General features: G+C 60.4%; 54 protein-coding genes, 1 tRNA gene and 1 pseudogene (1 of these 56 running past the window's edge). 30 read left to right on the forward strand and 26 right to left on the reverse strand.

Features of this window, described 5'->3' with window-relative positions; genetic code table 11:
* Positions 1–80: 80 nt before the first annotated feature.
* Positions 81–368, reverse strand: a complete 288-nt coding sequence (locus EM6_RS00285) for a DUF3144 domain-containing protein (protein ID WP_126419493.1) — start codon at positions 366–368, stop codon at positions 81–83.
* Between the two features lie 61 nt (positions 369–429).
* Positions 430–900, reverse strand: coding sequence for a low molecular weight protein-tyrosine-phosphatase (locus EM6_RS00290; protein WP_126419494.1), 471 nt, complete (start codon positions 898–900; stop codon positions 430–432).
* Between the two features lie 79 nt (positions 901–979).
* Here EM6_RS00290 and EM6_RS00295 point away from each other — a divergent pair, with 79 nt between their 5' ends.
* Positions 980–1,318 carry a phosphoribosyl-ATP pyrophosphohydrolase gene (locus EM6_RS00295; protein WP_126419495.1) on the forward strand — a complete coding sequence of 113 codons (339 nt, stop codon included), beginning with the start codon at positions 980–982 and terminating at the stop codon, positions 1,316–1,318.
* Positions 1,311–1,949, forward strand: a complete 639-nt coding sequence (gene nth, locus EM6_RS00300; RefSeq protein WP_126419496.1) for an endonuclease III — start codon at positions 1,311–1,313, stop codon at positions 1,947–1,949. The genes EM6_RS00295 and nth overlap by 8 nt, the downstream gene beginning before the upstream one ends.
* On the opposite strand, the gene EM6_RS00305 is transcribed toward nth, so the two are convergent.
* From EM6_RS00305 to EM6_RS00325, 5 genes are all read right to left on the reverse strand, one after another.
* Positions 1,923–2,924, reverse strand: coding sequence for an acyl-CoA desaturase (locus tag EM6_RS00305; RefSeq protein WP_126419497.1), 1,002 nt, complete (start codon positions 2,922–2,924; stop codon positions 1,923–1,925). The two genes, nth and EM6_RS00305, sit on opposite strands and share 27 nt — an antisense overlap.
* Positions 2,890–3,246 carry a metalloregulator ArsR/SmtB family transcription factor gene (locus tag EM6_RS00310; protein WP_126419498.1) on the reverse strand — a complete coding sequence of 119 codons (357 nt, stop codon included), beginning with the start codon at positions 3,244–3,246 and terminating at the stop codon, positions 2,890–2,892. The genes EM6_RS00305 and EM6_RS00310 overlap by 35 nt, the downstream gene beginning before the upstream one ends.
* 83 nt (positions 3,247–3,329) lie before the next feature.
* Positions 3,330–3,650 (reverse strand): type II toxin-antitoxin system PemK/MazF family toxin, encoded by a 321-nt coding sequence (locus tag EM6_RS00315; protein WP_126419499.1) that lies wholly within the window; start codon positions 3,648–3,650, stop codon positions 3,330–3,332.
* Positions 3,644–3,889, reverse strand: coding sequence for an AbrB/MazE/SpoVT family DNA-binding domain-containing protein (locus tag EM6_RS00320; protein WP_126419500.1), 246 nt, complete (start codon positions 3,887–3,889; stop codon positions 3,644–3,646). The genes EM6_RS00315 and EM6_RS00320 overlap by 7 nt, the downstream gene beginning before the upstream one ends.
* Before the next feature lie 49 nt (positions 3,890–3,938).
* Complete coding sequence (locus EM6_RS00325) at positions 3,939–4,808, reverse strand: ATP-grasp domain-containing protein (RefSeq protein ID WP_126419501.1); 870 nt, start codon at positions 4,806–4,808, stop codon at positions 3,939–3,941.
* Between the two features lie 64 nt (positions 4,809–4,872).
* Here EM6_RS00325 and EM6_RS00330 point away from each other — a divergent pair, with 64 nt between their 5' ends.
* Both EM6_RS00330 and EM6_RS00335 read left to right on the forward strand, forming a co-directional pair.
* Positions 4,873–5,892 carry an adenosine kinase gene (locus EM6_RS00330; RefSeq protein ID WP_126419502.1) on the forward strand — a complete coding sequence of 340 codons (1,020 nt, stop codon included), beginning with the start codon at positions 4,873–4,875 and terminating at the stop codon, positions 5,890–5,892.
* Positions 5,893–5,989: 97 nt separating this feature from the next.
* A complete protein-coding gene (locus EM6_RS00335) occupies positions 5,990–6,373 on the forward strand; it encodes a hypothetical protein (RefSeq protein ID WP_126419503.1) in 384 nt (127 codons plus the stop codon).
* A 15-nt stretch (positions 6,374–6,388) separates the two neighbouring features.
* On the opposite strand, the gene EM6_RS00340 is transcribed toward EM6_RS00335, so the two are convergent.
* The 5 genes and pseudogenes from EM6_RS00340 to EM6_RS00355 form a co-directional block, all read right to left on the reverse strand.
* Complete coding sequence (locus EM6_RS00340; protein WP_126419504.1) at positions 6,389–6,994, reverse strand: Smr/MutS family protein; 606 nt, start codon at positions 6,992–6,994, stop codon at positions 6,389–6,391.
* 123 nt (positions 6,995–7,117) lie between these two features.
* Positions 7,118–8,053, reverse strand: coding sequence for a 30S ribosomal protein S6--L-glutamate ligase (rimK, locus tag EM6_RS00345; protein WP_366941762.1), 936 nt, complete (start codon positions 8,051–8,053; stop codon positions 7,118–7,120).
* Between the two features lie 123 nt (positions 8,054–8,176).
* A pseudogene (locus EM6_RS17700) lies at positions 8,177–8,566 on the reverse strand (ATP-dependent zinc protease); the annotation flags it as partial.
* A 40-nt stretch (positions 8,567–8,606) separates the two neighbouring features.
* Positions 8,607–11,258, reverse strand: coding sequence for a PAS domain-containing protein (locus EM6_RS00350; protein WP_232037128.1), 2,652 nt, complete (start codon positions 11,256–11,258; stop codon positions 8,607–8,609).
* Between the two features lie 116 nt (positions 11,259–11,374).
* The gene (locus EM6_RS00355) at positions 11,375–11,563 is read right to left on the reverse strand and encodes a hypothetical protein (RefSeq protein WP_126419507.1); all 189 of its coding nucleotides are present in this window, start codon (positions 11,561–11,563) and stop codon (positions 11,375–11,377) included.
* 362 nt (positions 11,564–11,925) lie between these two features.
* On the opposite strand from EM6_RS00355, the gene EM6_RS00365 reads away from it, so the two are divergent.
* From EM6_RS00365 to EM6_RS00400, 8 genes are all read left to right on the forward strand, one after another.
* Positions 11,926–13,212: a tyrosine-type recombinase/integrase gene (locus EM6_RS00365; RefSeq protein ID WP_126419508.1), complete on the forward strand. Its 1,287-nt coding sequence runs from the start codon at positions 11,926–11,928 to the stop codon at positions 13,210–13,212.
* A gap of 37 nt (positions 13,213–13,249) precedes the next feature.
* Complete coding sequence (locus EM6_RS00370; protein ID WP_126419509.1) at positions 13,250–13,951, forward strand: hypothetical protein; 702 nt, start codon at positions 13,250–13,252, stop codon at positions 13,949–13,951.
* 103 nt (positions 13,952–14,054) lie between these two features.
* Positions 14,055–14,291, forward strand: coding sequence for a hypothetical protein (locus EM6_RS00375; protein ID WP_126419510.1), 237 nt, complete (start codon positions 14,055–14,057; stop codon positions 14,289–14,291).
* Between the two features lie 4 nt (positions 14,292–14,295).
* Entirely contained in the window at positions 14,296–14,499 is a 204-nt protein-coding gene (locus tag EM6_RS00380; protein WP_126419511.1) for a hypothetical protein, read from the forward strand.
* A complete protein-coding gene (locus EM6_RS17455) occupies positions 14,486–14,836 on the forward strand; it encodes a hypothetical protein (RefSeq protein WP_197723578.1) in 351 nt (116 codons plus the stop codon). The genes EM6_RS00380 and EM6_RS17455 overlap by 14 nt, the downstream gene beginning before the upstream one ends.
* A 129-nt stretch (positions 14,837–14,965) precedes the next feature.
* The gene (locus EM6_RS00390) at positions 14,966–15,223 is read left to right on the forward strand and encodes a transcriptional coactivator p15/PC4 family protein (protein ID WP_126419512.1); all 258 of its coding nucleotides are present in this window, start codon (positions 14,966–14,968) and stop codon (positions 15,221–15,223) included.
* 3 nt (positions 15,224–15,226) lie between these two features.
* Entirely contained in the window at positions 15,227–15,658 is a 432-nt protein-coding gene (locus tag EM6_RS00395; RefSeq protein WP_126419513.1) for a helix-turn-helix domain-containing protein, read from the forward strand.
* Between the two features lie 41 nt (positions 15,659–15,699).
* Positions 15,700–16,134, forward strand: a complete 435-nt coding sequence (locus EM6_RS00400; RefSeq protein WP_126419514.1) for a hypothetical protein — start codon at positions 15,700–15,702, stop codon at positions 16,132–16,134.
* Between the two features lie 1,028 nt (positions 16,135–17,162).
* Here EM6_RS00400 and EM6_RS00405 read toward each other — a convergent pair.
* From EM6_RS00405 to EM6_RS00415, 3 genes are all read right to left on the reverse strand, one after another.
* A complete protein-coding gene (locus EM6_RS00405) occupies positions 17,163–17,498 on the reverse strand; it encodes a hypothetical protein (RefSeq protein ID WP_126419515.1) in 336 nt (111 codons plus the stop codon).
* 362 nt (positions 17,499–17,860) lie between these two features.
* A tRNA-Gly gene (locus tag EM6_RS00410) sits at positions 17,861–17,935 on the reverse strand.
* Positions 17,936–18,208: 273 nt separating this feature from the next.
* Positions 18,209–19,192, reverse strand: a complete 984-nt coding sequence (locus EM6_RS00415; protein WP_126419516.1) for a 2-hydroxyacid dehydrogenase — start codon at positions 19,190–19,192, stop codon at positions 18,209–18,211.
* Between the two features lie 240 nt (positions 19,193–19,432).
* Between EM6_RS00415 and EM6_RS00420 the strand changes: the two genes are divergently transcribed.
* The 6 genes from EM6_RS00420 (at position 19,433) to EM6_RS00440 (ending at position 23,691) form a co-directional block, all read left to right on the forward strand.
* Entirely contained in the window at positions 19,433–19,981 is a 549-nt protein-coding gene (locus EM6_RS00420) for an SH3 domain-containing protein (protein WP_232037060.1), read from the forward strand.
* Between the two features lie 144 nt (positions 19,982–20,125).
* A complete protein-coding gene (gene fabA / locus EM6_RS00425) occupies positions 20,126–20,644 on the forward strand; it encodes a 3-hydroxyacyl-[acyl-carrier-protein] dehydratase FabA (protein ID WP_126419517.1) in 519 nt (172 codons plus the stop codon).
* 35 nt (positions 20,645–20,679) lie between these two features.
* Positions 20,680–21,903, forward strand: a complete 1,224-nt coding sequence (gene fabB / locus EM6_RS00430; RefSeq protein WP_126419518.1) for a beta-ketoacyl-ACP synthase I — start codon at positions 20,680–20,682, stop codon at positions 21,901–21,903.
* Between the two features lie 51 nt (positions 21,904–21,954).
* Positions 21,955–22,773: an enoyl-ACP reductase FabI gene (locus EM6_RS00435; protein ID WP_013478302.1), complete on the forward strand. Its 819-nt coding sequence runs from the start codon at positions 21,955–21,957 to the stop codon at positions 22,771–22,773.
* A gap of 322 nt (positions 22,774–23,095) precedes the next feature.
* Positions 23,096–23,272 carry a hypothetical protein gene (locus EM6_RS17255; protein ID WP_172961094.1) on the forward strand — a complete coding sequence of 59 codons (177 nt, stop codon included), beginning with the start codon at positions 23,096–23,098 and terminating at the stop codon, positions 23,270–23,272.
* Positions 23,269–23,691, forward strand: coding sequence for a metallopeptidase family protein (locus EM6_RS00440; protein WP_126419519.1), 423 nt, complete (start codon positions 23,269–23,271; stop codon positions 23,689–23,691). Before EM6_RS17255 ends, EM6_RS00440 begins: the two co-directional genes overlap by 4 nt.
* 356 nt (positions 23,692–24,047) lie before the next feature.
* Here the strand turns inward: EM6_RS00440 and EM6_RS00445 are convergent, their stop codons facing one another.
* The 3 genes from EM6_RS00445 to EM6_RS00455 form a co-directional block, all read right to left on the reverse strand.
* Complete coding sequence (locus tag EM6_RS00445) at positions 24,048–24,734, reverse strand: glutathione S-transferase family protein (RefSeq protein ID WP_126419520.1); 687 nt, start codon at positions 24,732–24,734, stop codon at positions 24,048–24,050.
* A 90-nt stretch (positions 24,735–24,824) separates the two neighbouring features.
* A complete protein-coding gene (locus EM6_RS00450) occupies positions 24,825–25,649 on the reverse strand; it encodes a DODA-type extradiol aromatic ring-opening family dioxygenase (protein WP_126419521.1) in 825 nt (274 codons plus the stop codon).
* Between the two features lie 71 nt (positions 25,650–25,720).
* A complete protein-coding gene (locus tag EM6_RS00455; protein ID WP_126419522.1) occupies positions 25,721–26,302 on the reverse strand; it encodes a YceI family protein in 582 nt (193 codons plus the stop codon).
* 275 nt (positions 26,303–26,577) lie between these two features.
* Here EM6_RS00455 and EM6_RS00460 point away from each other — a divergent pair, with 275 nt between their 5' ends.
* Both EM6_RS00460 and cdd read left to right on the forward strand, forming a co-directional pair.
* On the forward strand, positions 26,578–29,100 hold the full coding sequence (locus tag EM6_RS00460) for a TonB-dependent receptor (protein WP_126419523.1): 2,523 nt from the start codon (positions 26,578–26,580) through the stop codon (positions 29,098–29,100).
* A gap of 115 nt (positions 29,101–29,215) precedes the next feature.
* On the forward strand, positions 29,216–29,605 hold the full coding sequence (gene cdd, locus EM6_RS00465) for a cytidine deaminase (protein WP_126419524.1): 390 nt from the start codon (positions 29,216–29,218) through the stop codon (positions 29,603–29,605).
* Positions 29,606–29,612: 7 nt separating this feature from the next.
* Here the strand turns inward: cdd and EM6_RS00470 are convergent, their stop codons facing one another.
* Together EM6_RS00470 and pyk are read right to left on the reverse strand one after the other, a co-directional pair.
* A complete protein-coding gene (locus EM6_RS00470; RefSeq protein WP_126419525.1) occupies positions 29,613–30,005 on the reverse strand; it encodes a hypothetical protein in 393 nt (130 codons plus the stop codon).
* Between the two features lie 40 nt (positions 30,006–30,045).
* Positions 30,046–31,494, reverse strand: coding sequence for a pyruvate kinase (gene pyk, locus EM6_RS00475; RefSeq protein WP_232037129.1), 1,449 nt, complete (start codon positions 31,492–31,494; stop codon positions 30,046–30,048).
* 992 nt (positions 31,495–32,486) lie between these two features.
* Here pyk and EM6_RS00480 point away from each other — a divergent pair.
* The 6 genes from EM6_RS00480 to EM6_RS00505 all read left to right on the forward strand — a co-directional run bounded on the left by EM6_RS00480 (position 32,487) and on the right by EM6_RS00505 (position 41,815).
* Positions 32,487–35,438, forward strand: coding sequence for a TonB-dependent receptor (locus EM6_RS00480; protein WP_126419527.1), 2,952 nt, complete (start codon positions 32,487–32,489; stop codon positions 35,436–35,438).
* Between the two features lie 88 nt (positions 35,439–35,526).
* Complete coding sequence (locus EM6_RS00485) at positions 35,527–37,050, forward strand: tryptophan halogenase family protein (RefSeq protein ID WP_126419528.1); 1,524 nt, start codon at positions 35,527–35,529, stop codon at positions 37,048–37,050.
* Positions 37,051–37,330: 280 nt separating this feature from the next.
* Positions 37,331–38,680, forward strand: a complete 1,350-nt coding sequence (locus tag EM6_RS00490) for a sugar MFS transporter (RefSeq protein ID WP_126419529.1) — start codon at positions 37,331–37,333, stop codon at positions 38,678–38,680.
* A gap of 91 nt (positions 38,681–38,771) precedes the next feature.
* Positions 38,772–39,695, forward strand: a complete 924-nt coding sequence (locus tag EM6_RS00495) for an ROK family protein (RefSeq protein WP_126419530.1) — start codon at positions 38,772–38,774, stop codon at positions 39,693–39,695.
* 15 nt (positions 39,696–39,710) lie between these two features.
* Positions 39,711–41,177, forward strand: coding sequence for a carboxylesterase/lipase family protein (locus EM6_RS00500; RefSeq protein WP_126419531.1), 1,467 nt, complete (start codon positions 39,711–39,713; stop codon positions 41,175–41,177).
* Positions 41,178–41,305: 128 nt separating this feature from the next.
* Positions 41,306–41,815: a hypothetical protein gene (locus tag EM6_RS00505; RefSeq protein ID WP_126419532.1), complete on the forward strand. Its 510-nt coding sequence runs from the start codon at positions 41,306–41,308 to the stop codon at positions 41,813–41,815.
* Positions 41,816–41,849: 34 nt separating this feature from the next.
* On the opposite strand, the gene EM6_RS00510 is transcribed toward EM6_RS00505, so the two are convergent.
* The 6 genes from EM6_RS00510 to EM6_RS00535 form a co-directional block, all read right to left on the reverse strand.
* Positions 41,850–43,082, reverse strand: coding sequence for an ROK family transcriptional regulator (locus tag EM6_RS00510; RefSeq protein WP_126419533.1), 1,233 nt, complete (start codon positions 43,080–43,082; stop codon positions 41,850–41,852).
* Positions 43,083–43,356: 274 nt separating this feature from the next.
* The gene (locus EM6_RS00515) at positions 43,357–44,334 is read right to left on the reverse strand and encodes a hypothetical protein (protein WP_126419534.1); all 978 of its coding nucleotides are present in this window, start codon (positions 44,332–44,334) and stop codon (positions 43,357–43,359) included.
* 83 nt (positions 44,335–44,417) lie between these two features.
* A complete protein-coding gene (locus EM6_RS00520) occupies positions 44,418–45,464 on the reverse strand; it encodes a hypothetical protein (protein WP_126419535.1) in 1,047 nt (348 codons plus the stop codon).
* 78 nt (positions 45,465–45,542) lie between these two features.
* Complete coding sequence (locus tag EM6_RS00525) at positions 45,543–46,478, reverse strand: alpha-E domain-containing protein (protein ID WP_126419536.1); 936 nt, start codon at positions 46,476–46,478, stop codon at positions 45,543–45,545.
* Between the two features lie 46 nt (positions 46,479–46,524).
* Entirely contained in the window at positions 46,525–47,982 is a 1,458-nt protein-coding gene (locus EM6_RS00530; RefSeq protein ID WP_126419537.1) for a circularly permuted type 2 ATP-grasp protein, read from the reverse strand.
* Between the two features lie 283 nt (positions 47,983–48,265).
* Entirely contained in the window at positions 48,266–50,191 is a 1,926-nt protein-coding gene (locus EM6_RS00535; protein ID WP_126419538.1) for a class II glutamine amidotransferase, read from the reverse strand.
* A gap of 445 nt (positions 50,192–50,636) precedes the next feature.
* On the opposite strand from EM6_RS00535, the gene EM6_RS00540 reads away from it, so the two are divergent.
* The 4 genes in view from EM6_RS00540 to EM6_RS00555 are tightly spaced (at most 60 nt apart) and all read left to right on the forward strand, a layout consistent with a single transcriptional unit that may run on beyond the window.
* Entirely contained in the window at positions 50,637–53,936 is a 3,300-nt protein-coding gene (locus EM6_RS00540) for a DUF2126 domain-containing protein (RefSeq protein WP_126419539.1), read from the forward strand.
* Between the two features lie 60 nt (positions 53,937–53,996).
* Positions 53,997–54,887, forward strand: a complete 891-nt coding sequence (locus tag EM6_RS00545) for a tetratricopeptide repeat protein (protein ID WP_126419540.1) — start codon at positions 53,997–53,999, stop codon at positions 54,885–54,887.
* A gap of 56 nt (positions 54,888–54,943) precedes the next feature.
* Positions 54,944–55,831, forward strand: coding sequence for an SIMPL domain-containing protein (locus tag EM6_RS00550; RefSeq protein WP_126419541.1), 888 nt, complete (start codon positions 54,944–54,946; stop codon positions 55,829–55,831).
* Positions 55,831–56,479: the 5' portion of an SIMPL domain-containing protein gene (locus EM6_RS00555; protein WP_126419542.1), read on the forward strand. The gene runs 203 nt beyond the window's last position; only the first 649 of its 852 coding nucleotides appear in the window; it begins with the start codon at positions 55,831–55,833; its stop codon lies beyond the right edge, outside the window. Before EM6_RS00550 ends, EM6_RS00555 begins: the two co-directional genes overlap by 1 nt.

Consider the following 56,479-nt stretch of genomic DNA (forward strand, 5'->3'; position numbering starts at 1 on the left):
AGAAACTTAGAGCGGGATAGTGCGTCCATCTAAAATCATCCCGCTCTAAGCCAAAGCCCCGGATCGCTCCGGGGCTTTTGTTATTTCAGGTAGGTTTCGTAATTGTCACCGAAGTCATCATAATGGCTGAGCAGCAGTTCGCGGAACTGTGCCGTCAACTGATCGACATTCAGTTTGCGCGCAGCGAGGAACTGCGTCTTGTCCATGCTTTGCGCGGCACAGGTGAAGGCTGAATATCGTGTAGCGGCCTGAAGCAGAGCGCCGCCGGCATCGCCAATGAAGCTTTGTTCCGCGTGACGGTTGGCCAGGTCGATATGATCGCCCGCCATCTGACGGAAGACCTCATTGGAAACGGGGGTAGTGGTCATAGGTAGCCTCAGCCTTTCTGTGCCGGACGGGTGTTGGTGTCGTAGTTGGCCGTATGTGGCTTTAGCCGGGACGCTTTGTCAACGTGCGCAGCAGCGCCGCCGAAGCCTCATCGCACAGGCGATAGACGGTCTCGAAATCGCGGGTGTCGCCGTAATAGGGGTCGGGCACATCCTTCATCAACCCCAGCGCTTGCTCCAGATAAAGACCGATGGTCGCGGTGGTATCATCCGGGGCGATTTTGCGAATATTGCGCACATTATCGCGGTCGAGGCCAAGGATCAGGTCGAAGCGATAGAAGTCATCGCGGTGAAGCTGGCGGGCGCACTGGCTGGAAATATCGACCCCATAGCGTGCCGCCACGGCGATGGAACGCCGGTCGGGCCCTTCGCCCGCGTGCCAGCCCCCGGTACCAGCGGAGTCGATGACAAAGCGGTCGCTTAGACCCGCTTGCTCGACGTGATGACGCAACAGGCCCTCGGCCAGCGGCGAACGGCAGATATTACCCAGACAGACAAACAGAACGGAGGTCATGGAAATTGCTTAGCCCGCCGGATGCTTCCGTCGCAAGGCGTGTCTTGCGGGGGCGCTGAAATCATTTCACAATGGCGCCATGACCGCGCCCCTTCCCGAACTTGAGCCCTTTATCGACCGCCTTCAGGCCATTTCCGACCGCTATGAGCGCGTCTATGGCATCGATCGGGGCGGCGACTGGCACCTGCTGAAAATGCAGGAGGAGATGGGCGAACTCACCCAGGCCTATCTGGCCATGACCGGGCGTTCGCGGCGCGACGCCACAGCGGCCAGGCACGAGGTGGCGATGGAGATGGCCGATCTGATCTGCATGACGCTGCTGATGGCGCGCGCCGAAGGTATCGACCTCAATGCCGCCATCACTGAGAAATGGCTGAAATGGGAGGATGTGATGGCGGCGGAAGCCACACATGCGTAGTGCGGCCGCCGTCAAAAAGCTGTTCGAGCGTTTTGAAGCCGATAAGCCGGAACCTAAGACCGAACTGAACTTCTCCAATCCGTTCACGCTGGTGGTGGCCGTCGCCCTTTCGGCCCAGACGACGGATGTGGCGGTCAACAAGGCGACCGGACCGCTGTTTGCTCTGGCCGACACGCCGCAGGCCATGCTCGATCTGGGCGAAGAGCGGCTGATGCAGATGATCTCCTCCATCGGGCTTTATCGCAACAAGGCGAAGAATGTGATGGAGATGTGCCGTATCCTGATCAACCGTTTCGACGGTCAGGTGCCGCTCAATCGCACAGACCTGCTCAGCTTGCCGGGGGTGGGCAACAAGACGGCGTCGGTGGTGCTCAATGAACTGGATATCGAGCCGGCCATTGCGGTCGATACGCACGTCTTTCGCGTCTCGCACCGGCTGGGGCTGGTCGATGGCAGCGCCACCACACCGGACAAGGTCGAGGCGCAACTGATGGCCTCGATCCCGCGCAAATGGCTGACGCGGGCGCACCACTGGCTGATCCTGCACGGGCGCTATACCTGCACGGCGCGCAGCCCCAAGTGCATGGCCTGTCTGGTCGAAGACCTATGCCCCAAGCGAGGGGTGGGTTAGGTGAAGCGCCCGGCTTATCCGCGTCAGAACCCAGCACGGGCGTCGGTCCGGTTTGAGTTCTGGCGTGTGATGACCTACCCAATGCAGTTGGGGTCTGTGGGGTAGGTCTTGCGGCAGGCGGATGTTCCACACAAGCCCAAGCGCCTCCAGAGCTTTCAAAAGCCAGTATCCCGGATCACTTTGTCCTTTATAAATACCGATACGGGCGGAACCGGGGTAGGCATGGTGGTTGTTATGCCAGCCTTCGCCCATCGTGATCAGACCGGTGAAACTGACGTTGCGGCCCTGTACACCGGCGCCATCAACATGCCAGTCATGGGCGTCTCCCGTGTGGGCCAGATAGCCAATCAGCCAGTGTCCGGTGACGGTTACCGCGATCTGAGCGCAGACGCCCCAGATGACCCACGCCCATCCACCGATTAGATAGAAGCCTATCGCCCACGGCACATGCGCCATAATCCAGTGGCGGTCGATAAAGCGATAAAAACGGTCTTCGGCCACTTCCGGTTCAATCGTCAATGCGGGTGGCTGATGCAGGCGAATATCACAATGCATCTGCCACAAGGCATCGGTCAGCGGCGGTTGGCGATGCGCAAAGTAGTCATGACATTTCGGTTGCCTCTGTGCCCAATCACGGTAATCGTGCGTCCTGATCATGGCAAATGGGCCACCCAATCCGACCAGCGTGCCCATATAGACCAACGTGCGTTCAAGCCATAAAGGGCAATCAAAACTCTTGTGAATCAGTCGCCGGTGCATCCCGACCGAGTGCCCAAGCAGAAGCACCACCACAGTCTTGGCGGTAAACAGCGCGAGGGTATCAAGCCGGAAGTAATGGACGGCTCCATAGACCGTGGCTGCATACATGCTCAGTAGAAAGAGGGACTTGACGGGCGACCATGCGACACGACCTTTAACCGGGTCGGCAGGGAGGCTTTCGTCAATCCGTTTTATGTTCTCGAACGGAGCGGTCATGTTCAGCCTCCTGAGCGCCCCCCTTCGCCCGGAGTGCGGCGCTTTCTTGTTTGTAGGTTTGACTTACAGGGCAGAAATCATTAAGAAAATCGTATAGATTGGTGACCAGATTGTCGCGCAGCAGACTGTAGTAAACGAATTGCCCGACCTTTTCGGATTGGATGAGACCAGCGTTTTCCAGAACGTCGAGATGCTTGGAAATGGACGGTTTGGACATATCGAAGCGTTCAGCGATTTCACCGGCGTTCAACCGGGCGCTCGACAGGTAAGCGAGTATTTTGCGCCGTGTCGTTGACGACAGCGCGTTGAAAATCTTGTCCATGATTGCGCAGTTAATTAGCTAATTCGCTAAATATCTATACATCTAAATACAAATGTCAAGCCAGATACGAAACGCGGGGTGGGTTAGACCGCGAAAATCTCCTGAAGCGTGGACAGGGTCGCCATCAGTGTTGGATTGTCCACGGCCCCCAGCCGTTTGATCAGCCGCGTCTTGTCCAGCGTGCGAATTTGATCCAGCAGGATCAGGCCGCTCTTACCCTGAAATGTCAAAGGGATGCGAAACGGCGCATTGCGGCTGCCCGTGGTCATCGGGGCGACCATGACGGTGCGCAGGTGATCGTGCATTTCCGGCGGAGAGATGATCACGCAGGGCCGCGTTTTCTGAATCTCGCTGCCCACCGTCGGGTCAAGCGCCGCCAGCCACACCTCGCCGCGCGTCACCATGTCAGGTCGGCATCATCGGCATTGGCCACGTCCGGCCAGACCAGCCCGTCGTCTGCGGCTTCGGCCAGGGCCCGGCTGGCCTCGCCCCAGCCCGCGCGGGCGGTCTTGGGCTTTTCAAGGATGATGGCCGTGTCGGTGACGGTCATTTCCACGCTGTCCGACAACTCCAGTTGCGCAATCACCGCCTTGGGAATGATTACGCCCTGCGAATTGCCCATCTTGCGCAAACTGGCTTTCATGTGGCGCCTCCGTTAGCACAAAGTTAGCACGAGGGCTGTCTCAACGCAATCAGTGCTGATGCCCGCATAGCCCCAGTGCGTGCTCGACCGCGTGGCTGAGGCGGGCCGGGGCGGCGTCTTCGTATTTGAGATAGAGGTCGGGCTCGATCAGCTCCAGCTCCATCAGACAGAAGTCACCGGCGGCGTTGCGCACCATATCGACGCGCGCATAGAGCAGGGTCTGACCCACATATTCCAGCACCTGATAGGCCAGCTCCACGGCGGCGACCGGCGGGGTCTGTACCCGCAGATGGGCGTCATAGTCGGGCTGTGAACGGAAATCGCCCGGCTTGGGCGTCTTGAGCACCGCGTGGCTGAAATCGCCACCGAAGAAGATCAGCGACCATTCGCCTTCCGACTGAATAGCACTTAAAAAGGGCTGAAGCATCGCCTCAGCCTCCGGCGCCCCTTCGGGCACGTCGGCCCCTGCCCAGACGAGGGTTTTCTTCGCCCCGGCGGAGATGCGCGGTTTCAGCACCAGCGTGTCCTGTCCGAAATCGGCACGCGCACGGCTGAGGGTTTCCGGCGTCAGGCTGTCGGCAAACAGGGTCGGCACGATGCGGATGCCACCTTCGGCCAGATCGCGCAGATAGGCCTTATCGACGTTCCAGCTTACGATTTCGGCAGGGTTGTGCATCCGGTAGCCCTTGGCCTTGATGTGGGCCAGAGCGCGGCGGAAGTCATCAGGCGCATTGTGATAGCCCCAGGCGACCAGCGGCAGCACCAGATCATAGGGCCGTGTCAGGGGCTCTGACCACGGCTGCGCCTCGACCTCAAACGCCGCAAAGGCGGCGCGATAGGCCTCCAGCACGGCGGGCCAGCGGCCATGATGCGAGGGGTGCGCTGGGTTCGGTGTCAGGATGAGAAGTGACTTTTTCATTTTCGCTTGCTCCGCGCGTGGTTTTTGAGCAAAGACACCCAAAATAGCAACCGGATTATCGCGCATGTCTTCTGAGTACGACGTCACCGCCGTTGGCAATGCCATTGTGGACGTGCTGGCCCCGGCCAGCGAAGCGTTTATCGTTTCGGAAGGCCTGCCCAAGGGCGGCATGACGCTGATTGATCAGCACCGGGCGCTGAACCTCTATGGCAAGATGGTGGCCCGCTCGGAAGCCAATACCGAAGACCTGACGCAGGAATCCGGCGGCTCGGCGGGCAATACCATTGCCGGCGTTGCCTCGTTCGGCGGCAAGGCGGCCTATATCGGCAAGGTGGCGCACGACGAACTGGGCGAAGTGTTCAGCCGCGATCTGAAAAAGAGCGGCGTGCATTTCGATGTGCCCTTCCTGCACGACGACCCGACACATACGGGGCGTTGCCTGATCAATGTCACCGAAGACGGTCAGCGCACCATGGCGACGTTTCTGGGTGCCGCGGCTCTGGTGCAGCCCGAAGACGTTGATCCGCAACTGATCAGGGCGTCGCAGATCACCTACCTCGAAGGCTATCTGTTCGATACACCGTCGGGTCGCGCCGCCTTTGCCAAGGCCTGTGAAATCGCGCAGTCGGCGGGCCGCAAGACGGCCATGACCCTGTCGGACAGCTTCGTGGTCGATCGCTGGCGCACCGACCTGCTGGCCTTTATCGACCAGCATATCGACCTTGTCTTCGCTAATGAATCCGAGCTTCTGTCGCTGTTCCAGACCGAGGATTTCGACAAGGCGGCCCGCTATCTGAAGTCCAAGGCCGATCTGGCCTTCGTCACCCGTTCTGAGCGCGGCTCGGTGGCGCTTAAGGCCGATCTGTCGCACGACATCCCTGTCTATCCGGTGGCCGAGGTCGTCGATACCACCGGGGCCGGTGATCAGTACGCGGCGGGGGTGATGTATGGCCTCACGCAGGGCCTGCATCTGGAAACCTGCGGCCGTCTGGGGGCGCTCGCCGCCGCCGAGGTGATCAGCCACTACGGCCCGCGCCCCCAGGTCTCTTACGCCCAACTGGCGAAGCAGAACGGGCTGATCTGACGGTATTTGTTTTACTTCCCAAGGCTGTGAATCGGTGTTACGCTATTTTTAATAGGGTAAGGCTCGGTTCTGAACCGGGTTAAAAAGGGAGGTAAAAATGCGCATAAAGACAGCGATTGCTATTTGTATAATGGTCGCATCGGCAACCGGGGCGCAGGCCCAATGGGTGAGCTCCTATCAAGATCGCGAAGATTTTCCGGCCCCACATCGTCCTGTTGATCTGAATGAAAGGCGCTTGTCCGCCTATGCTGACGAACCTGCGCGCGAGACAATGCTCGTCGTCCGCGCAAGGCGGTTTGCCAACGAGGGGCGATATGCACAGGCGTGCACGACCATACGTGAAGCTATCCGCCAAAGAAGAGAAAAAATATACAGAGGTTTTGAGCGCTACAGCCGGTCCTCAGTACCCAATGATTATAATGATCGCGTGATCGAGAAACTGGGCAAGGATGAAGCTAGCTATTGCGCTGCCGCCGGTTAACGCTTGTCTCCAGTTTCATCCCTGACGGCGTTTCAGCGCAACATAAAGCGCACCGGAGCCGCCGTGGCGGGCGTGGGCCTGTGAAATCCCCGCCACTATGTGCGCCAGCGCCGGATCGGACAGCCATTCCGGTGCGTTGCGTTTCAATATGCCGTTTTCGGCCATACCCTTGCCCGTAATGACCAGTACGGCGCGGTAATCATTGGCCCAGGCCTGCTGCACAAAGGCCTTGAGGCGTTGTTCGGCCTGAATCTGGTTGAGCCCGTGCAGGTCGAGGCGCGCTTCAATGGGGTCGCGTTCGCGGCTGATGCGGCGTTTACGCTTGGGCTCGATGGGGTCAGGGGAGAAAGAGGTCGCCTCGCTCAGGCGAAAGCCGCTCTGCGGGCGCACGGCCTCACCGATTTTGAACGGTACCAGCGGCAGGGGGCGCTCGATACGCGGGGCGGAGAGGGTGTTCTGACCTTCGGGCAGGCCCTTGATGGTGACGGTCTCGATCTCCGGCTGGGCGAAGGGCGGTTTGGCCGGTGCGGGTTTCTTTTTGCTGAGCGCGTGCGGACGCACCGTGGCCGTCACCAGATGCCACAGTTTCAGATCCTCGTCCTTCAGGCCAAAGCGCTTCATTAGGCTTAAATGGCATGGAGCGGGGCAGGGGGAAAGAGGGTTTCCACCCCACCCCCGCTCGTTTCACTCATGGTTCCCCTCCCCGCCAGCGGGGAGGTGTAAGTCTGAACATGCCCGCGTGTATCAGTCCCGGCGTTTGGCGCGCGGGTTCTGCTTCGGCAGGTGCTGCACCGGGCGCAGCTTGCTCTCGACATGGCGGATGATCAGGTCGGCCACATCGACGCCGGAGGCCTTTTCGATCCCCTGAAGACCGGGCGAGGAATTGACCTCCAGCACCTTCGGCCCCGAATGCGAACGCAGAATATCGACGCCCGCCACCTGAAGGCCCAAAGCGCGGGCGGCCTTCACCGCGATGTCGGCCTCTTCCGGCGTGATTTCGACCGACAGGGCCTTGCCGCCCTGATGCAGGTTGGCGCGAAAATCGCCGATCTTGGCCTTGCGCTTCATGGCCGCCACGACCTTTGAACCGATGACGAGGCAGCGCAGGTCTTCGCCGTCGGCCTCGCGGATAAATTCCTGCGTCAGCAGTTCGGCATCGAGGTCGCGGAAGGCCGAAATGACCGAGGCGGCGGCCAGATGCGTGTCGGCCAGCACCACGCCGCGCCCCTGCGCCCCCTTGGTCAGCTTGATGACCAGCGGCGCGCCGCCGACCAGTTGCACCACAAAGTCGGTGTCCTTGGGCGATTTGGCAAAGGCTGTCACCGGCATGGGGATGCCCTTGCGCGCCAGTACCTGAAGCGCGTGCAGCTTGTCGCGCGAAGCGGAGATGGCCGAAGACCGGTTGAGGCAATAGGCGCCGGTCGTCTCAAACTGCCGCACGACGGCCAGGCCATAGCTGGTCATCGGCACGCCGATGCGCGGGATGATGGCGTCGAACTGCGGCAGCGGCTTGCCGTCATAATGCACTTCGGGGCGCGTCACATTGATATTCATATAGCAGCGCGAGGTTTCGATGGCCTCGATGACGTGATCGCGGTTCTGCGCCGCCCTGATCAGGGCGCGGATCGAATAGTTGCCGGCATCCTGCGTCAGCACGGCCAGACGTAAGGGGCGTTTCACGGCCTTGGGCGCATCGGCGCGGTTATAGACGTCGTAGGACAGGACCGGCAGGCGCTGCCCCGCCGTCGGATCGACCAGCGCGCCGAGGCTTTCCAGCGCTTGCCGCCCGATCAGCATACGATAGGCCATATTGGCGCGGTTGGTCAGCGACACCTCAATCGGGTGGTTGACGCCGTCGATCGAAATGTGGGTTTCGATGACGTAGCGCCACTCCGTCTCGCCATTGGAGGAGGTGATTTCGCGCTGATCCTTGAGGTCGGCGGAACAGGCCACCTCGATATCGTAACGGCCCGGCACCGGATTGACCACGAAGCGCACGCGCGGGCGTTCCGGCGTGCCGAACACCTCGATATCCACCGCGTGCAGGGCCGAGGTGCGCGCCCCGGTATCGACCTTGGCCTTGATGGCCGGCAGGGCCAGATCGGGCAGGCCAACCCATTCTTCCCAGCCAAAGGTAAGCGGTGCGCTGTCGGTCATGAACGATCCTGCGTAAAGGTTGAGACCTCCGCCCATAGGCCGTTTTTGCGACGGTTTTATAGCAGCCCGCGCTGGCTTACGCCTTCTCTTTGGCCTCGGTGGTAAAGGCCAGCAATTGCCGCGTCAGGCGTTCACCGCGCTTGCCGGCCGCCAGAGCGGCTTCGGACAGGCGGCGCAGGTCCGGGCTGTCGGCCTGACGCCCGATCATGTCGAGCGCGGCGTTCATGACGTTTAGCATCTGCGAGAAGTCGGCCGCGACATCTCCGGCCAGACGCCCGACCGTCTCGTAGCGTTGCGACAGGGCCAAGGCCGTATCCAGACGCTCGGCCTGACGCTCCAGCTCCAGCTTGGCGAGCTGTAGCTGCGCGATCTCAAGCTCAAGCTGCCCGGTGCGGGCCTTCATCGTAAGGAATTCCAGACGGTCCGGACCGGCCTCGACGACAGGCGGTGGCGGCGGGGGCAGGTGCGCCGACAGGTCAAACGCCACCCCCAGAAGCCCCTCGAACTGTCCGTCCGTCACCACCGGGCTCAGGCGCTCCAGCAGCGGTGCAAAGCCGTCGGGCGTCTTGACGCGATAGGACAGCTCGCCCGCCGTCTTTTGCGCCAGATGCACGGCCAGTTCGGCGTGGATGCGGTCCTGATCGTCCGGGTGCAGGCTGTCGAGCCAGCCTTCGCCAAAGAATTCCGGCGCGCCGCAACCGGTCAGGGCCTGCCAGCCGGTCGAAAGGCGCGTCAGCGTGCCGTCGCTTTTCCACTGACGGTGTAGCGGGCTGAGGTCCCCGGCGATGTCGCTCAGATGACGCTCCGGCTTGGCTTCCGGCACAGGCGCGGCCTGAAGCGCGGCAAATTCGGCCTCCAGTTCGGCCTTTTCGTCCTTCAGCGCGCTCAGTTCGCTTTCCAGCGCCTTAAGGCCCTGCAATTCGGCGATCTCGGCCTTCAGCGCCTCTATTTCAGCGTCGCGCGTGTCGGGCTGCGCTTCGGCGGCGGCGGTTTGCGCCAGAGTCGCATAGTCCTGACGCAGGGTTTCCAGCTCGCTTTCCAGCGCCGTCAACTCAGCGGCGCGCGCCTTGAGCGTTTCGATTTCGGCCAGAGAGGCTTCGAGCGCCACGCTCAGCGGGCTCTCTTCCGGTTCCGATTTGGGTTCGGCTTTCAGCGCTTCCAGCTCGGTGCGCAGGGCCTCCAGCTCCGGGTTTTCGCCGGGTTCCGCGGTTTCAGACCTGGAAGCCGCGTCTTTCAGGGCCTCCAGTTCGGCGCGCAGGGCGTCGCGTTCAGCCTCGGCCTCGCTGCGGGCCGTGCCGAGCGCCGCCAGATCGGCCTCCAGCGCCTCGATCTTCGCCGTGTCTTCGATAACCACAGGCTCAGGGACGGGCAGGGGCGCAGGGGCTGCGGCCGCCTTGGCATGCGTCACATCAATGGCCACGCCGAACAGCTCGCGGCGGCCATCGACCCTCTGCGCCTGTCCTTTCAATGAGACGTAACGCAGTGTGCCATCCGGCTGTGGAATGGTCAGGTCGAGATCGAGCGTATCGCTTTGCCCCGACATCAGGTCGCCGAACACCTCGTTGGCGCGCAACTGGTCTTCGGCGGTGATGCGCGTCGGGCCGCCGTCAAATTCGCGCCCGATCAGGCGACGCATCCCTTCGTCTTCGACAATCGAGTCCGACACCGGGTCGTAGGACCACACGCCGACCCCCAGAGCGGCGCGCGCCAGCTCGGCCTTTTGCAGGTCTTCCAGCGCCTGCTGCGCCTCGTCGGACAGGGCCGGGGCCACGGGTGCGGCCAAGGCCGGGGTCTCGCTCACCGTCAGGGTCTGGGTGGTGGGGATGGCGGCCACGGTAATGCCCTGCGCTTCGCCGTCCTGCGTATGCACGATCCAGGCGGTGAGGATGACCGGATGCGCCTGACCGCGCACGTCTTTCAGCGACAGGTTTATGGAGGCCGGACGGCCCCCCTGATCTTCGGGCGTCAGGTCGGCGAGGAAATCGACGGCCTTCTGGAAATCGGCATCGGCGACAAACACCTTGGCCCAGTTGGCGTTCATCGCCTGATCGCGCGGCGTATCGAGCAGGTGGCCAACGCGCGGATTGAGGTCGAGCACCGTCCCGTTCTGATCCAGCCCCCAGAAGGGCACAGGTGCGGCGGTAAACCAGTGGCCGCGCCACACGCCGGAAATATCGCCTACGCCTTCGCCGGTTTGCGTTTCGATCTCGACCAGCGCCGTGGTCGAACCGATCACCTCGCCATTGGTGTTCATGATCGGCATGGAGGTGACGGAGACCAGCACCTTGGTGCGGCTGCCGTGATTGACGATCAGGTGCTGAAAGCCCTTCACCGTCTGACCGCGCAGGGTGCGCGCAATGGGCAGCAGGTCGGGCGGAATGACGCGACCGTCGGGATAGGTGATGCCCCAGGTGGCCGAGTGAAAGCGTAAGCCGATCAGCTCGTTATCCTTGCGGCCCAGAAGCTGATGCGCCGTCTTGTTGGCGAAGATGAACTTGCCTGTGGCATCCGTTTCGACCAGCGCCACCGGCACGGCGTTGAGCACATTGAACATGCGCCGCTCAAGCTGATCTATCTTGCGCTCGGCCTTGAACAGCAGGTCCTGAAACTGACGCACCTGTGAGGTTTTGATGATGGCAATCAGGCCCGCGACGATGGCTGCACCCAGCAGCAACGCCGCCAGAACCCCCAGAACCACGATCAGATCGGCTTCGCTTTCCAGAAGCATCGCGCGCACAAACTCCCACCTGACCCGTTTCGGCACACAATGCGCCCAAGACGGTCTTTACCGGACTTAGCGGCTGCAACAAACGTACCCGTTTTAAGGGGCGGCGCAAGCGGGCTTTAAGCGGATTGGGTGGGTGATTTTGCAAAAAGCTCGGCAACCCCCAGCCACACCACCGGGTTACGCAGCCACAGCCCGGCGCTCAGCCCCGCCTGTTGCATTGTCAGCGCCCCCAGCGCCACGGTTATTAAAGACAGGACGGCAAAAGCGATAGCGAACGGAAGCTGACGTGTGTTTGCCGATGTCATGAGAGGCCCCCTTTTCTGCCCGTGAGGCTCCTGCGAATGACAGACACTGTCAATCCGGTGGCTGGGGATAAGCGGTAAGGGTTTGGGGTATCAAAGCACAAAAGGCCGGATCAGCGATCCGGCCTTTTGTGCTTTGTAAACAGATTGGAGCGGGTGAAGAGGATCGAACTCTCGACATCCACCTTGGCAAGGTGGCGATTACGTAATTTCCCATGCTTACCTCAAATTTCGCATTGTCGATTAACCCTTGTAATTATAACCGATTAAAGGCAAAAAGTAAGTGGTAGCAAATATGGGAAATTACCCACATTGGCTACATTATGCTTACCCCATGCTTACCGGGTAAGCAAGGAGCCTGACAAATGCCGAAAAAAAGCGCCTTTAGAATAACCAAGGAAGCCGTCGATGCGCTCCCTGCGGATAAGGACGCGGTTTATTGGGATAGGGACGTCAAGGGATTTGGCGTTCGGGTGAAGCCGGGGGGCCAAAAGAGCTACCTTGTCCAGTACAGGAACCGCGAGGGGCGCTCCCGGCGGCTTACTCTTGGACAGCACGGCCACATCACCCCCAAAGAGGCGGAGCGGCTTGCTAGGGCCGCTCTGGGGCAGGTTGCGGGCGGGGCTGATCCTGTCGAAAGTGGCAAGCAGCTAAAGCAGGAACTAACGGTAGCCGCATTGTGCGCGGAATATGTGGAAGCTGTCGAACTGGGTTTGCGTGATCCGAAGCGGGCGGTGGTGTTTGGCAAAAGTGGCGCGCCCAAAAAGGCCTCTACCCATCAGGAAGACCTCTACCGCATTAATCGGCACATCATCCCGCACTTAGGTAAGCGAAAGGTGGGGGCCGTCACTTCTGCTGACGTGCGCCGTTTTATGGACGCAGTGGCGCAAGGGCGAACCGCTACCCGCGCAAAAGACCCGGCGACGAAAAAACGGGGGACCGTCCGCACCACCGGCGGTTCTGGTGTCGCGGCTCGCACGGTTGGTTTGTTGGGCGGCATTTTTTCATATGCGGTGGATCGGGGGCATTTAGAAACAAACCCGTGTCGCGGCGTCAAGCGGCCCCCGGACAAGCGTAGGGAAGTCCGCCTCAGTGCTGAACAATACGCCCTGCTTGGTAAGGCTCTACGGGCTTCTGAGGTCGCTGGCGAAGTGTGGCAGGCTGTCGGTGTGTTCCGCCTTATCGCTCTGACAGGCTGCCGCTTGGGTGAGGCGCAAAATCTAAAATGGACAGAAGTAGATTTGCCGGGGCAAGTCCTAAGGCTTTCGGACACAAAAACTGGGTGCTCTGTAAGGCCCATCGGGTCGGCGGTGGTGGCGCTTCTGAATAGCCTGCCGCGTGAGGGTGACTATGTGTTCCCCTCACCATTGGATCAAAACACTCCGTATGGCGGCTTACCCGGCGCGTGGAAGCGCGTTTTGGGGCGGTTGAACACCGACGAGGAAGCAAATCTCAACGGCCTAACACCGCACGGCCTCCGTCATGCCTATGCAAGCACGGGCGGCGATTTGGGACTAACCGAGATCACCATATCCGCTTTACTCGGTCATTCTTCGGCGGGCGTGACACAAAGGTACATCCACTTCTTGGACACCGCGCTTATCGCGGCGGCTAATCAGGTTTCGCGAGAAATCGAGTTCATGATGGCTTAGCCGCGTAGTGAAAGCTTTTGCCAAAAGGAATAAATAAATGAACTCAGACCGTACCCCCGTCTTGGCTCTTAAAGAAGTCGATGAAGACGTAAAGGCTTTTAGGTTGGCCTTGGAGGCGCGAGATTTCAAGGCGGCGGCAACGCACCTACTGACGGGGGCGCGAAACATTGCTTACCGATTGCTAGAGGGGGAGGGGTTTGAGTTTCCGCAGCGTCATGTCCACCAGAGCGAATTTGGACCCGCCCTAGTAGTTTTCAACTCCTCTTTCGAGGAGTTGGACCAGATGGCGAAGTTTTGCGACGCCCTAGTTATGAGGGACGGCACCGAGCTACCTGCTGTTGTAACCATTGCAGGAGACCTTTTTCGGGACCTGCGAGTGGTCCAAGGTACGCTAGACGGTCGTAACCCTGATGCAGTTGACGAACCCACTCACATGGCAATCATCATCGCTAATGTGTTCTCTATCTCTCAGAACTATACCCTTGCTCAGATGTGGGAAAACACGTTCTGGGAGCAGTTCGGGAAGGCTAAAAAGGCGCAGATCGATCAAGCAAACGCCAGAAGAAAAGGCGGCGGCCACAACCGAAAATGGGCGGAAGTTGCGAGGCCTTACATGGACGCGGAACCTAATGCGACCCGATCCAGAATAGCAGACTTAATTCTGCTGGACCCAAAATATGCGGACGCTGATAAGTCAGCAATTCTGAGAGCGTTGAAACCACAGTTCTCCAAGCGCTGACAGCGCTAAGCGCTACCACGTGACAGCGCTTAGCGCTGCTATCCGCGTGTGGAAAGAGCTGGAATATTAGAACCGTCACCCACTAACTTCTCGGAGTGACGCTATGGTTTCTCAGACACGCCCCCTTCGCCGCAACGAGGCGAGCGAATATCTTTTCCAGACCCACGGTATCAAGCGGGTTCCCGCCACATTAGCCAAGTTGGCAACACTTGGTGGTGGGCCGCTGTTCCGGAAGGCAAATCGAACGCCCCTTTATGAGGTGAGCGAACTCGACGCTTGGGCTGCGTCTATCACCACCGGCCCCAAGCGTTCGACCTCTGATATCGGGGCGGAGGGCTAACACCATGCACACAATTGAGAACGCCCCCGGCACTGCCTGTGTGCGCGGGGGCGGTGGTGAGCTTAGGGGCTACATCACCTCTGATAGCGTCATTCTGGCGGCGCGCAAGGCCCTTATGGGCCGTCTGAGCCGAACCGCTGGCCTTCCCCCTTCGATTGCCCGCTTGACCGTCGAACTGGCTTTGGGAGGCGCAAATGGCCGAACCTGATTTCTCTGGTCCGGTTCGCTGGCGAAAAGACGCCACCGGCGAGACGGCACGCCTTGCGGCGATAGCGAAGGCGATAACAGCGCCTAAACAGCGTGAGCGGGTTTATGGCGTGCTGGCAGCGGTTCACCCCGAAGCCATGACGCCCGAGCAAATTACCCGCGCGCTTCATGACGCGGGCGGGCGTGACTTGCTTATGTCAATACGCCCCCGGTGTAGCGAGTTGGCACGCATGGGCCTGATCCGTGATTCCGGATTGCGTGGCATGGGCGAAGGCGGCTGCAAGGCCATTAAATGGGTCGCCACCACCGGCGAGACGAAAGGGGGGGAGCATGTCTAAGCCCCTTAAAATGGTCTTCGTGTGGCTCTGGGAGGCGCTTCACGCGCCCCCCGGCCTTCACCGGGCGCAATGCCTGAAAGCCGCCCGGCGTAAACTGGATATGGCTATCAGAGATGAAGGAGGGGCTGAATGAGTGATCTGCCTCTCCCGATTGGTCATGTGACAAAAAACGCCACAGAAGAAATCCGGGTCGCGTTGCAGGAGTACAAGGGCCTTAAGTTGGCGGACATACGGGTTTACGGTCGCTTCTCAGCGGCAAAAACCTTCGCCCCTACTGCTAAAGGTATTTCATTCAACCCGGCGCTCCTGCCTGAGCTAATCACCCTCCTGCAAGCCGCAGAAGCGGAGGCGCGTAAGCGTGGTCTCATGGGTGGCGGAGACGCTTAACCCATGACCCGAAAACGAAATCAGAAGGGCCGCAACTCCGGCGGCCCTGCCTTCGTGCAACTGTTCAATTACATGCTTGCCTCTGAGGCATGGCGAAGCCTTAAGCCCCAAGCCCGTGCGGTCTATCTGGCCATTGCAGGGCGCTATAAGGGCGCGAACAATGGCTATCTGGCGGCGTCGGTGAGGGACCTGGCCTCTGAGTGCCTGATAGACGCGAAGACAGTTACGGCCTCACTTAACGGCCTTATTGCGCGCGGCTTTATTGAACGGACGCAAGAGGGTAGCTTTGCCTGTAAGGTGAGATTGGCGGCTGAATATAGGCTAACCGTCTTTCCTTGTGATCGTACGGGAGATAAACCGACAAAGGCTTTCATGAAATGGAAGGCTTTTGATGTGGCAACGAGGCAGGAAACACCATCGCAAAATCTAGGCTGAGAGTCACAACGCCTGACACAGAATTGTGACTGGGGTGAAGATTGTGGCGGGCCGAAGAATCGCCGAAAAATTGTGTTCTTCGTTCAGGCATGGGCCATAATGATGCGGAGAACCTAAAGCTAGGGCCGGGAGGAGATATGAAAGGTATATTGTTTCTAAGTGCGATGTCACTGCTTACTGGGATTGCCACACCCGCCAGTGCAATGACCTACTTTCTGGTTAGGGATTTGGGCGTTAAGGACAATATGCGCCGTTGCCTTTACTCGAACAATGAAATCTACGCCTACAACTCAACTGAAATATGCCCGCTTCAAATCGAGGACGATTCCATTAAGTCGAACCGTTCTCAAAAAGGATTTTACAAAGGTGAGTACCCGGACGGCATGACTAAGGTCTGTGTCTATGACGTCATGGGAGAAACGAGGTCCATTCGCATTAATGGTATAAAACTGTGTCCAATGCAGGCGGAATTTTAGGCGACGTGAAGTTATAGTCGATGAAGTGTCGGGAGGGATGAATTGGAGGGTGACTCGTGGGTTTTAAAGATCATTGCACTCATGTTAGCCTACATTGCGTGGAAGCTTGGCGACCTGTTCAAGGAAGTTAAATCGATCCGCTGGATGATGAATATCGACCGCAACCTGAACCCACGCGATGGGTCGGAACTCCGAAGTCGAAATTTTGAAGAATAATTGGATCATCCAAACTCATCGGTCGTTGCTCCTCTGAGACATGACCACGTAGAGGCAGGGACTTTCAACACGATGCCGCTCAGACGCGCTTTGCCTTTTTGTTAGGCAGCGCGTCGTTCGCTACCCTCTAGCTCAGGATGAGAGCGTCTATCTTCTCACGGCCTATGGCTAGAATGTATATGTGTGGTGTCATATCCCACCGTACCGCTAACGAAAGAGGCTTTGACGGTGGTGCCTTTTCCCACCGTGGCGGGGTTTTAGGCGGTTCCTTTCGGGTGACGGTGGTGCCATTTCCCACCGTAAATGCGTCAAATCCCACCGTGTTCTAAATTTTTGCGGTACTTGGATGCAGATTTTTATACACCAATGCGCGGGCGCACGCGCGCATATAATAGCGGCGTGGGTTCTCGTTTCTTAGCAATGCCGCTTGTGTAACGCTGTTGGCCGGTGTCGTGGTAGCAACATAAACAATGAACGAATATGTCTAGCTTAGCGTAGGCTGAGTCAAAAAACTGATGCCGCCTGCCCGAACATTCCGCGCGCGCGTGTGTAACCGCTCTAGGAAAAAGTCGTTTCCCGCATGGGGGCTCGCCCTATCAAATACTATCGGCTCCCCACCGTGCAATTTGATAGGTTTTGCTAGGGGCGGAGCCTGTTTCTGTGTAGGGCGTAACTGAAAAAACAGTTGTGAACAGCTAGAGCCTACTGAGCTACGCCGACATGTCGGCAATCCCTAGCTGCCGATAATTCCGCGCGGGCGTGCGTGCGCGTTAAATAACGCGGAGAACAGAACATCATTTGCGTCTGAGGCGTTAGTAGTTTTCACAGGCCATTGAGCGAACATACTCGCATCCATCTCGACGAATGGATTGGTTGCAATAGTACAGCACTGTGAGCATCACGCCTAAAACCATGCCTATTCGGACAAGGTTTCCGAATAGATGCATAATGCGGTCGCCTTTGGTCTTCCGAGGTTTGATCTCGCCAGTCCGGGGGTCTAGGGGAGGAGGTGGTTCCTTGGGATCATCTGGCGAGTTAAAGTAGTCGCGTGCCTTTCCGAAACCGCCGAACAATCCCGCCCAAACAAATTGGGCTACAACAAAGACGACTATCGCCCCTAAAATTTTAAAAAAAATCTGATCTTCCACCCACCCCTCCGGTCACACAAATCCTAACGGGATGAGACTATCATTTCAGAGTCTGGCGCGCCATGTGCAGTTCTGGTGTTTGGACCAAGGGCCGAAAAAGGTGACCGAGCCCAAAGGCGAAATTCCAAGTTTCCGTGGCCTCCCGGTTCTGAATTTCATTTGTGGCCAAATGTCTAGCCTTACTCGCTCTCGGAAATTGCTCGGGGATTGCATCACGCTGGTGGCTCTCACACGTACAACTGCGGTGCCGAAGCCGATTTTAAAGCAAGGCTTTTGCTTACCTCTTGCTTACCTAGCTTATCTGATTGGCTTGCGGGGGAGGGTGTAGCAACCTCTAACCCCTTGTATTTTATGGAACAGATTGGAGCGGGTGAAGAGGATCGAACTCTCGACATCCACCTTGGCAAGGTGGCGCTCTACCGCTGAGCTACACCCGCTCGTTTCTGTTATCCACCGGCGTGTCCGCCGAAGAGGTGCGCCTTATAGACAAAAGCCCGCAGCCTTTGCAAGGGGCATTTTTCGGAAACCTGTGAAAAACTTTTTTCATCTCAGCGCCTCCCCTGATTTCAGGGGAGGTGGATTTTGGCGCGTTAGCGACAAAAGACGGTGGGGTTGAAAAGGACGGATTAACCCCACCCGGCCTTTCAGGCCACCCTCCCCTGAAATCAGGGGAGGCGCTGTAAAGAGCGGGGCTTGATTGTCGTGAGACGTTACAGCATCGCCGGGATGACGCGATCGGGTGGGCGGTGGCCGTCCTGAAGCGTCTTGATATTGAGGATCACCCGGTCGCCCATATCGGTGCGCGCTTCGATGGTCGAAGACGCCATATGCGGCAGCAGTACCGCATTGGGCAGGCCGAACAGTTCCGGATTGATGCCGGGCAGGCGCTCATAGACGTCAAGCCCGACGCCGGCGATCTTGTTGCCGCGCAGGAGGTGTGCCAGCGCCTCTTCATCGACGATCTGCCCGCGCGCCGTGTTGACGAGAATGGCGTGCGGCTGAAGTTTGGCCAGTCGTTCGGCATCGAGCAGGTGGAAGGTGTGGGGGCCGCCCGGCGCATTGATCGACACCACGTCCATGCGCGACAGCATCTGGTCCAGATCGTCCCAGTAGGTGGCTTCAAGCTCGTCTGAAATGCGCTGCGACACCGGTTTGCGGTTATGATAGTGCACCTGCATCCCGAAGGCGCGCGCGCGCCGTGCCAGCGCCTGACCGATGCGGCCCATGCCGACAATCCCCAGCCGCTTGCCATAGATGCGGCGGCCCATCATGAAGGTCGGCGACCAGGCGGAAAATTCACCGCGCTGTACGGTTTCAGCCCCTTCGACGAAACGGCGCGCCACAGCGATGATCAGGCCCATGGTCATTTCGGCCGTGTCTTCGGTCAGCACGCCCGGCGTATTGGTGACGATAATGCCTTTTTCGACGGCTTTGGCGACGTCGATATGGTCATAGCCGACGCCGAAATTGGCGATCATCTTGAGCTGTTCGCCGCAGGCGTCGATAAACTCGGCGTCGATGCGGTCATTGATCGAAGAGACGAGGACTTCGGCGGTCTGCGCCGCCTCGATCATCTTGTCGCGCGGCATCGGGTCCTTGGTGAGCCAGAGCGTGGTGTTGAACAGTTCGCGGAACCGCGTTTCGACCCCGTCGGGCAGTTTCACGGTCATAACGACTTTCAATTTCTTGTTCATGGCAATTTCTTGTTCATGGTATGCGTTGACCCTTTGACGGCATTTTCGTTCAGGACTGTTTTTTAGGGTCTGGTTAACCAAATCTGAAGCATTGCAAGCCCAGTGTCGAAGACCTTTCCACGCCCCCTTAACCGTCTGCTTTTGCCGATGCCGACCCTGTTCAGCCTGTTTTTTTCAGTGAAATCACCACACCATAGGCCGTGCCCCCGCGTCAAGTCGGGGTGGGCGAGGGCGGCTGTTTTGGCCCTGTCGCTGGGGATGGTTTGCGGCGGCGTTGCGCCCGCCGCGCAGGCCGGGTCTGCTGAGGAAGAGTCGTTCAACACGCCCTCAAAGCAGCCCGTGCCGCGCTGGGCCTCACTGCGCTCCAACGAAGTCTATGCCCGCTCCGGCCCGACCAAGGAAAACAAGGTCCTGTGGACCTATCGCCAGAAGAACCTGCCGGTGCAGATCATTTCTGAAACCCGCGAATGGCGCATGATCTGCGATCCGGACGGCGGCATCGCCTGGGTCAGCCGCTCGATGCTGAAGTCGCAGCGCAGCGTGGTGTCGATGGGCACGCAAAAGATCGACCTGTTGAGCGCCGCCAAACCCACCGCCAAGGTCAAGGCGCGACTCAATCCGCGCGCTCTGGCCACGCTCGACAAGTGCAAGAAGGGCTATTGCAAGGTCTCGGTCGGCAATGTCGATGGCTGGGCTCCGCAGGACCGTCTGTGGGGGGCGCAGGAAGGCGCAGCGTGTAAACGCCCGGACCCCTTTACGCGGCTGGGCACCCCGCTGGGCGTGCGTTAGTACGCCTTCGCGAGCTAAATTTCACAACAAAAGCCATTGAGCCGCGGCCTCTATGCGTGTAACGCATCTTTACAGCCTGTTACGAACGCGCCATTAAGCGCCGCGTAACAGCTATATGTGTGTGAGATTCTATCCGGAGCCCCAATGAGCGACCGTCCTTCGTCTTTCGATTATGAAGCCCTTCTGGCCTGTTCGCGCGGGGAAATGTACGGTCCGGGCAATGCCCAGCTGCCGGCGCCGCCGATGCTGATGATGGATCGTATCACGCAGATCACGCAGGACGGCGGGGCCTTCAACAAGGGCTATATCGAGGCCGAACTCGACATCAATCCCGACCTGTGGTTCTTCGCCTGTCACTTTATCGGTGATCCGGTCATGCCGGGCTGCCTGGGCCTTGATGCCATGTGGCAGCTGGTCGGTTTCTTCCTCGGCTGGTCGGGCAATCCGGGCCGCGGCCGCGCTCTGGGCGTCGGCGACGTCAAATTTACCGGTCAGGTCACGCCGTCCGTCAAAAAGGTGACCTATAAGATAGATATGAAGCGGGTCATGACGGGCAAGCTGATCATGGGCATCGGCGAAGGCGTGGTGCTGGCTGACGACAAGCCGATCTATTCGGCGTCGGGCCTGCGCGTCGGCCTGTTCGACGCCAAGGATCTGGTCTGATCAAAAGCACCCCCTCGACTACAGGGAAGCGAACTATGCGTAGAGTTGTTATCACCGGTCTCGGTATCGTCTCATCCATCGGCACGGGCGCAGACGAGGTTGCGGCCTCGCTGCGTGACGCCAAATCGGGCATCGTCGCCGCGCCGGACTATGCCGAGCTGGGCTTCAAGTGTCAGGTGCACGCCAAACCGACCATCGGCGACTGGACGCCTCTGGTCGATCGCCGCGCGGCGCGCTTCCTGTCGGACGGTCTGGCCTATGGGCACGTCTCGCTGGAGCAGGCCATAAGGTCGGCCGGTCTGGAAGAGAGCGATATTTCCAACGAGCGCACGGGCATCATCTTCGGCGCGGGCGGCCCTTCGACGCGCACCATCGTCGAAGCCGCCGACACGACGCGCGAAAAGAAGTCGCCCAAGCGCATCGGGCCCTTCGCGGTGCCCAAGGCCATGTCGTCGGGCCCTTCGGCGGTGCTGGCGACCTGGTTCAAGATTCGCGGCATCAACTATTCGATCTCTTCGGCCTGCGCCACCTCGGTGCACTGCATCGGAGCGGCGGCGGAACAGATCATGCTGGGCCGTCAGGACGTGATGTTTGCCGGCGGTACCGAAGAACTGGACTGGACCCTGTCCAACCTGTTCGACGCCATGGGCGCCATGTCATCGAACTTTAACGACACGCCTTCGGTCGCATCGCGCGCCTATGACAAGAACCGCGACGGCTTCGTCATCGCCGGGGGCGCCGGCGCGGTCGTGCTCGAAGACTATGAGCGGGCCAAGGCACGCGGGGCCAATATTCTGGCTGAAATCGTCGGCTATTGCGCCAATTCGGACGGCTACGACATGGTGGCCCCGTCAGGTGAGGGGGCGGAGCGCTGTATGCGTGAGGCCCTGCGTCAGGCCGGTGGCCGCAAGATCGACTATCTCAACCCGCACGGCACCTCGACGCCGGTGGGCGATGAGCGCGAAATGGGCGCGGTGCGCAACGTCTTTGGCGAAGCGTCTCCGCTGATCTCCTCGACCAAGTCGCTGACCGGCCATTCGCTGGGTGCGGCAGGGGCACAGGAAGTGATCTACTGCCTGCTGATGATGCAGCACGGTTTTGCGGCCAAGAGCGCGCATATCGAGGAACTCGACCCGGCCTTTGACGGTATGCCGATCCTGCGTGAACGCCGCGACGGCGCGCTGGAAACCGTGATGTCGAACTCGTTCGGCTTTGGCGGCACCAACGGCTCGATCATCCTGTCGCAGGCGGATTTGTAATTCAAATCCCTCCCTGTGCAGCGGGGAGGGTGTATTCATAGGATTAGACATATGGCTGAAGACGGCTGGAAATTCCCCAAGGGCGAGCTGATGAAGGGCAAGAAGGGCCTGGTCATGGGCGTTGCCAATGACAAGTCCATCGCCTGGGGCATTGCCTCGCAACTGGCGGCGCAGGGCGCGGATATGGCCTTCTCCTATATGGGTGAAAGCCTGCTGCGCCGCGTCGGGCCGCTGGCCGAATCCATCGGCGTCAAGCACCTGATCGAATGCGATGTCACCGACGATGCGTCGATGGACGCAGCCTTCGCCAAACTCAAAGAGATTTACGGCGAAATCGACTTTGTGATCCACTCGGTGGCCTTCGCCAACAAGAACGAACTGCAAGGTTCGTTCGTTGAAAACACCACCCGCGAAGGCTTCCTGCTGGCTATGAATGTGTCGGCCTTCTCCTTCGTTGATGTGTCGCGTCGCGCGGCTGAGCTGATGCCGAACGGCGGGTCGCTGGTGACGTTGAGCTATCTGGGTTCTGAGCGCGTCATTCCGAACTACAACACCATGGGCGTGGCCAAGGCGGCGCTTGAGGCTTCGACGCGCTATATCGCCCGCGACCTCGGCCCCAAGAAGATCCGCGTCAACGCCATTTCGGCGGGCGCCATGCGCACCCTTAGCTTGGCCGGTATCTCCGGTGGGCGTTCGCTGCACGCCAAGTCGGGTCAGTTTTCGCTGCTGAAAGAAGAAACCTCGATGGAAGGCGTCGCCGGGGCGGCCCTGTGGCTGGCTTCTGACCTTGGCCTCTCCACCACCGGCGAAGTGGTGCACGTTGATGCAGGCTTCCATGTGGTCGGTCTGCCGGAAGACGTAGAGATTTAATCTCGGTCAAAAGCCGCTATCGCTGCGCTGTCGGGACGACTTGTCCCGGCGGCGTTTGCGTTTTAGGCTCAGTCTCTGAACGGCGCGTGGCTGAGCGTGTTGCGCATGGCGGACATGATATACCTCAGACCGATATAGAACGGCGTTTCCCGCGCAGTTTGCGCAATCTTCTGATTGATTATAGAATGAGGGCTGACGTCTGCGTGTGCTACATGAACGATGATGGCCACGCAGAGGTGATCTTTCATCAATCAGGTGAGGATTGCCAGGTGGCGAGCCCGTCTCTTTTTGAGGGGTTGAAGCGTTTGTTAGGGCAGGTGAAATGAACCGCGAAGATGTGTCGGCTTACGCAAATCATGCCCTGACGGTGCTGCGCGAAGCCGTGTCCGAAGCCATTGAGCGGAAACGGCGGCTGGGGCAATACTGGGTGGTGTGGGACGGCGAAAAGCCGGTCGAGGTCTATCCGGAAAACGCCGTCGATCGCCCGGCCGCCGAATGAGCCAGACCGCGTTTGGACCGCCGCCGTCGCTGGGCGATATCGAAGCCGTGGCCAGAGACACGCTGAGCAAGCTGCCGGAGCCCTTCGCTGGGTATCTGCGCGACGTGGTGCTGATCGTTGAGGATTTCCCCGCCGAAGACCTGCTGGCCGATCTGGGCATCGAAGACCCGTTTGAACTGACCGGCCTCTATACGGGCCGTCCGGCGGAAACCGAGACCTTCACAGGCGACTTGCCGCCGATGATCCACCTGTTCCGCCGCCCGATCCTTGATGAATGGGCCGAAACCGGCGTGCCGCTGGGCGATCTGGTCGCCCATATCCTGATCCACGAAGCCGGGCACCATTTCGGCCTCAGCGACGACGATATGGAGTGGCTGGAGGACGAGCTGAAAAACGGGTCTACCTCGTCCGTTCACTGATCTTACGCATTTCAACCGTACCGCGCATTAATCGCACATTAAGAGAACAGCATTATTCTGGATTATACGGTATGCTAAGTACGGCATATCTTGTGTAACCCATAGTCAGGCGTTTTCAGTATGCGTACCCCCGACCCGTTTATGGCGCCTCAGTTGTCTCCCGACAGCCGCGCCCGGCCTGCGCCGCTTAAGCGCGCGGCCACCTTCACCGAAATCTCTATTCCGCCCCATTCCTCCGGACTCCACGGTTTCGCTCAGACCGTGAAGCGCCTTATGCGTCGTTTTTGCTGCGGCGTGTAACGGCAGGTTTTCCTGCCGCGGCGGGAGGTCCGGATAACCTCCCGCCAAACTCTTTTTTAAACCGCGCGATAGTCGGCCAGTACGACACCCGCCTCCGTCACCTCGGCCTCGTGCTCCGGTTCGCGCGCCGTTTCGGCCAGCGCCGCCGCGTACCAGTCCTGCATGGCGGGCAGGGCCAGCAGGCGCTCGATATAGGCCTGCGCGGGCGGGCTCAGCCTTAAGCCATAGGTCTGCACGCGGAAGGCCACGGGGCAGTAAAAGGCATCCACCGCCGTGAAGGTGTCGCCCGCCAGAAACGGCCCGCCAAAGCGGCTCAGCCCTTCGCTGAACAGCGCATCCAGACGGTCGATATTGCGCTGAAGCGCCGGGCTGATCGTGTGCAGTTTTACCCGCAGTCCGCAGGTCATGGTGCAGATGGTGCGCAAGACCGAAAAACCAGAGTGCATCTCCGCCGCTGCCGAACGGGCAAAGGCGCGCGCCTCACGATCCGCAGGCCACACGGCCGGATGCGCCTGATAGACATACTCGGCTATGGCCAGAGAATCCCATATGGTCAGGCCCTGATCGTGCAGGGCGGGCACCAGAGATGACGGCGAAAAGGCCTTGAACTGCACATTCTCGCCGATGGGGGTCGAGAAATAGTGCAGGTGCTCGGTGAAGGGAATCCCCAGCGTTTTCAGCAGCACCCACGGGCGCAGCGACCACGAGGAATAGTTCTTGTTGGCGATATAAAGATCGTACATGCGACACCTCCGTTCATGCACGGATTATGGCCACCTACGCTCAGGCACGGAAGTGGCGAAACTGACGCTCATCGCATAAAAACTGCCAAGCTAGCCGAACTGAAAGCCGCTAACCGCTGTGTTCATCGGTTTCAGTGTCTCGTCATAGGTCCGCACCGCCTTCGCGTCGCTGGCGGCTCCGGCGGCGACAAACAGCGGCACCAGATGGTCTTCGTGCGGGTGGGCGATGCGCGCCCCTGCGCCTTTTGACCAGTCGCGCAGCAGCGCTTCGCGGGCCTCACCGGTGTGGGCCGTCAGCGTGTCGTTCAACCAGTCATTAAAATGGTGGGAGCCATTGACCGGCTCATGGGCCAGGCTCAGGCGGATCAGGGCCTTGAGGTCGTGGAAACTCATGCCCGACGCCACAATCAGCACGCCTTCATCGCGCAGCGGGGCCAGCGCCTTGCCCAGCGCGATATGCGCCTGCGGGTCCCAGTTGCTTTTGATCGACAGTTGCACCACCGGAATGTCGGCCTCAGGGTACATCAGCAGGAAGGGCACGAACACGCCGTGGTCGTAGTCGCGCGTGGCGTCGCGATCGACCGGGATACCCGCCTCTGCCGCCAGAGCAATGACGCGCTCGGCCAGTTCGGGCGAGCCGGGGGCTGGGTAATTCAGCCGGTAGGTATGGTCGGGAAAGCCGTAATAGTCGAACAACATGCCCGGTTTTGCCTTGGTCTGCACCGTGAAGCGTTCGGTCATCCAGTGCGCCGAGATGACCAGTATGGCCTTCGGGCGCTGCCCCACCTGACGGGGGATGTCGCGCAAATAGTCGCCCATGCGGTCCCACAGATGCGGCGGGTTCCACTCCATAAAGAAGCACGGGCCGCCGCCATGCGGAATATAGAGGGTGGGTAGGGGGTTTTGCGACGTCATCGGGAACACCTGAATAAAAAAGGGGCGCGGCCGTGACCGCACCCCCGGAAAAAACGAACCGTAAACCGGTCTTACTTCTTGTTGGCTTCGGCCGTGATGACGAGGGCGATTTCGTCGCTCACCGCCGGGACATAGGCACCCATGCCGAAGTCCGAACGCTTGATCTGGCCCGTGGCGCTGAAGCCTGCGGTCTTCACGCCCTTCATATTGGCGCCGATCTTGTTCAGCTTGACGGCCAGGGTGACCGGCTTGGTGACGCCGTGGATGGTCAGGTTGCCGGTGACATTGGCCGTGTCCTTACCGGTCACATCGACCTTGGTCGATTTGAAGGTCGCGGTCGGGTAGGTGGCGGCGTCAAAGAAGTCCTTCGACTTCAGGTGACCGTCCAGCGCGGCGACGCCGGTGTTCAGGCCGTCGATGGCGAAGCTGACTTCGACCGACGAATTGGCCGGAGCGGCTTCGTCCAGCACCAGCGTGCCGACGGCGTTCATGAACTTGGCGGTCGGCTTCGAGAAGCCAAAGTGCGTCCATGAGAAGACGACTTCGGTGTGGGTCGCTTCGAGGGCGTAGGTTTCCGGGGCGGCGAAGGCCGGGGTCAGCGAGCCGGCGAACAGGGCGGCGGCGATAAGGGTCGATTTGAAGACGTGACGCATGGCGGGCTCCTTTAAGAGAATGATCTGCGATAAGCGTAACTATAAGAGTTACGGTTTCGGCTGACAAGAGGGGGACGCGAAAAAATAACGACAACATCTAATACGACTCGTTGACGCACAGGTTCACAGTTTCGCCCGGAATTGTCGCTTTTGCGTGACAGGGCGCAGCAATCTGCAGGATGTGGGCGTAATTGTGACGGCTGCAACCCTACTGTCATAAGCCTTGGTTAAGCGATGGATGTTCTGTCTCATCCTCCTGCCAAAGGAAGCCGTCCATGTCCGTCCTGCGCCTTGCCTCCGTTTCCGTTGTCGCCCTGATGCTGGCAGCACCGGCTCTGGCTCAAACCCAGACCGTCACCGGGTCGGATGAGGCCGGTGTGCCGGAAATCGTAGTGACGCTGCAAAAGCGTGAACAGAAGCTGCTCAACGTCCCGGCGGCGGTGACGGGCCTCAGTGCGTCCTTCCTGACCGATGTCGGTGTCACCGACTTCGCCGAGCTGTCGCTGTTCGTGCCGGGCTTTGAGGTGCAGGATCAATCGCCGAACAACCCCGGCTTCGTGATGCGCGGCATCACCTCCGATTCGGGCGCGGCGACCGGCGAAGCGCGTGTTTCGGTGTTTCAGGACGGTGTGTCGATCTCGCGCTCGCGCGGCGCCTATGTCGAGCTGTTCGATCTCGACCGCGTCGAAGTGGCCAAGGGCCCGCAATCGACCCTGTTCGGGCGCGGCGCTCTGATCGGGGCCGTTAATATCATTCAGGCCAAGGCCAAACCCGTGCTGGATGGCAAGGCGGCGATCAGCGTCGGTGACTATAATTACCGTATGGTCGATGCCATGGTGAACGTGCCGCTCAGCGACACGCTGGCCGTGCGCCTGTCGGGCCGTGCCAAGCACCGCGACGGCTATACCGAAAACCTTCTGGGCGGCGAGGACTTCAACGGTCTGGGCAGCGATGCCCTGCGCCTTACCGCCGCCTGGCGTCCGAGCGATGCCCTGCGTTTCGACCTGATCAGCAACTATCAAAAGGATTCGACGCCGGGCACGGGCTTCAAGTCCGGCACCTTTACCCCGATCGACCCGAAGACGGGGGCCGTGATCGGCGACCTGTCGCCGACCTCCGGTGCGGCTCTGGCCAATGGCGCGGGGTTCAAGAACCGCGATCTGGGGCTGGAGCGCACCGTGACCGGCACCACGCTTCTGGGCGAATGGCGTCTGTCAGAGGCCTATCGTCTGTCGTCGATCAGCGCCTATCGCCGCTTCTCGGCTTCGGAAGTGTTTGACGCCGACGGCATGTCGCTGCCGCTGCTGGCCATCGCCGAAGACGCTAAGGGCAAGCAGTGGTCGCAGGAACTGCGCCTCAACTACGATGCGGGCGGGGCGGTGTCGTGGTTTGCGGGCTTGAGCTACTTCAAGGAAGAGGCCTCGACCGCCGTGCCGATGCAGATCAATGAGCGGCTGGCCGGTCTGTTCCTCGCGAATGCTCTGGCGCGCCCGACGCCGCAATCGCCCGCGGTGCTGGACGCGACCGCCACTGCCGTTTTCGGCGTGTTGTCGCCCTATGTGCTGACCAATCACCGCGAATCTTCGACGAATTTCGGCAAGACCGAGTCGGTGGACGCCTATGCGGACCTCACCTGGCGCGCCACGCCCAAGCTCGAACTGAGCGCGGGCGTGCGCTATACGCAGGACGACAAGGTGTCGGGCTATGCCGCCTCTGTGGAAAACCCCTCGGCTCTGGCGGCGGCCTCCAGCCTGACGCCGGTGATCACCGCCAATGTGCAGGCGCAGGTGACACAACTGGTCACGCAATACGTCACCGCGACTGGCACCGCGCCGTCGCAGGCGCAGATCAATGCCTGGACGGCGCAGGTAACGCCCGTCGTCACTCAGGCCGTCGTCGCCGGTATGCCGCCGGTCGGTATCTTCAAGCAGCCGACGCCGGGCAATGGCAACCGCGTCGATCAGAGCTTCTCGGATGATGGTGTCACCTACCGTCTGGTGGCCCGCTATGCCTTCAGCGATACGGTCAACGCCTATGCTTCGCTGGCGCGCGGCCGTCAGCCCAAGGTGCTTAGCGGCGATTCGGGCAGCACGCCGCTGGCCGCGCCGAAATTCACCTATGCCGACGCCGAAACCGTCGATAGCCTCGAACTGGGCCTGAAGACGCGCCTGCTGGACGGTCGCCTGAGCTGGGATACCGCGGTCTATGGCTATAGGTACAAGAACTTTCAGACGCAGGTGGCGACACAAAGCGGCGGCCTGATCACGGTCAGCGCCGGGGAAGCCGACGCCTATGGTCTGGAGACTCAGGCCTATTATCGCCTGACGCCGGGGGCCGACCTGTTTGTCACCTATGCCTACAGCCACGCCCGTTTCGGCAACGGTCTGTATGAAGGCAACCGCTTCCGCCTGAATCCCGACCACAGCCTGTCGCTGGGCGGCCGCTTCAAGTTCAGCACGCAGAACGCCCGCTTCTGGTTCACCCCGACCTATACCTGGCAATCGGACGGCGTCTTTGACGACAATAACGACCTGCCGAAGTATCAGCCGGCGGTGGCGGGCCTGCGCCCGGTGGCCGACACGAAGCAGGATGAGAAGCAGGACGCCTATGGCCTCCTGAACCTGCGTCTCGGCTACGCGCCGCTGAACGCCCCGTGGTCGGTCGAAGTCTTCGCCGATAACGTCACCGACGAAGCCTATATCAAGGATGCGGGCAATACGGGCGACAACCTCGGTATCGCCACCTTTATCGCCGGTGAACCGCGCATGGTCGGCGTGACGCTGCGCATGAATTACTGATTACGCTCTGGCCGAGCCCGCGAAGTGCGTGGAGGTGGAGCAACACCGGGAGCAGATTTTACTGGCGCTTACTCCGGCAATGCGGCAAGCTCTACGCCCATAAACGGAGCCAGACTTGTCTCACGATCTGTTTGAAGCGGCGAAAGCCGCCGCGGCCTTCAGCCATTCCCCCTATTCCGGTTTTCCTGTCGGTGCGGCTATTCGCACGCCGGACGGGCGTATCTTCAGCGGCACCAATGTCGAAAACCTCGCCTTTCCGCAGGGCTGGTGCGCCGAAACCTCGGCCCTGGCCCAGATGATCATGGGCGGCGCGAAAGAGGTGGCCGAAATCGCCATCTTCGCCCCCAAAAAAGCCGCCTGTCCGCCCTGCGGCGGCTGCCGTCAGAAGCTGGCTGAGTTTTCCGATGGCTCGGCGCAAATCCATCTGTGCGACGAAGGCGGCATTACGCAGACCCTGACCCTGTCGGAGCTTCTGCCGATGACATTCAAGGCGGATCTGAAATAATTCGCGCCTAAAAATCGTTCATCGCTATTTGGTAAAAGGAAAAGACGTTGTCTTCCTCGCCATTCATCAATCGCTTGTGAACCTTGGCAACGGGGAATACCCATTTGTCATCACCAAAATAAAGCCCCAGCGCGTCAAACTGTTCGTTTGAAGCCCATTCACCACCCTTATTTCGACGAATAACTTCACCGAGATAAGCGCCGAGAACCTTGCTCATCAATCTGATTTCTTCGTCGGTAGGGGATTTCTTAAAGAGCTTTTGAATGCGGCCCTTAGGGAGGGATTTATGAAGCGTGACCAATAGATTTTCCAATCTGGCCACGCTATCTGCTGAGAAGTCAAGGTCTACGCCAAAGCGCTCTTGAGCGTACTCAACCGCATCTGCGGAATAAGCGCTCATTACATCGTTCAGCGTCGGTGAGTCAGTCATTGATTTTAGATCAGCCTTCGAATTCCGGTTCGGTCATGGCCGTGCGGCTCACCTTGGCGACACGCAAGGCGTTGGTCGATCCCGACTTGCCAAACGGCATGCCGGCGACGATGACGATGTCCTGACCGGGTTCTGAAATGCCTTCGGTGCGGGCGATCTGATTGGCCACCTGCACGGTTTCCGACATGGAGTGCGTCACCGGCGCAGTCTTGGCGTGCACGCCCCAGGTCAGGGCGAGGCGACGCGCGGTTTCCAGATTGGGCGTCAGGCCCAGAATCGGTGCCGTCGGACGCTCACGCGCCACACGCAGCGCCGTGTTTGACGAGTTGGTCAGGGCGACGATGGCCGAAGCGTCGATGGTTTGCGCCACCTGACGCGCAGCGGCGGCGATGGCCCCCGACACGGTCTTTTCCGTTTCCGGACGGCGGCGATCGGTCTGCATCCGCCAGTCGCCGTCTTTTTCGACGCGGCCGACGATGCGGTCCATGATGGTCACGGCTTCGACCGGATACTGACCCGCCGCGGTTTCCGCCGACAGCATGACGGCATCGGCCCCGTCATAGACGGCCGTGGCCACGTCGGAGGCCTCGGCGCGGGTGGGGGTGGGGGCCGAGATCATGGATTCCAGCATCTGGGTGGCGACGATCACCGGCTTGCCCAGCGCGCGGGCAGCCTTGATGATGCGCTTTTGAGCCAAAGGCACCTCTTCGGGCGGCAGTTCGACGCCGAGGTCGCCGCGCGCCACCATGACGGCGTCACTGAGGGCGAGGATTTCTTCGAGATTATCCAACGCCTGCGGCTTTTCCAGCTTGGAGAGCACCCAGGCGCGACCATTGATAATGGCCTTGGCCTCGATCACGTCTTCCGGCCGTTGTACGAAGCTGAGGCCGATATATTCGACACCGCGTTGCAGGGCGAATTCCATATCGGCGCGGTCTTTTTCGGTCAGGGCCGGGATCGGCAGGACCACGTCAGGCACGTTGACGCCCTTACGATCCGACAGGCGGCCACCGGTAACGACCACGGTTTCCAGATGGTCTTCGCGCACATGGGTGACGCGCAGCTTCAGCTTGCCGTCGTCGAGCAGCAGGTGCGAACCGATCTGCGCCGCCCCGATGATTTCCGGATGCGGCAGGTTGGCGCGCGTCAGGTCGCCGGGGGTGGGGTTGAGGTCGAGGCGGAAGGTCTGACCCGGCGTCAGTACGATGGCACCGCCCATGAAACGACCGACCCGCAGCTTTGGCCCCTGCACATCGGCCAGAATGCCGATCGGACGACCGGTCTTGGCCTCCAGATCACGGATCAGGTCGATATTGCGGCCGTGGTCTTCGTGGCTGCCGTGCGAGAAGTTGAGGCGGAAGACGTCGGCTCCGGCCTGAAACAGTTGAGCCAGCATGTCGGCATTGGACGAGGCGGGGCCGAGGGTGGCGACCAGTTTGGTGCGGCGGCGACGAAGTATTTTCAAAGGACCAACTCTTCTTGGAACAGGGACGTCAGGCCTTCGCCGGCTCAGATGCGCCGCCTTAAGGCTGTCGTCTTTTGTAACGCCTTATGTGTATCCGAAAGGTGTATTATTTCGGTCAGAAGGCTTTAACATCCGCGCGTGTCGTGTGGCATTGGGACGGCTCTGGGTGGGCTCTTGTTCCCCCGAACCGCGCGTCTTGGGTTCGTGCAGACCAAAGTCGTGTTCTGTCCCCTGGGTCAAGTCACATTTTGAGTAACAAACTGCCGTGGTTTGACACAGAGGTCAGACGGCTTGCGCCGGTTGACCTCTGAGACGGCTCTCGATGTCTGTGCCGCTCACTCTTTTGCGCCGTGTGACTGTGAAAACGCCTTACGCCCTTAGGGTGGAAACGAAAACATAAATAACTCAGACATAAAATCAGCCAAGTAACCCTTTCCGGGGGCATTGGGCGGGTCGTTTCGTATTTCATAAGAGAAAATACGCAAAGGTTGTGCGGAGGTTCTGCGGCGGCATAAATCGAGTCATAAAAATAAAAATTCTATAAATCAATATATTGAATCCGACTCATATAGTCCGGTTATTGAGAAAAATTTGTTCTTTAAAGTCAGGAATGAAAAACGACGTTACGTTCTGCAACTGTGGCGATTATGCAATGGTGAGCACATTACCGCGTTTTCTTGTCATATAATATTAGGCAATCATATGATTTATGATAACGCTATCATCAGAGTCTGGGCCGTCGAGGCGCACCCTTTCGGGTGGCCTCAACCATAATCCAGACCTGTGCTCAGGCAGGGAAACGCAAAAGCCAGCCATAGTCGCCGTGTTGACCGCAAAGAACCGTCACGGGGTGCGATGAGAGGCTCAATAAGGCCAGTGACGCCAACCTGACCGGACGCACGGGGTGCGCGGTTTGCCATCCCCGGCATGGTGCCAAACGCCTGCGGCTCAAGGAGGGGCCCCGGCGGGACATGAGGGAGACAGTTATGAAACAATCGAAATTCGCGCGCCTGTCGGCGGGCGTCTCGGTGATGGCGCTGGGCGTTGCCGTGATGGGCTTTGCCCTGCCCGCCGTCGCCCAGACGATTACGGGTGAGGCCGATGTGACCGAAGTCATCGTCACCGGTCAGCGCGCCCAGATCAAGACTGCCCAGAAGCTGAAAAAAGACGCCGAAGTCGTGGTGGACTCGGTGACTGCCGTTGATATCGGCGCCCTGCCGGACCGTTCGGTGGCCGAAGCGCTTCAACGCATCTCCGGTATCCAGATCCAGCGCACCTCGGCGGCGCGTGACCCCATCCGCATGACCGCCGAAGGCGGCGGCGTGGTGATCCGCGGCCTGACCTGGGTGCGCTCTGAAACCAATGGCCGCGACATCTTCTCGGCCGCCAATGGCCGCTCCTTAAGCTTTGAAGACGTGTCGGCGGACCTGCTGGCCGGGGTCGATGTGTACAAGAACCCGTCGGCGGATATGATCGAAGGCGGCATTGGCGGCACGGTCAATCTGCGCACGCGCCAGCCCTTCGACTCGCGCGGCCGCGTGCTGGCCGGCACCTTCGATTCGACCTATGGCGACTTGCAGGAGAAGCGCCAGAATTCGATCAGCGTCCTGTATTCTGACCGCTGGAAGACCTCAATCGGCGAGGTCGGCCTGCTGATCAACTATTCCAATGCCGACTCCGGCAACGAAACCCACGTCATCGGCGTTGACCGCTATAATCAGGTCGGCAGTGGTGCCTCGGCGCGCTACATCCCCAATTCGCTGGGCTGGCGCATCATCGACTGGGAGCAGAACCGTCAGGCCGGGGCCATCGCCCTGCAATGGCGTCCCAACGACGCGCTGGAGTTCAGCCTTCAGGCCTTCAAGTCCAAGGCAACACCCAAGAATGTCGAATACAATACCGGCTTCTATAACGACACCGGTGAACTGACTTCGGCGCAGTCGATGGCGACCTATAAATACAACAGCCAGGGCGAATTCATTTCGGGGACCGTCTATGGCGCGGGCATCACCGCCAACACCCGCTATGGCGACGACGTCAAGGAAACCGAAGACGTCAGCCTCAATGCCCGCTGGTACGTCAATGACAAGCTGACCCTCACCGGCGACCTGCAATATGTGAAGTCCACCGCCGACATCCTGTCGAACACGGCCTTCATTCAGTATTGCGCCAAGCGCGTCACGACGGACGCCTGTGCGTCTTCGGACAAGACCGTCGTTTCGATCGACATGAATGGTGAGCTTCCGACGATCCGCATGCTGACCTCAGACACGGCCAACAAGTCTAACTATTATTGGGCAGCGGCTATGGACCACGTCGAAAAGAATGAGGCCAAGCAATATTCGGCGCGCATCGATGGTCAGTATGAGTTCGACGACAATGGCTGGCTGAAAAGCTTCAAGTTCGGGGCGCGTGCCACCGATCGTGACTATCAGACCCGGCAATCGACCTGGAACTGGGGCTATCTCAGCCACCAGTACTGGGGCTCAGGCGGCGGCACGGGCGCGGTCTATCTGGATCAGACCGGTGGCTTCGGTTCGGTCCCGGCCAATCCGCGCCTGCCCGGCCTGTCGGAGCTGGTGACGTTTGACGGCTTCATGGGCGGTCAGACTCCCGTCCCCGGCAATATCTGGTTCCCCTCGGCTGACCTCGTGAAGTCGCCGCAGGGCATGTATAACGAACTGCATGCGGTTCAGAACGCTGGCTGGGGCTGGGCGCCGATCAGCCTTGATGCCATCGGGCCGGAAGGCATCAATAATCAGAGCGAAAAGACGACGGCGGCCTATGGCCTGCTGCGTATGGGCGGCGACCTCAGCGGCTTTGGCCAGAGCTGGGACGGCAATATCGGCGTGCGCGTCGTGAAGACCGAGGTCGAAACGGCAGGGGCAGTGGTTTCGGCCGCCGACGCCAATTTCGGTCCGGCCTGCCTGCCGTCGGGAGCCGTGACGGCGGAACGCTGTGCGGCCTTTGAAAACGCCCGTCGCTTCAAGGCCACGGCCCTGAGCGGCGTCGCCTTCGGCGGCACCAATGAATATACCGACGTGATGCCCAGCCTGAACCTGCGCTTCAAGTACTCGCCGGAGCTTCAGTTTCGCTTTGCGGCGTCGAAGGCCATTGTGCGTCCGGACATGTCGTGGCTGAGCGGCTACACCACGCTTTCGACGGGTCAGTCCACGGGCGATTTCACGCTTAACCCGACGGGGCAGGGCGGCAATCCGTTCCTGAAGCCGGTCGAGGCCAATCAGTACGACCTGACGGCGGAGTGGTATTTCGCCCCGACCAGCAGCCTGACTCTGGCCTTGTTCAAAAAGGATCTGAGCAACTACATCTATGTGCAGAGCACGCCGGAAACCTATACCAATAACGGCGCCAGCATGACGTTTAACGTCAACCGCTACGTCAATGGCTCGGAAAAGGGCGAGGTGTCGGGCTTCGAAATCGCCTATAACCAGTTCTATGACTTCCTGCCGGGCTTCTGGTCGGGTTTCGGTATTCAGGCCAACTACACCAGGATCGACTCGTCGGGTGGCCGCAACCCGGTGGCCAGCGTCACCGACGGCAATCAGGTAACCAATGCCAGCATCAGCGGCCTGCCGCTGGAGGGCATGTCACCGGACAGCTATAACTTTGCCCTGCTGTATGAAAAGTACGGTATCTCGGCGCGCATGGCCTATAACTGGCGCTCCGAATACCTCTACACCACCTCGGCGGCCAATGTGAACCGTCCGATGTGGGCAGGCGATTACGGCCAATGGGACGGCTCGGTCTTCTACAGCCTGACGCCCAAGGTCAAGGTTGGGCTTCAGGCGACCAATATCGGCCGCGACATCGCCTATACGCGCGTGTCGTCCGACGTGGCCAAGCCGCTGGAGACGCAGTACTATTCGGCGACCAAGACCGACCGCCGCGTGGCCCTGATCCTGCGCGCCAGCTTCTAAGATAGACCAACTGTTAAATCTGTAGGCTCTCCCGCTCGGCGGGGGAGCCTTTTTAATGAGGGTACCAAAAATCAACGAGGCAGACAGGATGAGCGACGCCATTCGCCGTATTATCATCGCCGGGGGCGGCACGGCGGGCTGGATGTGTGCGGCGGCGCTGCGCAAGGGGCTGGGCCGCACCGTCGAGTTGGTGCTGATCGAATCCGAAGACATCGGCACGGTGGGGGTGGGTGAAGCGACCATTCCGCCGATCCGCAAATTCCTGGAGCACGTGGGGGTCAACGAACTCGATTTCATCCGGGCGACCGAGGCCAGCTTCAAGCTGGGTATCGAATTCGCCGGATGGGGCGCGCCCGACAGCCGCTATTTCCACGGCTTCGGCGATTTCGGCGCGGTACATGAGGCCGTGCGCCCCTATCAGTTGTGGCGGTTGTTGCATGAAGCCGGTGACGAAACACCGCTGGAGGCCTGGTCCTTACCGGCGGCGCTGGCGAAGGCGGGAAAGTTCTTTCCGCCCAATCCCGACCCGCGTTCACCCATGCACGACTACGCCTATGCCTATCATTTCGATGCCGGGCTTTTCGCGCGCTTTTTACGCCGCCATTGCGAGGCGCAGGGCGTGCAGCGGATCAATGCCAAAATCGACGCCGTGCAGGTGCGCCCGGCAGACGGCTTCATCGCGGGGCTGAGGCTCGACAACGGCACGAGCGAGGCGGCGGACTTTTTCATCGACTGCACCGGCTTTCGCGGACTGCTGATCGAGGGGGCGCTGAAGGCAGGGTTTGAGGACTGGTCCCACTGGCTGCCGGCGGATCGCGCCTGGGCCGTGCCGACCGCGCGTCATGCCGGGGCAGGCATTACGCCCTATACGACCTCGACGGCCCATGCGGCGGGCTGGCAATGGCGCATTCCCTTGCAGCACCGCACCGGCAATGGCCACGTCTTCGCCTCGGCCTTCATGGATGAAGAAACGGCGCGCGACGTGCTGCTGCGCCATCTTGAGGGGCCGGCTTTGAAAGACCCCATGCTGATCCGCTTCACTACGGGTCGCCGTCCGCAGCCGTGGACGAAGAACTGCGTCGCCGTGGGCCTGTCGTCCGGCTTCTTGGAGCCGCTGGAATCGACCTCGATCAACCTGATCCAGAGCGGCATCGCACAGTTTCTGGAACTGTTCCCCTCGCGTCAGGCCGAAGCGGTGTTGCGGCGCGAATATAATCATCAGATGGGCCTGTCCTACGAGCGGGTGCGCGACTTCATCATCCTCCATTATAAGCTCAATACGCGGTCCGAGCCGCTGTGGCGGTATTGCGCCGACATGCCGATTCCCGACACGCTGGCGCACAAGATCGAGCTGTTCAGCGCGCGCGGCGACGTGGTCAGCTACGACTGGGACCATTTTGCCGAACCGAGCTGGATCGCCGTGATGAACGGGCAGGGGCTACGGTCGCGCTTTGCTGACCCGCTGGCCCGGCGGTTGCCGCTGGAGGGCGTGCGCGCCCTGATGGCGCAGCGGCGCGACGCCATCGCGCAGGTGGTGCGGCAACTGCCCGCCCATGCGGATTTTATTGCGCAGCATTGTGCGTCTGCGCCCGCCTCAGCGGCCGAAGTGTGAGCCAAAAATACGCCTGAGCGCAGAAGCGTCTGGCGCTTTTGCCTGATTGCGTAGTAATGACATCGCTGTCAAAACTGTGGATAATAATGCCGTTATCTTGTCTGACAATTTGACGTGCAAATGAAAGAAATTGTTGGTAAATGGCAGTTTGATCGCCGCCGTTAAATTTTTCGATTGCAAAAGTCCGGATTTGCTGGATTTTTGATATTTGATTTATTTAATCGGTGCGGGCCTAAAAAACGTCTGTGAAAAGTCACTCGCAACCTACAGGTAGGGGTATATGTCTGAATCATCCAGCACCGCCAAAGGCGGCAGCGGTCTAGTACTTGCCGTCGTCTATGTGACCGCGCTCTTTTTTATCTGGGCTTTCGTCACCAATCTGCTCGACCCGCTTCTGAAGGCCATGAAGACGGTCTTCACGCTCAATAACGTCGAAGCCAACCTGACGGGTTCGGCCTTCTTTATTGCTTACGGCGTCATGTCTTTCCCATCGGCAGCGTTTCTGTCGAAATTCGGCTATGCCAAATCCGTCATTCTTGGCCTCGGCGGCATTGTTGCCGGTTGCCTCATCGCTATTCTGGCGGCCAAGATTCAGACCTATCCCGTCTTTCTGGTGGCGCTGTTCACCATGGCATCGGGTGTAACTCTGCTTCAGGTGGCCGCGAACCCTCTGATTGCCTCACTGGGGGCGGCAAAGGACTCGGCTTTCCGCCTTAACCTGTCTCAGGCGTTTAACTCTCTGGGGGCCGCGGCGGGTATGTACTTCGGCGCTCAGTTTTTGCTTGGCGGTGAGATTTTCAAGGAAAACGTCGTTGTTACCGAGCCTCTGCGTCTCGAAACCCTTTCCTTTGTGTCAAACGTCTACCTGCTGATCGCCGTTTCTCTGGCCATTTTCATCGGAATGATCTGGCTGATCCGTCAGAAGATCGTTGACGCTGCACCGAAGATGGGAACGCTTGTGTCTCCGTTCACCGCCCTGACTTCGAAGTGGGCGAATCTCGGTGCGATCGGTATTTTCCTCTACGTCGGTGCCGAAGTGGCTATCTCGCTTAACCTGTTGTTGTTCCTTGAACAGAAGAACATCTTTGCGCTGGGGGCTCAGGAAGCGGGTAAGCTCATCACCTTCTACATGCTGTTTGCCATGATCGGTCGCTTCGCAGGCTCGGCCATGCTGAAGTTTGTCAAAGGCTATATCCTGCTCGGTATCTTCGCTGTTGGCGCCATGGCGATGTGTCTGGTTGTGATTTTCTCAAATGGCCTGGTTCCCACGAACCTCAATTCGACGATCAATCTTCTGGGGGTTGATCTGCCTCTGACAACGGGCGTCATTCCGGGCTTTGCGGCATTGCTGGTTGGTTTGTTCAATTCCATCATGTTCCCGACCATTTTCACCCTGACCTTGGAACGTTCGACCGCGCCGACCTCGGCCACGTCCGGCCTGCTGGTTTTGGCAATTGTCGGTGGTGCGGCCTTGCCGCCAATCTTCGGTGCGATCACGGATGCTACTGGAAGCCGTAACCTCGGCTTCATCGCGCCGCTGCTTTGCTACGTTTACGTGCTTTGGTTCGCTTTCGTCGCGCCCAAGGCACCGACGCACGCCATCGAAGAAGGCGTGTCGAGCGGGCACTAACCCTGCTGCCGGGCGGTTCGTCACGGGGGTGAACCGTCCGGTTTCTTCAACCATAAAAGACCCCGGCTGAGACACTCCGGGAGACGGGCGTATGCTATATATTGGCGTGGATTTTGGCGGCACCAAGATCGAGGCAGCGGCCTTGTCCGACCGCGGAGACGTTCTGGCCCGCTGGCGTGAGCCCAATCCCGGCGATTATGACGCGGCCCTGCGTTTGGTCAAAAACCTGATCGCGCGGGTCGAAGCCGAAGCCCGTCAGACCCATCCCGATCTGGCCAATGCGCCCGCCAGCATCGGCATTGGCTCGCCCGGTTCCGTATCGCCGCGTAGCGGCCTGATGCGCAATTCCAATTCTCTTTATCTGAACGGCCGCACCTTCCGCGAAGACCTTGAGGTCACTCTGGGCCGCCCGGTGCGTCTGGCCAATGATGCCAACTGCCTCGCCCTGTCCGAAGCGATTGACGGGGCCGCCGCCGGGGCGTCCAGCGTCTTTGCCATCATCGTCGGTACGGGCTGCGGTGGGGGTGTGGTGGTCAACGGACAACTGGTCAACGGGGCCAATGGCATTGCCGGCGAATGGGGCCACATGCCCCTGCCGTGGCCGCAGCCCGCCGAATATCCCGGTCCCAAGTGCTGGTGCGGTCAGCACGGCTGCCTTGAAACCTGGGTCTCAGGCACGGGCTTTGCGCGCGATTTTCAGCATACGACGGGCCGCGACCTGAAGGGCGAAGAGATCATCACCGCCATGCGCAACGGCGATGCCGAAGCCAAGGCTGCTTTTGAGGCCCTGTTGTCGCGACTGGGGCGCGGTATGGCGGCCATCGTCAATATTCTTGATCCGGACGTCTTCGTTTTCGGCGGAGGCCTGTCCAATGTGCCGGAAATCTATGACGCTCTGCCGAGCCTGATCCGGCCCTATGTCTTTTCCGACGGCTGGGACGCCAAACTGGCGCCGGCGCGCTGGGGCGATTCGTCGGGCGTGCGCGGTGCCGCCTATCTGTGGAAACAAAGCTAAGCGGGCGAGGCGGACATGAAACGGATAATGTTCGCCTTGGGCCTGTTACTGGCGACGCCCGTTCAGGCGCAGGACGCCCCGATTGTCCACCTGCCGCAAGGCGATCTGCGCGGGCAAACGCAGGAGGGTATCAGCCGCTTCAAGGCCATCCCCTTTGCCGCGCCGCCCGTCGCCGAAGCGCGCTGGACCGCGCCGCGTCCGCCGCAAGCGTGGGCCGGTGTGCGTGACGCCACCGAGAGCGCGCCTGCCTGCGCACAGGTCTCCTATGGCTGGAACGAAAAGGCCGCGCAGAGCGCTTCGGAAGACTGCCTCTATCTGGAAGTTGCCACGCCGGAGCTGAGCCCGGTCAAGCCCCTGCCGGTCATGGTCTTTATTCATGGCGGGGCCAATCGCGCCGGGGATGGCGCAGGCACGATCCATTCGGCCCTGCCGTCGCAGGGTGTGGTGCTGGTGTCGATCCAGTATCGTCTGGGGGTGTTTGGCTTCCTGTCGCATCCGGCCCTCAGTGCCGAACAGGGCGGGGCGTCGGGCAACTACGCCCTGATGGATCAGATCGCCGCCCTGAGATGGGTGCGCGACCATATTGCGGCCTTTGGCGGCGATCCTCACAATGTCACCCTGTTCGGGCACAGCGCCGGCGCGCAGGATGTCGGGCTGCTGCTGGCGGCACCCGCTGCGAAGGGGCTGTTTCACAAGGCGATTCTGCAATCGGGCACGCCGCAATTTGGTCTGCCGGCGCGCACCCTGACGCAGAACGAAGCGCTGGGGACCACTTTGGCAAGGGGTTTCAGCGGTGCAAAGCCCGACAGCGCGGCAGCGCTGGCCGATCTGCGCCGGGCCGATGCCCGCGCCGTGCAGGCGGCGGCCGACCGGCTGGATGCGCCTATCGACGACGACAGCTTTATCTGGCTTCAGCCGACCGTGGACGGCAAGGTTTTGCCGCGCGCCCCGCAAGCGGTGTTCCGCGCCGGTGAAGGGGCGGATATTCCGGTGATCATCGGGGTATCGGCGCGCGAACTGGGCCTGCATGGCGACCTGAAAAGCCAACTGAAAGCCGCCTTTGGCCCGCGTGCCAGAGCCGCAGCCCGATATTATCGCCAAACGGACCCGGTTCTGGGGCCGCCCGATCTGACGCTGGCTACCGACCTCAGCTTCCGCTGTCCGGCCGACTGGCTGGCGCGGCAACGCACGGCGAAGGGCGGGCAGGTGTGGCTCTATCAGCTTGAGGTCAATCGCCCGGCGGATCAGCCGGTGCACCATGGCTCCGAACTGACCTTTGTCTTCAACCGCCCGCCGCCGGGGGAGGGGCCGGGCTGGCCCGATCTGGGCGCGCGTTGGGTCCGCTTTGCCCGCGACGGCAACCCCGGCGCCGACTGGCCGGTCTATGGGGCCGACGCCCACAGTCTGCGCCTTATGGCAGCCGGGCCACAGGTGGCGACGCATGTGCGCGGGCCTGTGTGCGGGTGGCTTGACAGGCCTTAAATCGATTTCAGTATGCGTACCCGGAGCGGTTTTCGGTCAAATTGAACCGAAATTTTGCTCTCATTTAAAGCGCCTTGCGAAAGGCGCTCATACCAGACCGGAACACCCGGCGTATCGAGGAGGACACCATGAAAGAACTGACACGCAAAGGCTTTTTGGCCAGAGGACTGGCGACTGGGCTGACCCTAATGGCCGCCGGTGTGGCGCGCGCCCAGAAAGGCCCCATGCTCGCCTATGCCGATGGGATAAAGGAAGGCTGGTGGATTGGCGGTTGGGCCAAGCAGACGCCGGCTGTGCCACTTGAAGATCAGAAGCCGGTGGAAATCACCATGGCCGCCTGGAACGTTTTCACCTTTCAGACCTGGCAGAAGCTGAACGGCCCGGATTTCAAGACCCTTACGCTTCTGGTGCATGGTGGTCCTAAGGGCAAGCAGGAGGTTTCGCTGCGTCTGCGACTGGGCGATAAGGCCTATGAGAGTCAGGTGATGCTGAAAGGGCTGAAAGGCAAATGGGTGCGCTATGACGTGCCGCTGAAGGACCTCAAGGTAAAGGATGGGCAGTTTGACACCATCGAACTGCGCAACGCTTCTGGGGAGTCGCTTGAGCCCTTCTACGTCAATTTTGTGATTCTGCAGTAATACCTAGGGTCATTGGAAATGACCTTGGGTATTATTAAGCCGACTTCATGAGCGCTTCCCGGATCGGCAGGAAGCGCTCATTGAATGGCAGGATGCCCGCTCCGCAGGCACAGGCGTCGATGGCCAAAGCGGCGCGGCGCACAGGCGCTATGGGCGGCAGGCGGCGGTCGGACAGGCGCGCATAGAGCGCGTTCAGCCGGTCGCACAGACCGTCGATAATGGCGGCCGGCATCCGTCCGCCAATGTAGTGCGCTTCCGGGTTCAGGGCGCAGTTGAGCGTCAGAAACGGCATGTAGAGGTGCTGCGCGGCTTCATCCAGCCACGCATCCACCACGCTTTGCGCCTGCGGTGACAGGTCTTCGAGATCGGCAGGGACGCTGGCTGCGAAGCCGTGCGCGGTCAGACGGGCATAGAGGGCGTAGAGAGACACCGCGTCTTGAAGCGTCCGTTCTGTCTCTGCTTCGCCGGGGATGGGCAGGAAGCCGATTTCGCCTGACCGCCCATCCGCGCCGCGGAAATAGTGGCCATTGATGACCATACCGCCGCCCAGACCGGCGGAAATCAGTGTATAGATGAAGGAGCGCGATTGCAGGCCGTGGCCGAACTGCATCTCGCCAATGGCCGCCGCAGCGGCATCGTTTTCCACGACCGCCGGGGCGTCGATCAGGTCAGAAAAGAGGGCCGGTACGTCGATTTCAGACCACACCCCATAGGCGTCCGGACGATTGGGCAGGGGCACCCGCCCCAGATCGTCCGGCATCCCGATGCCCATGCCGATCAGACGATCAAAGTCGATCAGGCGTTTGCGGCTCAGGGTGTTTAGTGTTTCGGCCACGAAGGCGCGCACGTCGTCAGGCATGGCGAAATGGACTTCGCGGCTGATGCGAAAACGCACCTGACCCACGAAATCCAGGGCGACGACGGTAATGTGGTCGCGATCAATGTTGAGCCCAATCGAAAAGGCCCCGTCCGGGTTGACCACCAGTTGTGTGGCGGGCTGACCGCGTCCGCCCGTCAGACGCCCGGCCTTAAGGATCAGGCCGTCATTGAGTAGGCGCCGCGTAATATTGGCGATGGCCGGGGCCGTCAGGCTGGTGATATCGGCCAGATCGGCCCGCGTGATGGGCCCGCGGGCGCGGATGGCCTGAAGCGTCACGCGCTGATTGTGGTCGCCCGCGCGTTCGAGATTGGTGCCCGACAGGCCCTCTTCATAGGTACCGCTGCGGGGGGCCGTGCGCGTATCGTCTGGAAACGCTTCCAAGGTCATATTTTCGTGTCCGTAAGGCGCTAAATCGCCCGGATACCGTCTCGCGACGCGTGTCAAAGTAAGTGATCGGTCCGATGAAAGCCTTTCGTCCCTTACCCGGTTATGGAACGATTGCATACGGTGGTGAACAGGGTGCGGCACGGCGACCGAAATACGCGCACTAACTCTAAGCAAAAAAGGGCTTTAGTCAGACAGACCCATAGAGGTTTAGGCTGCTTCCTGCCGTCTTACAAGACGTATGTCATACCCATTTAACGTAATGGCCAGACCGGTATTATTTGACGGTTTCGCCCAGCACCCAGTTTTCGCGATGACGCCGGCGGTCGTCGCCCTGACGGATGTCGCGTACCGACTGGCATTCGGCGCGGCTGACCAGCCCTGTCTTCAGGCTGATATTGTAACGGCAGGTGGTTCCGATATCGATCTGGATATCGCCGATGGGGACGGGGGCGGTCTTGCGAATGCGCGCGGTGCGTGCCGCCGCCTGCTCCAGCGCCGGGCGGACACGAAGCGCATAGGCCTCCAGCGCTTCGCGCGTCGGACCAGATTCGTAGAGAACTTCGGCCTCGCCTGCGGCCTCATCCCACGCCGTCAGGGTGAGGCTTTCGCGGGCGCTGATCGTACCGCCGAACGGGCCATTGATCAGCGAATCCAGCCGGTAGGGGTTGTTAAGGCTGAGGCCCAGATTGTGCGGAATGGCCAGAAGCGCGTCTTCCGGCAGGAATTGTTCCGCCGCCGTTTCCGCTGTCATCGGACCGTAAAGGCCGTCAAAGGCGTCGCCTTCGCGGGCATCAATGGCGCCTGAACGGCGCATGGCGGCCTTCAGGCGGTTGCGCAGTTGCGGCCAGTTTTCAAGGCGCAGCGGCGTCAGGCTTTCGTCGGCAATATAGGTGATGTCGCGGATGGCAGCGGCCGCCTGCATCACCTTTTCCAGTTCCAGACGCTCAGCGTCCGCCTCTGCGCCTTCGACCTTGAACGCATTGTTTACTAGGGTTTTGACGACACGATAGCCGTCCGGATGCCGCGACAACTGGCTGAGATATTCGGCCTCCAGCCGCGTGCGGATCACCTTGCCATTGGTTTCGCTTTCGGTGGTGCGCGTAAGCGTCTGACGCACGGCCGCCCCCGGCGGCAGGGTCAGGCGGAGCTGATAATACTCGACCTGAAGCGGTGTCGCGCCGGGTGCGTCGGCCCAAACCGGCGCGCTTAGACCTGCGGCTATGCAGGCTGCGATGACAACCGCCCTGATCATGGTTCGCCCTTCCCGTTTTCAGGAACCAGACCCCTGAATTAAGGTCTTTATGGCCCGACTTTGGGTCAACTCTGTGACGGGTGTCAGTTCGGCGCTTTAAAGGTTTCGGAGAATTCGTAGGTTTCAACCTTACCAAACTTCTCTCCCATCATGTGGAAAGAGTTGGTCTGTGTGCAACTCCCTTTACGCACCAGCCCGGTGTCGATGGCAACATCGTAATCGCAGTGTGTGGACATATCGAAATTGCTCCTGGGATCGTTTTTGAGCGATGCTTCGATCTCGTTGAGCACGTTTTCAGGGGCTCCTGCCTCCTTGAGGAAGCGTGGCATGAATTCGGTAAGGAAGGCCTTCAAGGCTTCGGGGGTTGGTCCAACATCGTAAGACAGGCGTGCGGAATTGGCTTCCGGTTTCCATTCAGTCAGCTTCAGGGTGGAACGCATGCCTAGCGGATAATTGCCAAGCGGTACGATGACCGTGCTTTCCGTCATGACCGGCTTGTTACGTTCCAGGCCGATATTGTGCGCAATTGCCATGAAACTGTCAGCCTTGAGATAAAGATCGGCCGCCTGTTCAGAACTCATACGGCCGAACAGGTTATCGTACATGTTCGCAAAGGTCTGTTCGAAATCGGTGGGTGTCTTTTCACCGGACGCCTTTATGAGAGACAGGACGGCGGTCTTGCTCCGGTCACGCAGCGCTGGCCAGTCTTGCAGTCGCACCGGGGTCAGACTGTCGTCGGCGACGAAGGTCAGTTCACTGAAACTGCCGATTAGGCTACGCATCATAACGGCTTCTGGAGCGGTCGATTTGCCGTCGATGATCTGACCGTCGGGCAGGGTAATGGTCGTTCGGGTAAGGGTCTTTTTCACGACATAGCCGTCGTCCCCAAGCGCGAAATCGTTACGGTAGCCCGCATCCATGCTGGTGACCTTGGCTGATCCGTCGCGGGTCTCGGTCTTGGTGGTCTTTACCTGTTGATAGACGGTGCCCTTTTCCCCGATGGCCAGAGGAAGCTCGTGATAGTCTGGAGACGACGGATCGGGCCCGACGGAAGCCGGAACCTTGTGCTGGCCCCATGCGGGCGTGGTCAAAAGAAGAGCGGCGACGAAGACGGATGTGAAGGCGCGCATAGGTATCCCCCTGTTTTTGGGGGACTATGTACCGCTAACGAAGACTGTGCAAGCGCGATCCGTGTATCGTGCCGTACCTCAATCCTTGAAGAAGGTTTCGTACACGGACTGATCCAGCCGGTTCAGCCCAAGTTGATATTCGTCGATGAACTCATGCAGGCCTGACGCGATAAGGGCGGTGGCATCGGCCTCCATCAGCCGCGTGCGCAGGGCCTTCATGTCGTTGAGCGCAGCGCAGTTTGGCTGCTGTTCGCAGATGGCTTCCATGCACACGGTGGCGTAGTCGAGCGAGAAGCGCACCGAACGCGGGAACAGCTTGGAAAACAAAAGGAACTGCGCCACGTCGCGGTAATTGATCGAGTGGTATTCCTGCCGGTACATTTCAAGCGCATTGACCGATTTCAGCACCGCGCCCCACTGCACATTGTCATAGGGGCTATCGACCTGCTCACCGCGCGGCAGAAGCAGAAAGTATTTCACGTCGAGAAGGCGCGCCGTCTTGTCAGCGCGCTCCAGCAACTGCCCCATACGCGCAAAGTGCCAGCCGTCGCCGCGAGACATGGCGTTGATCATCATGCCGGCGAAGTGGGTGCCCGACTGACGCACCTCGGTGTAGTAGGCTTGCAGGGCTTCGACCGAGCGCTTGCGGCTATGGGCCTGCGTCAGGTGGTAAAGCTCGTTGATCTTTTCCCATACCTCGACCGGGATCACTTCGCGCACCGTGCGGGCGTTTTCGCGCGCCCGGTAGATGGAGGACAGAATGGAGTTGGGATTCTTGTCGTCAAACGTCAGGAAGCGTACGATGGATTTCTCATCGGCGGTGGCGTAGCGCTTGTTGAAATCCTCATCGTCGCCAGAGGTGGCGATCAAAGGATACCACTGCGTCTCCTCGACGCTCAGACCGAGATCGAGCATCAGGTGGGTGTTGACGTCGATGAAGCGCGCGACGTTTTCCGCGCGCTCCAGATAGCGCGACATCCAGTAGATTGAATTGGCAACGCGGCTTAACATCATGCGGAAGGTCCTGAACGGCGGTGGCCGAATAAAGGGGAGAGGCTGATCATTCCGCCACTCCGTAATAGTTCTCTTCGCCCAGCACCCAGGTATCTTTCGACCCGCCGCCCTGCGACGAATTGACGACCAGCGAGCCTTTTTTCAGCGCCACGCGCGTCAGGCCGCCGGGCAGGGTGAAGACGTCTTCGCCAAACAGCGAATAGGGGCGGAAATCGACGTGGCGGCCTTCGATGCCGTTGCCGATCAGGGTGGGGGCGCGCGACAAGGACAGGGTGGGCTGGGCGATATAGTCGCGCGGCTTGGCCCGGATTTTTTCAGCAAATTCTTTCTGCTCAGCCTTGGTGCTCTTGGGGCCGATCAGCATACCGTAGCCGCCCGACAGGTTCACGGCCTTGACCACCAGCTTGTCGAGATTGGCCAGAACGTAGTCGCGCTCCTTGTCATCCTCACAGATATAGGTGGGCACATTCTGGGCGATGGCGTCTTCGCCCAGATAGTATTTCACGATCTTCGGCACATAGGCATAGACGGCCTTATCGTCGGCGATACCGGTACCCGGCGCATTGGCCAGCGCCACCTTCCCCTTGCGATAGGCGTTCATAATGCCGGGGACGCCCAGCAGCGAATCTTTCCGGAAGACCTGCGGGTCGATGAACTCATCATCAATGCGGCGATAGATGACATCGACCTGTTTCAGGCCCTGAGTCGTGCGCATATAGACCGTGTCGTCTTCGACCACGAGGTCGGAATTCTGGCACAGGGGCACGCCCATCTGCTGCGCCAGATAGGCGTGCTCGAAATAGGCGGAGTTATAGATGCCGGGCGTCAGCACGACGATATTCGGCTCGTCCTTGCCTTCGGGGGCAATGAATTTCAGCGTTTTGTACAGGTGGTCGCCATAGTTGGAGACGGGGCGCACCTTCAGGGTCTGAAACGCCTTGGGCAGGATGCGCTTTTGCACGGCGCGGTTTTCCAGCACGTAGGAAATGCCCGACGGGCAGCGCAGATTGTCCTCCAGCACGTAGAATTCGCCGTCGCCATCGCGCACAAAGTCGGTGCCGGAAATATGCGTCCATACGCCCTTGGGCGGCGACAGGCCTTCGCAGGGCTTGAGGTAGCAGGCCGATGAAAAGATCAGCTCGGCCGGGATCACCTTGTCCTTGAGAATCTTCTGATCGTTATAGATGTCCTGAATGAACAGGTTCAGGGCGCGGATACGCTGATTGATGCCGCGTTCCAGCTTGGCCCAGTCCGCCGCCGACACAAGGCGCGGAATGATGTCAAACGGCAGGATCTTCTCGGTGCCCTTCTTGTCGCCATAGACGTTGAAGGTGTTGCCCGACTGATAAAGGATGTCTTCGGCCTGTTTTTGACGGCGTTTCAGGTCGGCCCGGCTGAGCGCGTCCAACTGTTCGACCAGTCCGGCGGCGGCCGGATGCGGCACGCCGTCGCTGGCGAACAGCTCGTCGAAAAACCCTTCGGTTTTATAGGATTCCAGACTCACGCGGGTGCCTCCCCAAAGCGGATAAACTCAAAAAATACGCGTACTTTCAATTTATAACGGTATTCGAAAGAAGACCGTCTAAGGATTAAATGCGAAACCCTTCATACGCCCCCAGCTTGCTGGGGGAGGTGGATTTGCCGCCTGAAAGGCGGCAAAGACGGAGGGGGGCTTAAGGTCACAGCCGCCTCTGTCCTGTGTACGCTTACGTAAGCCCCCCACCACCCCGCCCTTCGGGCGCGGTCCCCCTCCCCAGCATGCTGGGGAGGTATGGTGAGGGCACGGCTCATAGATAGACCTCGTTCATCGTCACCTGCACCCGCAGGTCCTCCTTGCCGCCGCCGCGATAGATGGTGCCGGAGGTTGGCGTCGCATCGAGATAGTTGCGCCCGCACGCCACCCGCACATGGTCCTGCGACACGAGGCAGCCATTGGTCGGATCGAAGCCGCGCCAGCCGATATAGGGGATATAGACCTCGGCCCAGGCGTGGCTGGCGTCGGACTGAATCTTGTTCTCGTAATTGGCCCCGGTGAAGATGTAGCCCATGCGGTAGCGCGCCGGGATGCCCAGAAGCCGCGCCAGTGTGATGAACAGGTTGGCGAAGTCCTGACAGACGCCCTTACGATTGGCATAGACATCAAAAGGCGTGGTCGAAAACGAGGTCGAACCGGGCACGTATTGATAGTCGCGGTAGATGGTCAGGTTGATGTCGTTCAGCGTGTCCATGACGTGACCTGCATTGCGCTCCGAGAAGGCGCGCGCATAGACCAGCAGTTCGGCGATCTGCGTTTCCGGCATTTCGAGCAGAAGCAGATAAGGCTCCATCACCTGAAGCTGCCACGGCATCCACGAAATGGGGAAGCGCGCCTGACGCTGGGCCGGGCCGTAATCGTCCGGGGCCTGCCCAAAAATCTTGACCAGCGAGCGGCACGAGACGGTCAGTTGCTTGTACGGCTTGATAATCGAGTAGTGGATGTTCTGATTGCCGAACACGTCCTCAAAGCGCACATCCTCGCCCTCGGCTGAAATGGTCAGGGTCGAATGGATGACCTCCTGAAGCTGATCTTCGACCGGCAGCAGGCGGAAGGTGTGGGTCGAATGTTCAACGGCCTTCTCATAGGTGTATTCGGTCGAATGCACCACGTCATAAAGCCGGTAGGTGAGGGGGCTGCCGTCCGGGGCGTGGGTGACCGAACGGGCATTGATCACGTTCGACTGCACGTGGCTCATACTGGCCAGCTTGGCGACGATGGAGGCCTGCTGAGACTGGGCCTGTACGCTGGCGAACAGGGCGTTGCGTTCGGTGATCTTCTCCAGCGGCCCGCCCTGAAGGATGGGCGAAGACAGGGCCGACGGGCGGTCCGGCTGCTGCGGCGGCACCGGCAATTTCGGCGGGGCTTCTTTCTTGTTGGTCCAGATGACCGCGCCGCGCCGGGCGATGATCAGTTGCCCGCCCTGCATTGGCGTCCACTTGCCTGACGCAAACGGCGATGAGGCAAAGACCACCGCCGTGCGGAAGGTGTCGCGCGGATTGTTCAGCGCGAACGAGGCGGCGTCCGACTGAAACCCTTCGGCAGCGTGCGGCGGCTTGATGCGGCTGTAATAGAGGCTCGACTGCGATTTGGAGCCGTAAAAGACCGCCACCGTCACGCCATCGGAAATGGCCATGTCGGCGGAGCCCAGATCATCCAGTTGCAGGAACCAGCTCAGAAGGACGTTGTGGTCGATGGCCGCGAGCGTGCGCGCGCCGTAATCCTCGATCTTGCCCAGCAGGAAGACCAGAGCCAGCTCTGAATCGGTGCGCCCCAGCGGCTCCAGAAAGATCGACTTGTTGTGGTGCAGCTTCTTGATGGCTTCCTTGTCGAGGTTGCCATTGTGCATGAACACCCAGTCCTGACCGGCAAAGGAGCGGGTGAAGGGCTGGGTTTCCAGATGGGTATAGCCTGTGGCCGCGCCGCGCACCTTGCAGAAGAAGACGGTCGAGCGGAACCCTTCCCAATCGCTCATGGCGCCTTTGAGCGACACCGTGTCCTTGGCCGCCGGGTCCTTGGCCACCATTGCGGCCTTATTATCCGCAGGGTACCATGCCAGACCCCAACCGAGCGTATGGTCGCCCTTTTGCGGGCCGGTGCGAAACTTCAGGTCGATGAGCGGCGAACTTAAGCCGTCGAAACTAAACGCAAAGATGTCGCTCGAAATATCGCTGAACAACGGGTGGTCCTTCTCGCTCACAGGAAACTAAACGGCCTTGGCCGGGTCTTGTCCATATGCCGTGCCGTATCAGAGTTACACATTTTTTTTGTCTTCGTTACAATTCTGTGACGTGATTTTGTGGGAAAAGCCGACGTAAGCTGACGGATTGAAACGAAGCCTCTCACTTCATACCTCCCCAGCTTGCTGGGGAGGGGGACCGCACGAGGCGCGAAGCGCGAGATGCGGTGGTGGGGGCTTCAAGCGGCCCGGCGATTCTGTAGATTACAGGTCGCAGGATATCTACCACCTCTCCCTGCCTGTGCAGGGAGATGTAAGACGGCCATCTCTCCTCGCCAGAGGCAGGGAGGTATAAGACTGCCATCTCTCCCCGCCAGAGGCAGGGAGGTATAAGACTGCCATCTCTCCCTGCCAGAGGCAGGGAGGTGTAAGACTGGATGAGTGAATGACCATACTGACGGCGCTGCATCACGTTACCGACTATCGTTACGAGCGGCCGATCGGCATGGGGCCGCAGGTCATCCGGCTAAGGCCCGCCCCGCACACCCGCGCCCATGTGCAGTCTTACCGGCTAAAGGTCGAGCCGGAAAACCACTTCATCAACTGGCAGCAGGACCCCTTTGGCAACTGGCTGGCGCGCATCGTCTTCCCGGACAAGGTGGCGCAGTTCCGCGTTGAGGTCGATCTGGTCCTTGAAATCAAGGTCTTTAATCCGTTCGACTTTTTCCTCGAAGACACGGCGACCCACTACCCGTTTACCTATGCGGAGTCGCTCAAGGAAGAATTGACGCCCTATCTGGAAATCAAGGAACGCGACGACCTGCTGATGGACTATGTGCGGTCCGTGCCGGACCTTAACCCCTCGACGGGCGAAAAGTGGGGGACGGTCGATTTTCTGGTCGCCTTCAATCAGAAGGTCAATTCGCACCTCAACTACACCCTGCGCATGGAGCCGGGGGTGCAGACCTCGGCCGAAACCCTGACCCTGCTTCAGGGCTCGTGCCGCGACATGGCGTGGCTGGCCTGTCAGGCCCTGCGCCATAAGGGGTTCGCCACGCGCTTTGTCTCCGGCTATTCGATCCAACTCAAGGCCGATGTCGAATCGCTGGACGGCCCGTCCGGCGTCAGCGAGGACGTCACCGACCTGCACGCCTGGTACGAGGTCTATCTGCCGGGCGCCGGCTGGATCGGGCTTGATCCGACGTCGGGCATGTTTACCGGCGAAGGCCATATCCCGCTGTGCTGCGCCCCCAACCCGACCTCGGCCGCCCCCATCACCGGGGCGCATGAACCGGCGCAGTCGCAGTTCAGCTATGAGATGGGGGTGACGCGCATCTATGAATCGCGCCGCGTCACTCAGCCCTATACGGACGGCGAATGGCAGCGCATCGACGCTTTGGGCCATAAGGTCGATAAGGCCCTGACGGCGCAGGATGTGCGCCTGACCATGGGCGGCGAGCCGACCTTCGTGTCGCTGGATGACCGCACGGGCGACGAATGGCATTTTACGGCCCTGTCTGACACCAAGAAGAAACTGGGTTTTGACCTGTTCAAACGCCTGTCTGCGCGCTTCGCCAAGGGCGCGCTGGCGCAGCACGCGCAGGGCAAGTGGTATCCGGGTGAAATCCTGCCGCGCTGGGCGATGAACGCCTTTTGGCGGCTGGACCAAAAGCCCTTGTGGCTCAATGCGGACCTGCTGATCGACCCGGAAGCCGCTGCCCATGAGCCGCAGGCGACGGCGCGCACCTTCCTGCGCACGCTGGCCGGAGCGCTGGGCCTGCATGAAGACCTCGTCATCGACGCCTATGAGGACATTCCCTACCACCTGTGGAAGGAGCAGCGTCTGCCGCTTGAGGGCGAGATGCTGAAGGCCGACGTCTATGAGGCGACGGAGCGTAAGCGGCTTCAGGCCCTTCTGGACAACGATCTGGGCCAGCCGACCGGTTTCGTCCTGCCCCTGCAATATTCGGCACAGTTTGACGGCTGGATGTCGAACCCGTGGCGTTTCCGCACCGAGAAGATGATGCTTTTGCCCGGCGACTCGCCGGTGGGGTTGCGTCTGCCGCTGGGGGCGCTGCCGTTTGTCGATCAGGCTGAGGTGGACACGCACCTCTTCCCGCCGCGCTCGCCCTTTGCCCCGACCGAAGCCCTGCCGGAGGCGCAGACTCTGGTGCCGCGCTTTGCCAGGGCCATCGGTAAGGCGGGCGATCCGCAGCGCTGGGCCGGGCCCAATGGTCTGGTGCGCTCGGCCCTGTGCGCTGAGGTGCGGCATGGCAAGCTGTTCCTCTTCCTGCCGCCGACCGCCTATGCCGAGCACTATTTCGAGCTGATTTCGGCCATCGAAGCGGTGGCCGCGCACCTCAAGGTGCCGGTGGTCATCGAAGGTTACGGTCCGCCGCGCGACCACCGCATCGAGTCCTTAAGCGTCACACCCGACCCCGGCGTCATCGAGGTCAATATCCAGCCGGCGCGCCATTGGGATGAGCTGAAAGACATCATCACTACGGTTTATGAGGAGGCGCGTCTGGCGCGGCTGGTCGCCGACAAGTTCCTGATCGACGGCAAGCGCGTCGCCACGGGCGGCGGCAATCACATCGTCATGGGGGCGCAGAAGCCGGAGGATTCGCCGTTTTTGCGCCGTCCCGACCTGCTGGGCTCGATGATCCGCTTCTGGCAGAACCACCCCAGCCTGTCCTACCTGTTTTCGGGGATGTATATCGGGGCGACCTCGCAGGCCCCGCGCATCGACGAGGCGCGTCACGAGTCGCTGTATGAGCTGGAAATCGCCCTGTCCAACCTACCCAAGGGCGAGGCGGAACAGGCCCCGTGGCTGGTGGACCGCCTGCTGCGCAACCTGCTGGTCGATCTGACCGGCAATACGCACCGGGCGGAATTCTGCATCGACAAGCTCTATTCGCCGGATTCCGACCGCGGGCGGCTGGGCCTGCTCGAAATGCGCGGCTTTGAGATGTCGCCGCACCCGCAGATGAACCTCATTCAGGCGCTGCTGATCCGCGCCCTGATCGCCGTCTTTTGGAAAAAGCCCTATACGGGGCGGCTGGTGCGCTGGGGCACGCAGTTGCACGACCGCTTTATGCTGGGCCATCAGGTGCGCGAAGACCTCCATGAAGTGCTCGATGTTCTGAAAAGCCACGGCTATGCCTTCAGCCGCGACTGGTTCATTCCCTTCTTTGACTTCCGCTTCCCGTCACTGGGCAGCGTGCAGATCGGCGGCCTGACGCTGGAGTTGCGCGCCGGGCTGGAGCCGTGGCCGGTAATGGGCGAGGAGCCGTCCGGCGGCGGCACGTCGCGTGGCGTCGATTCTTCGGTCGAGCGCATGGAGGTGGTGCTGTCGGGCGCCGTGGGTGATCAGCACGTCGTCACCTGCAATGGTCGCCGCCTGCCGCTGCACCCGACGCGCGACGCCCATATTCAGGTGGCCGGCGTGCGCTATAAGGCCTGGGCCCCGTGGTCGAGCCTGCACCCCAACCTGCCGGTCAATACGCCCCTACAGTTCGATGTGATCGACACGCGGCTGGAACGTTCGCTCGGTGGTTGCCGCTACCACGTCATGCACCCCGGTGGGCGCAATTACGAGCAGTTGCCGCTCAATGAGAACGAGGCCGAAGGCCGTCGCCTGTCGCGCTTTGAGGCCCCTACCCATACGCCGGGCCGGGTGCGCGTCCCGGCCCTGCATATCAATCCCGACTACCCGATGACGCTCGATCTGCGGCGAAAAGACTGAGGCTTGTCTCCGCCTCTGTCTGTGCTATGCCTGAACCCCTGAGGCACAAGGGGGGTATATATGCGTAAATCGACGGGTGGAGTCCGGGCCTGGTATGTGCTGCTGCCGGTTATTCTGGTGGTCGCGGTGGCCGCAGGGGTGTTTTTCACGGGCAAGACCGGGCCGACCGGTGAAAACGAGTGGATCACCTTTATCAAGGCAAACACCGGGGACGCGCAGGCGCAGTATCTAAGTGGTCTACCCTATGACAAGCGTCGAGGGGGGATAGATGACGCGGTTCGCGCCTCAGGCTGGTACGAAAAAGCCGCCGCGCAAGGACATGTGGACGCGCAGATCGCACTGGCCGACCTGTACAATGACGATAAAGGCGTCGCCAACCGCGATAAGGCCTTCGCCCTTTATAAGGCAGTAAAAGCCCCTTCGCCTGACATCAAACGCAAGCTGGCCGAATTTTACCTGACCGGACGCGGCAGTGTTCCAAAAGATGTCGAAATAGGCGAGCGTCTGTTGCGCGAATCTGCGCAAGCGGGCGACAAGGCCGCAGAAAAGGCGTGGGGACAGAGGCTCAATAGTGCGGGCGACCGCGAGGGGGCAAAGCTCTGGCTGAGCAAATGCGCTGATCGCGGTGATACGCAATGCCTCACCGATATGGCCTATCTGTTTTACAACACCGGTGATCAGCCCAAAGCAATCAGCTATTTCAATCGCGCGGCGGATCGCGGAAACGCCGACGCGCAAATCCGCCTGAGTATGCTGTACTTTAACGGTATGGCCGTGAAAAAAGACCTGGCTGTGGCCTATAAATGGGCGCTTCTGGCCCGCAAGGGACCGAAGGGAAGTGCCGCCGTATCCGAAGCGCGTGAAGCGGTTCCCTTTATTGAAAGTCGGCTGACGCCCGATCAGAAGGTCGAAGGCCAAAAACAAGCCGACGCCTTCAAACCGGCGTCGTAAATCAGCCGCAATAGGGCATCAGCCTGTAAAAATCATCGCTATCTAGGGAGACGACTATGCGTAAATGGGTGTTGGGTATGGCTCTGCTGGCCGTGGCCGGGGGGGCGGTGGCTCAGACGACGACCAATAATTATCAGGCCTCGGATTACGATCGCGCGCCGTGGTGGATGAAGACGCCGGTCATCACCCAGACGGGCTATGTGCGGACCGAAATCGACGCCAACCGCGCTCATTTTTCGGCCTCGTTTCTGGCGGTGGGTAAGACGGCGGATGAGGCGCAGCAAAAGGCCGTGGCGCAGACACGCGCCTTGACCGATGCGCTGAAAAAGCTGGGCAAGGACGCGGTGCGCGTCAACACCTCTTTCTCGATGCGCGTCCTCTATGAGCAGTACCGCGACAAGGAAGGCAACCGCATCGAAAACCAGCGCGGTGACAAGATCGAAGCCTATCAGGTCAGCATGGGACTGGATGTGAAGGTCTATGACCTGCGCACGCTGGAACGCGCCTATGCGCTGGTGCTGGCGGCCTCGCCCACCGCGTCTCAGCCGGTCTATTTCTCGCTGGAGCCCGACAATGCCACCAAGACCTGGCTGTACAACGAGGCAGTGAAGGATGCGGCGCGCCGGGCGCGTCAGGCCGCCGAAGCGGCGGGTGGCAAGCTGGGGGCGGTTAAGGTGATCGACCCGACGGGCCGCGCCTGTCAGACGGATATTCTGGCGCGCGGTGAACCGCGCGGCGGGCAGGATTTTGAGCCGACGACCGTGGCCTATGACATGCCGCCGCCGCCACCCAAGTTGCAAGTTCGTGAACCAGTGGTAGAGGCTATGTCTGCTCCGTCTCCGGTGGAGCAACTCGAAGCCAAGGCCGCGCAGAACGCCTTTATTCAGGCCCCGCCGTTGAATGAACTGACGGCGCAGGCCTGCGTTGTCTATGGACTGAACTGATGCGCCGCCTGTGGATAGGCCTCTGCACCCTGCCGCTACTGGCGGCCGGGGCCGAGGCCGCGCCCCCGGTAAAGCCGGTCGAAAACACGGACCGCTTCGACGCGGCGCCGTGGTGGATGGAACGTGCGGTCCTGCCGCAGACGGGCTATGCGGAGACGGAGGTGGAGGCCAACCGCGCCACCTTCGCCGCGCGGTTCAAGGGCACGGGCAAGACGGCCAGCGAAGCTCAGCGTCAGGCGGTTGCACAGGCCGAAACCCTGATCGCCGCCCTGCGTCAGCGCCCGGCAGAGGCGGTGCGCGTCACAACGGACTTTGCGGTGCAGGCCTTTTACGAGCAGTACCGCGACAAGGACGGTCGGCAAATCGCCAATGCCCGCGGCGACAAGATTCGGGGCTATGACGCCACCCTGACCCTGCGCGTTGAGGTGCGTGATATGGCCGTGCTGGAGCCGGTCTATGCGCTGGTTCTGGCGGCCGCGCCGACGCAGGTGGATCGCTTGGCCTTTTCGCTAAAGCCGGACAATGCCCTGCGGGACCGGTTGCGCACGCAGGCCACACGCGATGCGGCGGCGCGGGCGCAAGGCGCAGCCGAAGCCACAGGCAGCACGCTGGGTGGCATTCGTCTGATCGACCCGTCGGGTCGCGCCT

Origin of the sequence: Asticcacaulis excentricus (assembly GCF_003966695.1) — a bacterium.
Taxonomy (GTDB): domain Bacteria; phylum Pseudomonadota; class Alphaproteobacteria; order Caulobacterales; family Caulobacteraceae; genus Asticcacaulis; species Asticcacaulis excentricus_A.

Excerpts from the sequence above, each read along its gene's own strand:
- EM6_RS00285 (WP_126419493.1), bottom strand. The coding sequence starts at position 368 with ATGACCACTACCCCCGTTTCCAATGAGGTCTTCCGTCAGATGGCGGGC.
- EM6_RS00290 (WP_126419494.1), bottom strand. The coding sequence starts at position 900 with ATGACCTCCGTTCTGTTTGTCTGTCTGGGTAATATCTGCCGTTCGCCG.
- EM6_RS00295 (WP_126419495.1), top strand. The coding sequence starts at position 980 with ATGACCGCGCCCCTTCCCGAACTTGAGCCCTTTATCGACCGCCTTCAG.
- nth (WP_126419496.1), top strand. The coding sequence starts at position 1,311 with ATGCGTAGTGCGGCCGCCGTCAAAAAGCTGTTCGAGCGTTTTGAAGCC.
- EM6_RS00305 (WP_126419497.1), bottom strand. The coding sequence starts at position 2,924 with ATGACCGCTCCGTTCGAGAACATAAAACGGATTGACGAAAGCCTCCCT.
- EM6_RS00310 (WP_126419498.1), bottom strand. The coding sequence starts at position 3,246 with ATGGACAAGATTTTCAACGCGCTGTCGTCAACGACACGGCGCAAAATA.
- EM6_RS00315 (WP_126419499.1), bottom strand. The coding sequence starts at position 3,650 with ATGGTGACGCGCGGCGAGGTGTGGCTGGCGGCGCTTGACCCGACGGTG.
- EM6_RS00320 (WP_126419500.1), bottom strand. The coding sequence starts at position 3,889 with ATGAAAGCCAGTTTGCGCAAGATGGGCAATTCGCAGGGCGTAATCATT.
- EM6_RS00325 (WP_126419501.1), bottom strand. The coding sequence starts at position 4,808 with ATGAAAAAGTCACTTCTCATCCTGACACCGAACCCAGCGCACCCCTCG.
- EM6_RS00330 (WP_126419502.1), top strand. The coding sequence starts at position 4,873 with ATGTCTTCTGAGTACGACGTCACCGCCGTTGGCAATGCCATTGTGGAC.
- EM6_RS00335 (WP_126419503.1), top strand. The coding sequence starts at position 5,990 with ATGCGCATAAAGACAGCGATTGCTATTTGTATAATGGTCGCATCGGCA.
- EM6_RS00340 (WP_126419504.1), bottom strand. The coding sequence starts at position 6,994 with ATGAAGCGCTTTGGCCTGAAGGACGAGGATCTGAAACTGTGGCATCTG.
- EM6_RS00350 (WP_232037128.1), bottom strand. The coding sequence starts at position 11,258 with ATGCTTCTGGAAAGCGAAGCCGATCTGATCGTGGTTCTGGGGGTTCTG.
- EM6_RS00355 (WP_126419507.1), bottom strand. The coding sequence starts at position 11,563 with ATGACATCGGCAAACACACGTCAGCTTCCGTTCGCTATCGCTTTTGCC.
- EM6_RS00365 (WP_126419508.1), top strand. The coding sequence starts at position 11,926 with ATGCCGAAAAAAAGCGCCTTTAGAATAACCAAGGAAGCCGTCGATGCG.
- EM6_RS00370 (WP_126419509.1), top strand. The coding sequence starts at position 13,250 with ATGAACTCAGACCGTACCCCCGTCTTGGCTCTTAAAGAAGTCGATGAA.
- EM6_RS00375 (WP_126419510.1), top strand. The coding sequence starts at position 14,055 with ATGGTTTCTCAGACACGCCCCCTTCGCCGCAACGAGGCGAGCGAATAT.
- EM6_RS00380 (WP_126419511.1), top strand. The coding sequence starts at position 14,296 with ATGCACACAATTGAGAACGCCCCCGGCACTGCCTGTGTGCGCGGGGGC.
- EM6_RS17455 (WP_197723578.1), top strand. The coding sequence starts at position 14,486 with ATGGCCGAACCTGATTTCTCTGGTCCGGTTCGCTGGCGAAAAGACGCC.
- EM6_RS00390 (WP_126419512.1), top strand. The coding sequence starts at position 14,966 with ATGAGTGATCTGCCTCTCCCGATTGGTCATGTGACAAAAAACGCCACA.
- EM6_RS00395 (WP_126419513.1), top strand. The coding sequence starts at position 15,227 with ATGACCCGAAAACGAAATCAGAAGGGCCGCAACTCCGGCGGCCCTGCC.
- EM6_RS00415 (WP_126419516.1), bottom strand. The coding sequence starts at position 19,192 with ATGAACAAGAAATTGAAAGTCGTTATGACCGTGAAACTGCCCGACGGG.
- fabA (WP_126419517.1), top strand. The coding sequence starts at position 20,126 with ATGAGCGACCGTCCTTCGTCTTTCGATTATGAAGCCCTTCTGGCCTGT.
- fabB (WP_126419518.1), top strand. The coding sequence starts at position 20,680 with ATGCGTAGAGTTGTTATCACCGGTCTCGGTATCGTCTCATCCATCGGC.
- EM6_RS00435 (WP_013478302.1), top strand. The coding sequence starts at position 21,955 with ATGGCTGAAGACGGCTGGAAATTCCCCAAGGGCGAGCTGATGAAGGGC.
- EM6_RS17255 (WP_172961094.1), top strand. The coding sequence starts at position 23,096 with ATGAACCGCGAAGATGTGTCGGCTTACGCAAATCATGCCCTGACGGTG.
- EM6_RS00440 (WP_126419519.1), top strand. The coding sequence starts at position 23,269 with ATGAGCCAGACCGCGTTTGGACCGCCGCCGTCGCTGGGCGATATCGAA.
- EM6_RS00445 (WP_126419520.1), bottom strand. The coding sequence starts at position 24,734 with ATGTACGATCTTTATATCGCCAACAAGAACTATTCCTCGTGGTCGCTG.
- EM6_RS00450 (WP_126419521.1), bottom strand. The coding sequence starts at position 25,649 with ATGACGTCGCAAAACCCCCTACCCACCCTCTATATTCCGCATGGCGGC.
- EM6_RS00455 (WP_126419522.1), bottom strand. The coding sequence starts at position 26,302 with ATGCGTCACGTCTTCAAATCGACCCTTATCGCCGCCGCCCTGTTCGCC.
- EM6_RS00460 (WP_126419523.1), top strand. The coding sequence starts at position 26,578 with ATGTCCGTCCTGCGCCTTGCCTCCGTTTCCGTTGTCGCCCTGATGCTG.
- EM6_RS00470 (WP_126419525.1), bottom strand. The coding sequence starts at position 30,005 with ATGAGCGCTTATTCCGCAGATGCGGTTGAGTACGCTCAAGAGCGCTTT.
- EM6_RS00480 (WP_126419527.1), top strand. The coding sequence starts at position 32,487 with ATGAAACAATCGAAATTCGCGCGCCTGTCGGCGGGCGTCTCGGTGATG.
- EM6_RS00485 (WP_126419528.1), top strand. The coding sequence starts at position 35,527 with ATGAGCGACGCCATTCGCCGTATTATCATCGCCGGGGGCGGCACGGCG.
- EM6_RS00490 (WP_126419529.1), top strand. The coding sequence starts at position 37,331 with ATGTCTGAATCATCCAGCACCGCCAAAGGCGGCAGCGGTCTAGTACTT.
- EM6_RS00495 (WP_126419530.1), top strand. The coding sequence starts at position 38,772 with ATGCTATATATTGGCGTGGATTTTGGCGGCACCAAGATCGAGGCAGCG.
- EM6_RS00500 (WP_126419531.1), top strand. The coding sequence starts at position 39,711 with ATGAAACGGATAATGTTCGCCTTGGGCCTGTTACTGGCGACGCCCGTT.
- EM6_RS00505 (WP_126419532.1), top strand. The coding sequence starts at position 41,306 with ATGAAAGAACTGACACGCAAAGGCTTTTTGGCCAGAGGACTGGCGACT.
- EM6_RS00510 (WP_126419533.1), bottom strand. The coding sequence starts at position 43,082 with ATGACCTTGGAAGCGTTTCCAGACGATACGCGCACGGCCCCCCGCAGC.
- EM6_RS00515 (WP_126419534.1), bottom strand. The coding sequence starts at position 44,334 with ATGATCAGGGCGGTTGTCATCGCAGCCTGCATAGCCGCAGGTCTAAGC.
- EM6_RS00520 (WP_126419535.1), bottom strand. The coding sequence starts at position 45,464 with ATGCGCGCCTTCACATCCGTCTTCGTCGCCGCTCTTCTTTTGACCACG.
- EM6_RS00525 (WP_126419536.1), bottom strand. The coding sequence starts at position 46,478 with ATGATGTTAAGCCGCGTTGCCAATTCAATCTACTGGATGTCGCGCTAT.
- EM6_RS00540 (WP_126419539.1), top strand. The coding sequence starts at position 50,637 with ATGACCATACTGACGGCGCTGCATCACGTTACCGACTATCGTTACGAG.
- EM6_RS00545 (WP_126419540.1), top strand. The coding sequence starts at position 53,997 with ATGCGTAAATCGACGGGTGGAGTCCGGGCCTGGTATGTGCTGCTGCCG.
- EM6_RS00550 (WP_126419541.1), top strand. The coding sequence starts at position 54,944 with ATGCGTAAATGGGTGTTGGGTATGGCTCTGCTGGCCGTGGCCGGGGGG.